Source organism: Paraburkholderia sp. BR14320 (assembly GCF_040948665.1).
Taxonomy (GTDB): domain Bacteria; phylum Pseudomonadota; class Gammaproteobacteria; order Burkholderiales; family Burkholderiaceae; genus Paraburkholderia; species Paraburkholderia youngii.
This window is the reverse complement of sequence record NZ_JBFPKG010000005.1, coordinates 1-57671: the sequence shown is the minus strand read 5'-3', so window position 1 is coordinate 57671 and position 57671 is coordinate 1. Positions and strand designations below refer to the sequence as shown.

General features: G+C 64.6%; 53 protein-coding genes (1 of these 53 running past the window's edge). 39 read left to right on the top strand and 14 right to left on the bottom strand.

What is annotated here, in order from left to right:
* Positions 1 to 278 carry the 3' end of a hypothetical protein gene (locus tag AB3X89_RS07140; RefSeq protein ID WP_368582534.1) on the top strand. Its footprint begins 811 nt before the window's first position, so only the last 278 of its 1089 coding nucleotides appear in the window; its start codon lies off the left edge, out of view; it ends in the stop codon at positions 276 to 278.
* Positions 279 to 323: 45 nt separating this feature from the next.
* A complete protein-coding gene (locus AB3X89_RS07135; RefSeq protein WP_368582533.1) occupies positions 324 to 629 on the top strand; it encodes an acylphosphatase in 306 nt (101 codons plus the stop codon).
* 58 nt (positions 630 to 687) lie between these two features.
* Here the strand turns inward: AB3X89_RS07135 and AB3X89_RS07130 are convergent, their stop codons facing one another.
* Entirely contained in the window at positions 688 to 1503 is an 816-nt protein-coding gene (locus tag AB3X89_RS07130) for a class I SAM-dependent methyltransferase (protein ID WP_368582532.1), read from the bottom strand.
* Between the two features lie 255 nt (positions 1504 to 1758).
* On the opposite strand from AB3X89_RS07130, the gene AB3X89_RS07125 reads away from it, so the two are divergent.
* Entirely contained in the window at positions 1759 to 2031 is a 273-nt protein-coding gene (locus AB3X89_RS07125; RefSeq protein ID WP_013093856.1) for a hypothetical protein, read from the top strand.
* 86 nt (positions 2032 to 2117) lie between these two features.
* On the opposite strand, the gene AB3X89_RS07120 is transcribed toward AB3X89_RS07125, so the two are convergent.
* The gene (locus tag AB3X89_RS07120; protein WP_368582531.1) at positions 2118 to 3023 is read right to left on the bottom strand and encodes a cation diffusion facilitator family transporter; all 906 of its coding nucleotides are present in this window, start codon (positions 3021 to 3023) and stop codon (positions 2118 to 2120) included.
* Positions 3024 to 3197: 174 nt separating this feature from the next.
* Between AB3X89_RS07120 and AB3X89_RS07115 the strand changes: the two genes are divergently transcribed.
* The 10 genes from AB3X89_RS07115 (at position 3198) to AB3X89_RS07070 (ending at position 12152) form a co-directional block, all read left to right on the top strand.
* A complete protein-coding gene (locus tag AB3X89_RS07115) occupies positions 3198 to 3500 on the top strand; it encodes a hypothetical protein (protein WP_368582530.1) in 303 nt (100 codons plus the stop codon).
* 398 nt (positions 3501 to 3898) lie between these two features.
* The gene (locus tag AB3X89_RS07110) at positions 3899 to 5170 is read left to right on the top strand and encodes an MFS transporter (RefSeq protein WP_368582529.1); all 1272 of its coding nucleotides are present in this window, start codon (positions 3899 to 3901) and stop codon (positions 5168 to 5170) included.
* Between the two features lie 120 nt (positions 5171 to 5290).
* Positions 5291 to 6220: a LysR substrate-binding domain-containing protein gene (locus tag AB3X89_RS07105; RefSeq protein ID WP_368582528.1), complete on the top strand. Its 930-nt coding sequence runs from the start codon at positions 5291 to 5293 to the stop codon at positions 6218 to 6220.
* Positions 6221 to 6454: 234 nt separating this feature from the next.
* Positions 6455 to 6949, top strand: a complete 495-nt coding sequence (locus AB3X89_RS07100) for a hydroxyquinol 1,2-dioxygenase (protein ID WP_368582527.1) — start codon at positions 6455 to 6457, stop codon at positions 6947 to 6949.
* Between the two features lie 24 nt (positions 6950 to 6973).
* Positions 6974 to 7993 (top strand): hydroxyquinol 1,2-dioxygenase, encoded by a 1020-nt coding sequence (locus AB3X89_RS07095; RefSeq protein WP_368582526.1) that lies wholly within the window; start codon positions 6974 to 6976, stop codon positions 7991 to 7993.
* A gap of 46 nt (positions 7994 to 8039) precedes the next feature.
* Positions 8040 to 9506 carry an aldehyde dehydrogenase family protein gene (locus tag AB3X89_RS07090; protein WP_368582525.1) on the top strand — a complete coding sequence of 489 codons (1467 nt, stop codon included), beginning with the start codon at positions 8040 to 8042 and terminating at the stop codon, positions 9504 to 9506.
* A 7-nt stretch (positions 9507 to 9513) separates the two neighbouring features.
* Positions 9514 to 10581, top strand: coding sequence for a maleylacetate reductase (locus AB3X89_RS07085; protein WP_368582524.1), 1068 nt, complete (start codon positions 9514 to 9516; stop codon positions 10579 to 10581).
* Positions 10582 to 10626: 45 nt separating this feature from the next.
* Positions 10627 to 11499, top strand: a complete 873-nt coding sequence (locus tag AB3X89_RS07080; protein WP_368582523.1) for an intradiol ring-cleavage dioxygenase — start codon at positions 10627 to 10629, stop codon at positions 11497 to 11499.
* A 5-nt stretch (positions 11500 to 11504) separates the two neighbouring features.
* A complete protein-coding gene (locus AB3X89_RS07075) occupies positions 11505 to 11816 on the top strand; it encodes a YciI family protein (RefSeq protein ID WP_368582522.1) in 312 nt (103 codons plus the stop codon).
* Between the two features lie 3 nt (positions 11817 to 11819).
* Positions 11820 to 12152, top strand: coding sequence for a Rieske (2Fe-2S) protein (locus tag AB3X89_RS07070; RefSeq protein WP_368582521.1), 333 nt, complete (start codon positions 11820 to 11822; stop codon positions 12150 to 12152).
* Between the two features lie 265 nt (positions 12153 to 12417).
* On the opposite strand, the gene AB3X89_RS07065 is transcribed toward AB3X89_RS07070, so the two are convergent.
* From AB3X89_RS07065 to AB3X89_RS07045, 5 genes are all read right to left on the bottom strand, one after another.
* Positions 12418 to 13185, bottom strand: a complete 768-nt coding sequence (locus tag AB3X89_RS07065) for an ABC transporter ATP-binding protein (RefSeq protein WP_176368014.1) — start codon at positions 13183 to 13185, stop codon at positions 12418 to 12420.
* 32 nt (positions 13186 to 13217) lie between these two features.
* The gene (locus AB3X89_RS07060; protein ID WP_368582520.1) at positions 13218 to 13931 is read right to left on the bottom strand and encodes an ABC transporter permease; all 714 of its coding nucleotides are present in this window, start codon (positions 13929 to 13931) and stop codon (positions 13218 to 13220) included.
* The gene (locus AB3X89_RS07055) at positions 13928 to 14617 is read right to left on the bottom strand and encodes an ABC transporter permease (protein WP_368582519.1); all 690 of its coding nucleotides are present in this window, start codon (positions 14615 to 14617) and stop codon (positions 13928 to 13930) included. Before AB3X89_RS07055 ends, AB3X89_RS07060 begins: the two co-directional genes overlap by 4 nt.
* An 87-nt stretch (positions 14618 to 14704) precedes the next feature.
* Complete coding sequence (locus AB3X89_RS07050; RefSeq protein WP_368582518.1) at positions 14705 to 15478, bottom strand: ABC transporter substrate-binding protein; 774 nt, start codon at positions 15476 to 15478, stop codon at positions 14705 to 14707.
* Between the two features lie 287 nt (positions 15479 to 15765).
* Complete coding sequence (locus AB3X89_RS07045) at positions 15766 to 16683, bottom strand: LysR family transcriptional regulator (RefSeq protein WP_018434770.1); 918 nt, start codon at positions 16681 to 16683, stop codon at positions 15766 to 15768.
* Positions 16684 to 17128: 445 nt separating this feature from the next.
* On the opposite strand from AB3X89_RS07045, the gene benA reads away from it, so the two are divergent.
* The 5 genes from benA (at position 17129) to AB3X89_RS07020 (ending at position 22162) form a co-directional block, all read left to right on the top strand.
* The gene (gene benA, locus AB3X89_RS07040) at positions 17129 to 18496 is read left to right on the top strand and encodes a benzoate 1,2-dioxygenase large subunit (RefSeq protein WP_368582517.1); all 1368 of its coding nucleotides are present in this window, start codon (positions 17129 to 17131) and stop codon (positions 18494 to 18496) included.
* Positions 18493 to 18984, top strand: a complete 492-nt coding sequence (gene benB, locus AB3X89_RS07035; RefSeq protein ID WP_368582516.1) for a benzoate 1,2-dioxygenase small subunit — start codon at positions 18493 to 18495, stop codon at positions 18982 to 18984. The genes benA and benB overlap by 4 nt, the downstream gene beginning before the upstream one ends.
* 25 nt (positions 18985 to 19009) lie before the next feature.
* Positions 19010 to 20032, top strand: coding sequence for a benzoate 1,2-dioxygenase electron transfer component BenC (gene benC / locus AB3X89_RS07030; protein WP_368582515.1), 1023 nt, complete (start codon positions 19010 to 19012; stop codon positions 20030 to 20032).
* Positions 20029 to 20820, top strand: a complete 792-nt coding sequence (locus AB3X89_RS07025) for a 1,6-dihydroxycyclohexa-2,4-diene-1-carboxylate dehydrogenase (RefSeq protein ID WP_368582514.1) — start codon at positions 20029 to 20031, stop codon at positions 20818 to 20820. Before benC ends, AB3X89_RS07025 begins: the two co-directional genes overlap by 4 nt.
* Before the next feature lie 124 nt (positions 20821 to 20944).
* Positions 20945 to 22162: a benzoate/H(+) symporter BenE family transporter gene (locus AB3X89_RS07020; RefSeq protein ID WP_368582513.1), complete on the top strand. Its 1218-nt coding sequence runs from the start codon at positions 20945 to 20947 to the stop codon at positions 22160 to 22162.
* A 12-nt stretch (positions 22163 to 22174) separates the two neighbouring features.
* Here the strand turns inward: AB3X89_RS07020 and AB3X89_RS07015 are convergent, their stop codons facing one another.
* From AB3X89_RS07015 to AB3X89_RS06995, 5 genes are read right to left on the bottom strand one after another with little or no spacing between them, the layout of a single operon-like run.
* Positions 22175 to 23692, bottom strand: a complete 1518-nt coding sequence (locus AB3X89_RS07015) for an efflux transporter outer membrane subunit (protein ID WP_368582512.1) — start codon at positions 23690 to 23692, stop codon at positions 22175 to 22177.
* A 12-nt stretch (positions 23693 to 23704) separates the two neighbouring features.
* Complete coding sequence (locus AB3X89_RS07010) at positions 23705 to 24820, bottom strand: ABC transporter permease (RefSeq protein WP_368582687.1); 1116 nt, start codon at positions 24818 to 24820, stop codon at positions 23705 to 23707.
* A gap of 32 nt (positions 24821 to 24852) precedes the next feature.
* Complete coding sequence (locus AB3X89_RS07005) at positions 24853 to 25839, bottom strand: ABC transporter ATP-binding protein (protein ID WP_368582511.1); 987 nt, start codon at positions 25837 to 25839, stop codon at positions 24853 to 24855.
* Positions 25836 to 26801: an HlyD family secretion protein gene (locus AB3X89_RS07000; protein ID WP_368582510.1), complete on the bottom strand. Its 966-nt coding sequence runs from the start codon at positions 26799 to 26801 to the stop codon at positions 25836 to 25838. Before AB3X89_RS07000 ends, AB3X89_RS07005 begins: the two co-directional genes overlap by 4 nt.
* On the bottom strand, positions 26798 to 27493 hold the full coding sequence (locus AB3X89_RS06995) for a TetR/AcrR family transcriptional regulator (protein ID WP_368582509.1): 696 nt from the start codon (positions 27491 to 27493) through the stop codon (positions 26798 to 26800). The genes AB3X89_RS07000 and AB3X89_RS06995 overlap by 4 nt, the downstream gene beginning before the upstream one ends.
* Positions 27494 to 27772: 279 nt before the next feature.
* On the opposite strand from AB3X89_RS06995, the gene AB3X89_RS06990 reads away from it, so the two are divergent.
* From AB3X89_RS06990 to AB3X89_RS06935, 12 genes are all read left to right on the top strand, one after another.
* Positions 27773 to 28084, top strand: coding sequence for a glycosyltransferase (locus AB3X89_RS06990; protein ID WP_368582508.1), 312 nt, complete (start codon positions 27773 to 27775; stop codon positions 28082 to 28084).
* A 240-nt stretch (positions 28085 to 28324) separates the two neighbouring features.
* Entirely contained in the window at positions 28325 to 30241 is a 1917-nt protein-coding gene (locus AB3X89_RS06985; RefSeq protein WP_368582507.1) for a potassium transporter Kup, read from the top strand.
* A 188-nt stretch (positions 30242 to 30429) separates the two neighbouring features.
* Entirely contained in the window at positions 30430 to 31920 is a 1491-nt protein-coding gene (locus AB3X89_RS06980; protein WP_368582506.1) for an alkaline phosphatase family protein, read from the top strand.
* Between the two features lie 341 nt (positions 31921 to 32261).
* Positions 32262 to 34070, top strand: a complete 1809-nt coding sequence (gene treA / locus AB3X89_RS06975; RefSeq protein ID WP_368582505.1) for an alpha,alpha-trehalase TreA — start codon at positions 32262 to 32264, stop codon at positions 34068 to 34070.
* A gap of 115 nt (positions 34071 to 34185) precedes the next feature.
* The gene (locus tag AB3X89_RS06970; RefSeq protein ID WP_368582504.1) at positions 34186 to 35481 is read left to right on the top strand and encodes an MFS transporter; all 1296 of its coding nucleotides are present in this window, start codon (positions 34186 to 34188) and stop codon (positions 35479 to 35481) included.
* 261 nt (positions 35482 to 35742) lie between these two features.
* Positions 35743 to 36606 carry an ABC transporter permease gene (locus AB3X89_RS06965; protein ID WP_368582503.1) on the top strand — a complete coding sequence of 288 codons (864 nt, stop codon included), beginning with the start codon at positions 35743 to 35745 and terminating at the stop codon, positions 36604 to 36606.
* Between the two features lie 2 nt (positions 36607 to 36608).
* A complete protein-coding gene (locus AB3X89_RS06960; RefSeq protein ID WP_368582502.1) occupies positions 36609 to 37661 on the top strand; it encodes an ABC transporter ATP-binding protein in 1053 nt (350 codons plus the stop codon).
* Positions 37662 to 37672: 11 nt separating this feature from the next.
* Positions 37673 to 38734: an extracellular solute-binding protein gene (locus AB3X89_RS06955; RefSeq protein WP_368582501.1), complete on the top strand. Its 1062-nt coding sequence runs from the start codon at positions 37673 to 37675 to the stop codon at positions 38732 to 38734.
* A 3-nt stretch (positions 38735 to 38737) separates the two neighbouring features.
* The gene (locus AB3X89_RS06950; protein ID WP_368582500.1) at positions 38738 to 39625 is read left to right on the top strand and encodes an ABC transporter permease; all 888 of its coding nucleotides are present in this window, start codon (positions 38738 to 38740) and stop codon (positions 39623 to 39625) included.
* A gap of 72 nt (positions 39626 to 39697) precedes the next feature.
* Complete coding sequence (locus AB3X89_RS06945; protein ID WP_368582499.1) at positions 39698 to 40888, top strand: M24 family metallopeptidase; 1191 nt, start codon at positions 39698 to 39700, stop codon at positions 40886 to 40888.
* Positions 40889 to 40950: 62 nt separating this feature from the next.
* Positions 40951 to 42201: an amidohydrolase family protein gene (locus AB3X89_RS06940; RefSeq protein WP_368582498.1), complete on the top strand. Its 1251-nt coding sequence runs from the start codon at positions 40951 to 40953 to the stop codon at positions 42199 to 42201.
* Positions 42202 to 42275: 74 nt separating this feature from the next.
* On the top strand, positions 42276 to 43196 hold the full coding sequence (locus AB3X89_RS06935; RefSeq protein ID WP_368582497.1) for a LysR substrate-binding domain-containing protein: 921 nt from the start codon (positions 42276 to 42278) through the stop codon (positions 43194 to 43196).
* 97 nt (positions 43197 to 43293) lie between these two features.
* On the opposite strand, the gene AB3X89_RS06930 is transcribed toward AB3X89_RS06935, so the two are convergent.
* Entirely contained in the window at positions 43294 to 44004 is a 711-nt protein-coding gene (locus tag AB3X89_RS06930; RefSeq protein WP_368582496.1) for a FadR/GntR family transcriptional regulator, read from the bottom strand.
* A gap of 270 nt (positions 44005 to 44274) precedes the next feature.
* On the opposite strand from AB3X89_RS06930, the gene AB3X89_RS06925 reads away from it, so the two are divergent.
* From AB3X89_RS06925 to AB3X89_RS06885, 9 genes are all read left to right on the top strand, one after another.
* Positions 44275 to 45297, top strand: a complete 1023-nt coding sequence (locus AB3X89_RS06925; protein WP_368582495.1) for a zinc-binding alcohol dehydrogenase family protein — start codon at positions 44275 to 44277, stop codon at positions 45295 to 45297.
* Positions 45298 to 45317: 20 nt separating this feature from the next.
* A complete protein-coding gene (locus AB3X89_RS06920; protein ID WP_368582494.1) occupies positions 45318 to 46451 on the top strand; it encodes a mannitol dehydrogenase family protein in 1134 nt (377 codons plus the stop codon).
* Positions 46452 to 46570: 119 nt separating this feature from the next.
* The gene (locus AB3X89_RS06915; RefSeq protein WP_368582493.1) at positions 46571 to 47851 is read left to right on the top strand and encodes an MFS transporter; all 1281 of its coding nucleotides are present in this window, start codon (positions 46571 to 46573) and stop codon (positions 47849 to 47851) included.
* A 48-nt stretch (positions 47852 to 47899) separates the two neighbouring features.
* Positions 47900 to 49447 carry a UxaA family hydrolase gene (locus AB3X89_RS06910; protein WP_368582492.1) on the top strand — a complete coding sequence of 516 codons (1548 nt, stop codon included), beginning with the start codon at positions 47900 to 47902 and terminating at the stop codon, positions 49445 to 49447.
* 60 nt (positions 49448 to 49507) lie between these two features.
* Positions 49508 to 50767, top strand: coding sequence for an alpha-hydroxy acid oxidase (locus tag AB3X89_RS06905; protein ID WP_368582491.1), 1260 nt, complete (start codon positions 49508 to 49510; stop codon positions 50765 to 50767).
* Between the two features lie 17 nt (positions 50768 to 50784).
* Positions 50785 to 52203: an FAD-binding oxidoreductase gene (locus AB3X89_RS06900; RefSeq protein WP_368582490.1), complete on the top strand. Its 1419-nt coding sequence runs from the start codon at positions 50785 to 50787 to the stop codon at positions 52201 to 52203.
* Between the two features lie 132 nt (positions 52204 to 52335).
* A complete protein-coding gene (locus tag AB3X89_RS06895; protein ID WP_368582489.1) occupies positions 52336 to 52872 on the top strand; it encodes a DUF4142 domain-containing protein in 537 nt (178 codons plus the stop codon).
* Between the two features lies 1 nt (position 52873).
* Positions 52874 to 53179, top strand: a complete 306-nt coding sequence (locus AB3X89_RS06890; protein ID WP_368582488.1) for a cupredoxin family copper-binding protein — start codon at positions 52874 to 52876, stop codon at positions 53177 to 53179.
* Between the two features lie 5 nt (positions 53180 to 53184).
* Entirely contained in the window at positions 53185 to 53868 is a 684-nt protein-coding gene (locus AB3X89_RS06885) for an RNA polymerase sigma factor (RefSeq protein ID WP_368582487.1), read from the top strand.
* Here AB3X89_RS06885 and AB3X89_RS06880 read toward each other — a convergent pair.
* Positions 53863 to 57671 (bottom strand): ATP-binding protein (locus AB3X89_RS06880; protein ID WP_368582486.1); only part of this gene is annotated, 3809 nt, incomplete at its 5' end. The genes AB3X89_RS06885 and AB3X89_RS06880 overlap by 6 nt on opposite strands.

Sequence of the window (57671 nt, the reverse complement as noted above, 5' to 3'; positions counted from 1 at the left end):
TGGCGATTCTTGCGGCAAGAAACTGGGGCGACGTTGTCAAATCGGCGTTTGACCTGTACCTGCCGGCACTCGCCGAGCAGTTAGGTTTTGTTCTTCCGACGTCTCAAGCCGCGCAGCAGGAGTTTTGGGCCGCATGGAGCACGCAGTTTCGCTTCCATGCACCGGCAAATACCGCGTGGTGGACACGTGTCCAGCCGGCGACGCCACCCGCAACGACGCAGGCGGATTGGGAGGCGACAGACTCGGCTGGCGAAAGCGACGAGATGCGCGGCGGTTGAGAGGCAACCGCGCTGCCGCTTATCCAGCCTGGAGTTGCGTGCACCATGACACCACAGTTCGATACCGATTTGCGGACCAGACTGGTGAGAGTCTACGGTCGTGTGCAGGGTGTAGGTTACCGGCAGGCTTGCATCGAGGAGGCCACGGCGCGAGGGATCACGGGTTGGGTGCGCAACCGGATGGATGGGTCGGTCGAAGCGGTGTTGCAAGGGCGCGCTGAAGAGCTCGAGCGAATCTGCGACTGGCTGGTCGACGGTGCGCATGGAGCGCTGGTGGACCGCCTGGAAATCAGGGAACTGCCGCCACCAGTTGCCCGGTTCGATGAATTCAAGCTGGCCGCGACGGTCTAGTTCGGGTCACGCAATAGAGCCCGAACTGTCGGACGTGAACGCTGGTTTTTCGAGCGCCCTAAGGCTTGACCGCGGAGGCCAGAATGCAGCTCATCGGAAGCCGCAGGTCCCCGTTATCGCTGCGATATGCCTCTGCGTCGCGTGCGACGGCCCTTTCGATAGCCGCCAGCGCGGCGGGCGTCTGCGCATGTAGCAACGCGGAAAACCGCACGCCGCCACGCAGGAGTGCATGAAAAGGTGTATTGGGAGCATGAAGCACGAGCGTGAGGTCCAACTCCCGCATCTCGGGTTGGACGAACCCGGTCTCGAGCAGCATGTGCTTCGATTCCTGCCAATCGCTGAACCGGAACAGGGCTGGTCCCGGCGGCAGGGGCACATCGGTCGTCCCGTGCTGCTCGATTGCCCTCAACACCATTTCGAAGCCCACCGCCTTGTTCGGTGTCGCCCATTCCGTGAAGGCGATTCTGCCGTCAGGTCGAAGTACACGAAGCGCCTCCGCGAGTGCGCGCTCGGGATGCGCAAAGTGCAACATTCCGAAGCTGATCCCCACGGCCGAGAAGCTTTCGTCAGGAAATGGCAGATCCTCCGCGTCGCCGACGCGGAATTCGAGTGGCGGAAAGACGCGTCTCGCCTTGTCGACCATCGCGACCGAGAAATCGACGCCGGCGACATCCGCGCCGCACAGTGCGGCTGCCGCCGCGAGGTAGCCAGGGCCGCATGCGACGTCGAGAAAACGCGCACCCCGACGAATGCAAAGGGTCTCGAGAATGGCCTGGTTCGACTGCGCGGTCAAATCACCGAAATACTCATGATAGGCCTGCGCGACCCGCTCCCAACCTTCATGTTCGAAGGTGCTGAAGTCGAGTTGTCCCATGCTTACCCCCACCGGTTTTACACGTTGGCAACTTGCAGCGCATGACTATGTTCCTCGGAATCCGCAGGTCTGGCTATCGGGGAAACAATTCAGGCGAGCGACAGCGAAAATAGACGGATGTGTGGTGCGGCGCACAACTAGCGTCGTCTAAAGCCGCCAGACTCGCGCGCGCCGGCGCTTCTAGCATTGCAGCGCCAGGTCGCGAAACGCTTCACTTGCGCTAGACTGGCTCGAGCAACCGGAAGGAGACCCAGGATGATACGCAAGACGCTTAACGCCTCGCAGCTTCAGCAGGAGGTCAATCGGAGAATTCATCGACTGCAGGAAATCGTCGACGATGGCGTGAAGATTCGCGTGCCGCGGCCGCAGTTGCAAGAGGCTGACAAGACAGGCTGCAACTGGAACATGACCCACTTTGGCAATGCGATTGGCTTCGAGCGCGACATCGAGGGCGTACTCAAGGCCATGCGCGCGGAATACAACCTCAGTACCGAGGTGAAGGACACCGGCAACCCATTCGGGGACTAGCCGCGAAACACACAAAATTCGTTGTGCGTTTTTGATCGCGTGCGCATGCTGGAAACGGGAATGGGAATGCACGCCGCAACGCGTCGTTACAACCACCGCGGGTCGCGCGTAAACGCGACGGTCAACCAGCGGTCCGGGCCCGACTCACCGATCGCGCGCGAGATCCTGTCGCGGATCTGATCGAGCTGGCGCACGCCGGCGTGCTCCATCGCCTCGGGCAACACGATGTGCACCTCGACGAACAGGCCTCGGCCGACGCGTGTCGCATAGTGCGAGTGCTTGACGAAGCCATAGTCGGCGGTCAGTTGTTGCATCAGGTCGCGCAACTCCTGCTCCAGATCCGGCGGCGTAATCAGCAACACTTCCTTGACCGCGCCGATCACGGTTCCGGTCGGCATCGGGATCAGCACGAGCGTCAGTAGGGCGAGCACGCCGGGGTCGATGTACGGCGTCAGGTGGCCTTGCCCGATATGTTCGAGCAGCCATGCAATCGAAAACGCCAGCAGCAGCGCCGAGCTGATGCACGCCGACATCAGCCAGCTCTTGATGTCGAGGCCGATGAGTTCGGAGTCGATCACGCGATTCACGCGCCGCTCGCGCAAGAACATGAAGAAGCAAAACGCGGCGACCACCACCGCGTAGAAGACGCCCCAGCCGAATTCGAGTTCGTGGCCGCCGTCGAGCAGGCCTTTGACCGCGTTGACGAAAGCGTAAAAGCACAGCACCGCCAGCAGACTGCCGTTGAACACGAGCACGAGCGGCTCGATGTGCCAGAAGCCGTGCTGGAAGCGTCGACTGCTCTCCTGTTGAAGCAGGCGGGTGACGAGCAACGACAGGCTGCACATCGCGGCGTCGAGCGCGGAGAACATGCCGTCGAAGATGATCGCCAGCGAGCCGCTCAGGATCCCGACCGCGATGCCGAGTCCGGCGATCATCACGGTGCAAAGCAGCGACTGTTTGAGGATGCGTTGTTCGAGGTCCGTTGCTTTCATGATCCGAATGACCGCCCGTGGCTGAAAGACGTTCTTGGCTGAGGGGAGTATATCGGGCGCGAATGGCCGGATCGTCGCGGCCCGGCTCACAGCGGCAAAACGCTACTAACTGTCTGGCCCATTGGGCGCCTGCGCGGTTAGTCATTCCCGGTTTCCTACATCACGCTATCGGGGATGACCGGGACGCTCGTCGCGCGGATCCACGAATTGCATCTGACGCTGCTTGGCGTGATCGCGGTGATCACGATGATCTACATCGCGCTCGGCTCGCTGATGGAAGCGCTTGCGATGATGCTGCTGACGATCCCGTCTTCGCTGCGATCGTCCAGCCGCTCGGTGAAGACGATGCTGCCCGATCTGTCGATTCGCACGATCTTTCGCGGCACGATTCCGTTCCCTGTCGCCAATATCGTCGCGCTGGTCGCGGTGATTCTGGTGCCGGGGATCGCGCTGGGGCTCGTCGGGCTGATGCGATGACGTGCGGCGGATGCGCACGTGCCTGCGGGTCGGCAAAGCGCGGGGCAACAAACCGGTGGAACGCCAACCGCCCGCGGCCCTCCCGTGCGTCTACCCGGGCTTTTCCTGGGGTGCCCTCAGGCGCATCCAATTCGCCGCCGTCGTTCATCGCCAAGCCTTGCCCACACTCGCTGCCGCGCTATGCGTCGCGATTATTTGCGATTCACGAATGCCGCATTCGGCGCTTGTCCCGTACCTGAGCCGCCCCAGTTGCGCCAATCTTGGCCGCGTCGCTGCCGCATCGACGAAGCGCGGCACGACACCCGTTGCTGAATTCGACGAACCCGGCGGCGCGCCCTTGCGCCAGCGAATGCCGTGCGCGCGCCAAGCGGCCGGCCTACGCAGACATGGAGACAAAGATGAAATCGAACGACTGGGACGTGGCCTACGAATGGAAGGCCGTCGTGCTGCTGGCCCTCGGCTTCGGCCTCGTGGGACTCGACCGGTGGCTGATCGCGCCGCTCTTTCCGGCGATCATGAAGGACCTGCATCTGACCGCGCAGGACGTCGGCAACTGCATCGGCATCCTCGGCTTGTCGTGGGGCATTTTCGCGGCGCTGATGGGCGGCATCTCCGACAAGATCGGGCGCCGCAAGGTGCTGATCCCGGCGATTCTGGCGTTCTCGCTGCTGTCCGGTTTCTCCGGACTCGCCGGCGGCCTGATGAGCCTGCTCGCGGTGCGCGCATTGATGGGCGTCGCCGAAGGCTCGTTCTGCCCGACCAGCTTCGCCGCGACCGCCGATGCGTCGCATCCGAAGCGCCGCGGTTTCAATCTCGGCTTGCAGCAAAGCGGCTTCGCGCTGTTCGGCCTCGCGCTGTCGCCGATCATCGCGACGCAATTACTCAGCGTGGTCACGTGGCGCTGGGTGTTCGCGCTGGTGTCGGTGCCGGGGCTGATTCTCGGCGTGCTTATGTTCTTCGTGATTCGCGAACCGAAAGCCGCGCCGCAAGCTACCCCAAAGCGGCCCGCCTGCCCGGCCCAACGCGGCAATTGGCGCGACGTGCTGAAGAGCCGCAACATCCCGATCGCGATGGCCGCGCTGTTCTGCGCGATGACCGGCGTATTCGTGCTCGGCGCGATGCTGCCGCTGTATCTGACCGAGTATCTGTCGCTCGACACGCAGCGCATGGGCGTCGTCGTCTCGGCGATCGGCTTTGGCGGCTTCATCGGCCAGTTCGGTTTGCCGGGGCTGTCGGACCTGACCGGGCGGCGCGTCGCGAGCGTCGTCGGCTTTGCGGGCACCGCGGTGATGCTGTACCTGTTCCGCGGACTCGGCGCGCAGCCCGTGCAGCTTTTCGCGGTGTTGTTCGTCGCGTCGTTCTTCACGCTCGGACTCGTGTCGCTGCTGTCCGGTCCGGTTGCGACCGAAGCAGCGCCGATCGGCATGATCTCCACGTCGATCGGCATCGTCGTCGGCGCGGGCGAGATTTTCGGCGGCGGCATTGCACCGGCATTGGCGGGCTTCGTCGCGACGCACTTCGGCATTCAGAACATCTTGTGGCTGCCGATCTGCGCGGTGCTGCTAGGTATCGGCGTGAGCCTGCTGCTCGAGGAAACCGCGCCGGCCCGGGTGCGCCGTCAGAGGCTTGCGCCGTCGCTCGAATTGCCGGCCAGCGAGCAACCGGAATGATGCGCTGCAACCGGTCGGCGCCGCGCTCGACAACGAGTCCGTTGTCGCCGACCGGGCGGCGCGTTCACGCGCCCCAGCCCAGATACACTGACAGGCTGGACGAGTGGACAAGGACGCAGCATGGACCGTTTTCTGAGCATCGAGGCCTTCGTACGGGTGGCCGAGACGAGCAGCTTCGCCGAAGCGGCGCGGCAGTTGGGCGTGACGAGTTCGGTGATCACGACGCGCATCCAGCAGCTGGAGAAGTTCGTCAACGCGCCGCTCTTTCATCGCAGCACGCGGGTCGTGCGACTGTCCGAGGTGGGCGAGGCATTCTATCGCGAATGCGCGGAAGTGGTCGGACGGGTCAACGAACTGACCGACCAGATGCGCGAGTTGCGCGCGACACCGACCGGCCGCTTGCGCATCCAGATGCTGCCGGGTTTCGCGCTCGGCCACTTCGGCGCGCCGCTTGCGGAATTCAACCGGCGCTATCCGGGCATCCAGCTCGACGTGATCGTCAACGACCGGGTGGTCGATCCGATCGAAGAGGGCTTCGACGTCGCCTTCCAGATCTTTCCGCCGATCGCCGAATCGCTGATCGAGCGACGGCTGTTCAAAGTGCGGCGTCTGTTCTGCGCGACGCCCGCGTATGTGAAGGAGCATGGCGCGCCGCAACACCCGCGAGATTTGCTGCAACACACCACGGCGCTGTATTCGGGCTATCCGTCGCGCAATCGCTGGACCATGGCGCATGGCGACGAGGTCGTCGAAATGGAGCTGCCGGGCATGATCCGTTCGAACTCGGTGCATCTGCTGCGCGACTATGCGCTGACCGGCGGCGGCGTCGTTTGCCTGCCGACGCTGGTCGCGAGCGCCGCGCTGCTCGACGGTTCGCTGGTGCCGATTCTGACCGACTACACGCTGTCGCCGCTGAATTTCGCGGCCGTGTATCCCGCGACACAACGACAGGCGCTCAAGGTGAAAGCGCTGGTCGAGTTTCTGGCCGAGTACCTGGGTCCCGAACCCGCGTGGGACCGGCCGCTGATCGAGCGTGGCTGGGTGACGTAAGGCGGCTATTCACGCGGCGATTATTTGCAAAGTGCAAATGCTGTAATCGCCCGATCGCCGGTTGTTGCCATCCTGTTGCGCTTCTAAAGTTACTTCCAACAAGACCGATTCAACAACCGCAACTTCGTTGCATGGGATCGGAGCAAGAGCTTTGCATGGGACCGGAGTAGGCGCTAAAGCGCCAACACCGGTCGACAGCTAAAGCGCCAACTCCGATCGACACAGGAGACAGCAATGACCGACCAGTCATTCCACACCGTCTTTGGCTCGCTCGACGGCTACCGCAAAGGCGAAATCGAAATCACGAGCGGCGAAGCGCGCCACTACGTGTTTTCCAACATCTTCGAAGTCGCTTCCGAGTCGGCGCCCTACGAGAAGGTCGTAGTCGGCAAGAATCTCGACTACGTGATCGAGGCGCTGCGCACCGAAGGCCAATCGCAATGGTTCGCCTGCGCGCACGACGAGTTCGCGATCCTGATGGACGGCGAAGTGCGCATCGATTTCGTCAAGCTCGACAATCCGCCGAAGAGTGGCACGGGCACCGTCGCAGCGGGCGCGCAACCTGCCGGCCGCGCGATGGGTTACGTGGTGCTGCGTCGCGGTCATCAGGCTTTGCTGCCGGCCGGCTGCGCATATCGCTTCAGCGCGCAAAAGCCCGGCGTCGTGCTCGTGCAAACGATGCGCGGTGAACTGTCGGTGGAGAAGTGGGCCGATATCTGCCTGCACTGATACGCACACGTTAGGAGACAAGACATGGCATCCCTCGAAACCCTCGATCACCCGGCCGGCTTCGCCGCCGACACCGTGCGCGCCAGCGAACCCGACGCGGTCACCGGCTATCGCCGCTTCACGCTCGGCGCGTTCGAATTCCTGCGCGACGAGTACTTCGTCAAGATCAACTGGCCCGCGAAAGGCCAGACCCGCACCCACGCGGTGCCGGCCGATGCGTTCCTGCGCGCGATGATGCGCGACGTCGCCTGGGGCTTCTTCTACGGCTGGGTCAACTTCGACCACGTGTTCGGCACGCGCAATCACTACGGCAAGGTCGACGTGTATGCGGGCTCGTTCAACGGCATCATGAAGGACGCGGGCGTCGATTACATGGAGACCTTCGAGACGCCCACGATCATGGCGACCTTCAAGGCGATCCTGCACGACTGGACCAACGAAGGCTTCGACCCGTTCGCGGCACCCGAGGAAACCGGCACCGCGTTCGGCCGCAAGCATGGCGACAACGACGCCGCGATCGAGCGCACGCGCATCGCGACACGCCGCATGCCGGGCCTCGAAGGCGACTCGCCGCTGCGCGACGAACTGCCGGTCAACCGCGCGTTCGCCGACGTCGTGCAGGACGATCCGGAGGTGCACGTCGAGCCCGGCTTCGAGGGCCAGCTGCACGCGTTCAATCTGTTCAAGTATCTGTCGCGCTCGGACGTCACGTGGAATCCGTCGGTTACGTCGGTGTGCGGCCAGAGCCTGTTCTGCCCGACCACCGAGGAATACATCCTGCCGGTGTTTCACGGCAACGATCGGGTCGAGTGGTTCCTGCAACTGTCCGATGAAATCGTCTGGGACATCGGCGACAAGAACACCGGCGCACCGCGCGCGCGGATCACGATGCGTGCGGGCGACATCTGCGCGATGCCGGCCGACATCCGCCATCAGGGTTACTCGACCAAGCGCTCGATGCTGCTCGTGTGGGAGAACGCGACGCCGAATCTGCCGAAGCGTTACGAAAGCGGCGAGCTGAAGCCGTACCCCGTCGATTTCTGAAGGCTCGATTGAAGAGCCGCGCGCCCGCATTCACCGAGGATCATTCATGCAAACCCAACTGTTCATCGACGGCCGCTTCACTGACGCCGTCGAAGGCGGCACGATCGACGTGCTCAATCCGCACGACGGCTCGCTGATCACGCAGATCGCCGCGGCCACCGCCGCCGATGTCGATCTGGCCGTCGCTGCCGCCGCGCGCGCGTTCCCGAAGTGGGCCGCGCTGCCCGCCGCCGAACGCGGCCGGCTGCTGCTGAAGCTCGCCGACGCGATCGAGGCCAATGCCGAGGAACTCGCGCAACTCGAATCGCTGGACACCGGCCACCCGATCCGCGATTCGCGCTCGCTCGACGTGCCACGCACGGCGGCATGCTTTCGCTACTTCGGCGGCATGGCCGACAAGCTGCAAGGCTCGGTGATTCCGGTCGAAGCGGGGTTTCTGAACTACGTGCAGCGCGCGCCGATCGGCGTGGTCGGGCAGATCGTGCCGTGGAATTTCCCGCTGATGTTCACGAGCTGGAAGATGGGACCGGCACTCGCGGCCGGCAACACGGTCGTGCTGAAGCCGTCGGAGATCACGCCGCTGTCCACGCTGCGCATCGTCGAGCTGATGGCCGAGGTCGGTTTTCCCGAGGGCGTCGTCAACATCGTCGCGGGCTATGGTCATACGGCGGGGCAGCGGCTCGCCGAGCATCCGGGCGTCGGCAAGATCGCGTTCACCGGATCGACCGCGACCGGGCGGCGCATCGTCGAGGCCTCGCAGGGCAATCTGAAGCGCGTGCAGCTCGAACTCGGCGGCAAGGGCGCGAACATCGTGTTCGATGACGCGAACCTCGATGCCGCGATCAACGGCGCCGCCTGGGCGATCTTCCACAACCAGGGCCAGGCGTGCATCGCGGGCTCGCGGCTGATCCTGCACGAGCGCATCGCCGATCAGTTCCTCGAGCGCTTCGTGTCGCTGGCGTCGTCGATCCGGCTCGGCGATCCGCTCGATGCCGACACCGAGATGGGGCCGCTCACCTCGAAGCAGCATCAGGAACGCGTGCTGGCGTTCGTCGACATCGCGCGTCAGCAGGGCGGCCGCGTGCTGACCGGCGGCACTGCACCGAGCGATGCATCGCTTGCGAACGGCTACTACGTGCGCCCGACCGTCGTCGAGGCCGCGAGTCCGAACGACCGCGTCGCGCAGGAGGAAGTGTTCGGCCCGTTCGTCACGGTGCTGCGTTTCCGTACCGACGACGAAGCGCTCGCGATCGCCAACGGCACCGACTATGGCCTCGGCAGCGGGCTATGGACGCGCGATCTGTCGCGCGCGCATTCGATGGCCGCGCGAATCCATGCGGGCATGTGCTGGGTCAACTGCTATAAGCGCGTCAATCCGGGCAGCCCTTTCGGCGGTGTAGGACAGTCGGGCTACGGCCGCGAGATGGGCTTCGAGGCGATGCACGACTACACGGAAGCGCGCTCGGTGTGGGTCAACGTCGACGGCAACGTGCCGCCGCATTTCAAGCGCTGAGGGCCGCATGGAGCGCTTCATCTATCAGGGCACGCCGTCGCGTGTGGTGTTCGAATGGGGCGGGCTCGCGACGCTGCCCGCGGAGGTCGAACGGTTAGGAGCCAAGCGCGCGCTGATCCTGGCGACACCCGAGCAGCACGCGCTGGCCGAGCGGGTCGCGGAGGTGCTCGGCAAGCGCGCGGCGGGTGTGCATGCGCAAGCCGTGATGCACGTGCCGATCGAAGTCGCTCGCGCGGCGCGCGATGCGGCGGCCGCGCTCGATGCCGACTGCTGCGTCGCGGTGGGCGGTGGTTCGACGGTCGGCCTCGGCAAGGCGATCGCGCTCGAATCGTCGTTGCCGATCATCGCCGTGCCCACCACCTATGCGGGCTCCGAGATGACGCCGATCTACGGCCTCACGGAAGGGCGTCTGAAGCGCACGGGACGCGATATGCGCGTGCTGCCACGCACGGTGATCTACGATCCGTCGCTGACGTTGTCGTTGCCGGCGGGCATTTCCGCCGCGTCGGGTATCAACGCGATGGCCCATGCGGTCGAAGCGTTGTATGCGGAAGACGCGAACCCGGTGATCAGCCTGATGGCCGAGGAAGCGATCCGCGCGCTCGGCGAAGCGCTGCCCGCGATCGTGCGCGCACCGGACGATGCCGCCGCGCGCAGCGGCGCGCTGTACGGCGCGTGGCTCGCGGGCACCTGTCTGGGCGCGGTCGGCATGGCCCTGCATCACAAGCTTTGTCATACGCTCGGTGGCACGTTCAACCTGCCGCATGCGCAAACCCATGCGGCGATGCTGCCGCATACGGCACACTACAACCACGGCGCCGCGCCCGCTGCGCTCGCGCGCGTCGCACGCGCACTCGGCGGCGAACGCGCGGCCGACGCGGGTCCGCTGCTGTTCGAACTGAACCGCGCGCTCGGCACTCCGCTGGCGCTCGCGCAGATCGGCATGCCCGAGGAGGGACTCGACGAAGCGGCCGATCTCGCGTGCAAGAATCCGTATGCGAACCCGCGTCCCGTGGAGCGTGATGCGATCCGCGCGCTGCTGCAACGGGCGTGGCAGGGTGCCGAACCCGTCTGAGCGCCGGAGAACGCAGCGCCGCCCAAACAATAGATGGAGGAAGACATGTCGACAGACAGCAAAGAGGCCGAGCAGGCCCTGACCGAGCAGGTGGTAGCAAGCTTCGCCGGCACGCCCGACGATCGGCTGCGCACGCTGATGCAAAGCCTCGTGCGGCACATGCATGCGTTCGTGCGCGAAGTCGAGCCGACCGAGGCCGAATGGATGTCGGCCATCCGCTTTCTGACCGACACCGGCAAGATGTGCGACGACCTCGTGCGCCAGGAATTCATTCTGCTGTCGGATACGCTCGGCGTATCGATGCTGGTCGACGCGATCAATCACCGGCTCGCGACGGGCGCCACCGACACCACCGTGTTCGGGCCGTTCTATATTCGCGGCATGCCCGAGCGCGCGTATGGCGAGAACATCGCGTTCACGCCGGGCACGCCCGCGCTCGTGCATGGGCGCGTGCTGTCGACGGACGGCGAACCGCTTGCCAACGCGGTACTGGACGTCTGGCAGACCGCCGAGAACGGCATGTACTCGGGACAGGACACCGCGCAGCCGCACGGCAATCTGCGTGGCCGTTTTCGCACCGACGCCGAAGGCCGCTATGCGATTTCGACGATCGTGCCGGTCAGCTATCCGATTCCGACCGACGGCCCGGTCGGCCGCATGCTCGAAGCGACCGGACGGCATCCGTGGCGGCCCGCGCATCTGCACTTCATGATCGACGCGCCCGGGCATCGTACGCTCGTCACGCATGTGTTCGATCGCGAAGATCCTTATCTGGGTTCGGACGCGGTGTTCGGCGTGAAGCCGTCGCTGATGGTCGACTATCGGGAGTGCCCCGCGGATCACGAACTCGCGCGCCGCTTCGGTTTCGATGGACCGTTCCGCGAAGCGCGCTACGACTTCATTCTCGATCGGAGCTGATGGCAATGGCACGTTTTTTCGCGGTATTCGCGACCGACAAGCCCGGCATGCGCGAAGTGCGCGACCGGGTGCGTCCGGTGCATCGCACGTGGCTGCGCGGCGGTACGCATCGCGGTGTGTTCGTGCGCCTCGGCGGTCCGACGCTCGCGCCGCAATGCGATGCGATGAATGGCACGTTGCTGGTCGTCGAAGCGGAGCGTATCGACGACGTGATGGAGTTTGTCAGCAACGATCCGTACATGCAGGCGGGGCTGTTCGATTGCGTCGAGATTCGCCCGTGGGACTGGAGCCTCGGCAATCCGGAACGGAGAGTCTGAGCGATGAACGAAACGCCGCTATGTCCGCTTGCCGACGTGCCCGATGGCGGCGCGCGGGTCGTCGATGCAACGGCCGCCGGCGTGCCCGTCGTGGTGGTGCGGCGGGGCGAGCAGGTGTGGGCTTACGCGAACCGTTGCCCGCATTTTTCGGTGCCGCTCGATTTCGAACCCGGCGATGTGCTGTGCTATCGCTCGCAGGTGTTGATGTGCGCGCATCACAGCGCGTTGTTTCGCTTCGAAGATGGACGCTGTATCGAGGGGCCGTGTGCGGGGGCGAGCCTCGATGCGGTGAAGATTGCGGTCGATGGGGACGCGTGGGTGGTGTTGAATCCGTAGTCGGCGCTCTGATAGCAGATTCAACCTCTGCGGTAGCGTGATTAGGCCAACGGCTTAGGGAAACGGGAACTGATCCGGTTTCACGCGCAAACGAGCGATGAGATTTTTGCCCCGTAGCGGGGCAAGGTCCTCATCCTTCACCCAGAATACTTCGAATTGCTGCAATTCCGGGCCTACGCGGGGGCCCTCCGGTGAGTGGCGCATTCGTGCGCGGATGATTCGGGGTAAGGCGCGAGGCTGAACCACGCGCCATACCCTGCCATTCCTACTTCAACCGCCCCGCCAGAAACTGCTGCAACCGCTCGCTACGCGGATTCGTCAGCACTTGATGCGGATGCCCTTGCTCCTCGATCTTGCCCTTGTGCAGGAACACGACATGATTCGACACGTTGCGCGCAAAGCCCATTTCGTGCGTGACGACGATCATCGTGCGGCCTTCTTCGGCGAGCGCCTGCATCACGCGCAGCACTTCGCCGACGAGCTCGGGATCGAGCGCCGAAGTCGGTTCGTCGAACAGCATCACTTCCGGCTCCATCGCGAGCGCGCGAGCAATCGCGACGCGCTGCTGCTGACCGCCCGACAGATGCGACGGATATTTCTTCTCCGTGCTGGCCGGCAAACCGACCTTGGTCAGATACTTGCGAGCACGCTCTTCCGCTTCGGCGCGGCTCAATCCCAGCACACTGATCGGCGCCTCGATGATGTTCTCGAGCACCGTCATATGCGCCCACAGATTGAAATGCTGGAACACCATCGCGAGACGCGTGCGCATCGTTTGCAACTGCTTCGGATGGGTCACGCGTAGCGAGCCGTTGCGATCCCTGCTCGTGTTGATTTCCTCGCCGTTAAGCGTGATGCGCCCGGAGCACGGCGATTCGAGAAAGTTGATGCACCGCAGGAAGGTGCTTTTCCCTGAGCCGCTCGACCCGATGAGGCTAATCACGTCGCCCGCCTTCGCCTTCAGCGAGACGCCCTTCAATACCTCGTTGTCGCCGAACTTCTTGTGCAGGTCGTCGACTGTCAGCTTGTACATGCTCGTATGCTCCATCATGGCGCGAATGCGCTTTAATGCCCTTGCGGTTTCAGATAAGCCAGCAAACGGATTTCCATCTTGCGGAAGCCCCAGATCAGCGCGAACACGATCGCCGCATACAGGATCGCCGCGATGCCGTACGCCTGGAACGTCGCGTAGGTCGCGGAGTTGACGTCGCGCGCCACTTTCAGAATGTCGGGGACGGTCGCCGTGAACGCGAGCGTGGTCGCGTGCAGCATCAGGATCACCTCGTTGCTGTACGAGGGCAGGGCCCGGCGCAGCGCAGACGGCAGGATGATGCGCGTATACAGCTTGAACTTCGACATGCCATAAGCCTGAGCCGCTTCGATCTCGCCGTGCGAGGTCTCGCGGATCGCGCCTGCGAAGATCTCGGTGGCGTACGCGCATTCGTTCAGCGCGAACGCGAGCAGCGTGCAGTTCATCGCATTGCGAAAGAAGCTGTCGAGCATCGCGTGCGAATGGACGAAATGCAGACTGTAGAGCCCCGTGTAGATCAGCAGCAATTGAACGTACAACGGCGTGCCGCGAAACACGTAGGTGAACAGCCAGACGGGCCCGGAGATGTAACGGTTGCGCGACGCGCGCGCGATCGCGAGCGGCACGGCCAGCATGAAACCCAGCACGATCGATGCAACCAGCAGCCACAGCGTGATGACGAGGCCGGTGTAATTGAAGCCGTCCGTGAAAATGTAGTTCTGCCAGTATTGACGGATCAGTTCGATCACAGCGCGGCCCTCCGTACGCCGATCGAGTAGCGCTTCTCGAGGCGGATCAATACCAGGTTCGAAATGGTCGTGATGGCGAGGTAGATGGCCCCGGTCGCCAGCGTGAAGAAAAAGAACGACTGCGTGCTCTTGCCGGCGTCCTGCGATGCCTTGACCACGTCCGCGAGACCGATGATCGACACGAGCGCGGTGGCCTTCACGAGCACCTGCCAGTTGTTGCCGATACCGGGCAGCGCGAAGCGCATCATCTGCGGGAACAGGATGCGGGTGAACACGCGCCGCGCGCTCATGCCGTACGCGAAGCCCGCTTCGATCTGCCCGCGCGGCACCGAAAGGAACGCGCCGCGGAAGGTTTCGGTGAAGTACGCGCCGTAAATGAAGCCCAGCGTGATCACACCGGCGAGAAACGGATCGATGTCGATCTGCTCCATGCTGAACATGTCGGTCAGCTCATTGAGCCAGATCTGGATGCTGTAGAACAGCAACAGCATCAGCACGAGGTCGGGCACGGCGCGGATCAGCGTCGTGTACATCGCGCCGATGCGCGAAAGCACGCGGTTGGTCGACAGCTTCGCGGCGGCGCCGAGAAGTCCCAGCGCGAACGACGCCGCCAGCGACAGCACCGCGAGCTTGATGGTTACCCACGTGCCCGCGAGGAGCAGCGGACCGAAGCCTTGAAACAGCATGGGAGTGTCCTTGTTGAAGGAGCGACCCGCGCATGCGCGCGGGGTCTACCGATCGGGTGGAGCGGGCTCGTGGTGTTGCGCGCGGGCTTAGCCGCCGTACACGTCGAAGTCGAAGTACTTCTGCTCGATCTTCTTGTAGGTGCCGTCCTTGATCATGTCGGCGATCGCCTTGTCGACCTTGATCTTCAGATCTTCGTCTTCCTTGCGCATGCCGATGCCCGCGCCGTTGCCGAGGATCTTCGGATCGTCGATGTTCTCCCCGACGAACGCGAAGCCCGCGCCGCGCGGCGTCTTCAGGAAGCCCTGGTCAGCCTGCACCGCGTCTTGCAGTGCCGCGTCCAGACGGCCCGACTGCAGGTCGGTGTAGACCGCGTCCTGGTTCTGGTACGGCACGACCTTCACACCCTTCGCCTCCCAATAGGTCTTCGCATAGGTTTCCTGAATCGTGCCCTGTTCGACGCCAACCGTCTTGCCCTTCAGCGAGTCGGCGGTCGGCACGATACCCGAGCCCTTCTTCGCGACGAGCCGTGTCGGCGTGTTGAACAGCTTCGACGAGAAAGCGATCTGTTCAGCACGTTTCGGCGTCATCGACATCGACGACAGCACGCCGTCGAACTTCTTCGCCTTCAGTGCCGGAATCATGCTGTCGAAGTCCTGCTCGACCCAAACGCACTTCGCATTCAGACGGCGGCAGATTTCGGTGCCGAGGTCGACGTCGAAGCCGACCAGCTTGCCATCGGTCGCTTTCGATTCGAACGGCGCATAGCTCGCATCGACGCCGAAGCGGACCGTGGACCAATCTTTGGCGAAAGCGCCGGTGGCGGCGAGTGCGAGGGCGAGGGATAGGGCAAGTTTCTTCATCAAAGTCTCCGGGAGGGATGCTGCGAGGTGCGATGTTGTATAGACAAATTATCCCGTACGGCCGTTGAGCGGCAATCAGGGTTAGTGCTTACGCGCACCCAGGAGGGAGACGGAGAATAGGCGTATGGGCGTTTGCGGGCGGGATTGTCAGGCTGATTGAAAGGCTGCGGGCGCAGCCCGAGTTTTCGCGTATACCCGCGGTCTATACCGTGGCAAATAGCTTGTCCATACAACTTCGTTGCGGCGATGCCCGCATGGGCATCTAGCCGCGAACCCCGCGAACCGCGCTACTGATGCGAAGGCGGCAGATAGGTCATGTGCTGTTCGTCGTACAGCGCGTAGATCAGTTCGAGCATGCGCTGGATGTCGGCCGATTCGTCGAGCATGCGGATGCTCATGATGATCGGCGACACGAGGTTCTGATCGTCGAGGTCCTTATAGGCGATGTCGCCGCGCTGCAAGCCGTACACGCTCGCCGGCACGATCGAGATGCCTTCGCCGGCGGCGACGAGGCCGAGCGCGATCTGCAACTCGCGCGTCTCGTAGAGCCGCTGCGGTTTCAGGCCGCGATCGTGAAACGCGGCCAGCACCTGGTCCGCGTAACTGGGCCGCGGCGCCTTCGGAAAGATGATCAGCGTTTCGCTGGTCAGGTCGTGCAGCGACAGCACCGGCTTCGCGTCGCTCAGCGGATGGCCGAGGGGCAGCGCGACGATCATCCGTTCTTCGCGCAGCACGACACGCTTGATGCTCGGGTCTTCGTGACGAATGCGGCCGAAGCCGACGTCGATGCGGCCTTCCTTGAGCGCCTTGATCTGATCCATCGTCGACATCTCGTGCAGGCTCAGCTCGACGGTGCTGTTCTCGGTGCGAAAGCGGCGGATGATTTTCGGCAGCATGCCGTACAGCGTCGAACCGACGAAGCCAACGGATAAACTCCGTTCGATCTTGCCGACGCGCCGCGTCATCGCCTCGATTTCCGTCGTTTGCGCGAGCAGCTGCACCGCGTGCGAATAGAAGAAGCGGCCCGCCTCGGTCAGCTTCAGCGGCCGCGAGTTGCGCTCGAACAGCTGCACGCCGAGCGTGTCTTCGAGCTGCTGGATCTGCCGGCTCAACGGCGGCTGCGCAATATGCAGACGTTTGGCGGCCTTGGTGACGTTGCATTCCTCGGCAACGGCTACGAAGTAGCGCAGGTGGCGCAATTCCATAAAAATACCTTTTAAGTATCGTCCCGATACTAAATCAGTGTTGGACGATGCAAATGGCGGACAACTATCCTTCAGTTACCGTAGACGCCCCACAAAATTATACCTCCCGAGCATTGACAACTCGGCCCGGTCTGAAGCGTCGGTCGGCCCCACGGAGACGGCGCAGGCAATTCCTCGCGCATGGGATCCAAGACTTAGAAGAGTTCAGGAGCAGCAATGAAACACGCTGAAATCGAAACCCTGTCGAAAGGGTTGCCCACCGATATCCCGCCTCTCGTGCCGAAGGTCGAGCCCTTGCGCGCCGCGACCTGACGCAACGCCCGGAGGCGCACCGCCTCCACTCCCGACGTGAAAGACCAACCGGCCTGCCGGCCTCCCGGCAGGCAGGCCGCTCCCTACACGCGTGCTTCGCACGCATACCGACAGTCCGTACCAGGAGACACGCATGATTCCGATCTATCCGGATCACACTCCACAACTGAAGAACATCGACGACTTTCTCGTGGAAGACCGCGAGCGCGGCGACTACCGCCTGCATCGCAGCGCGTTTACCGACGAGCGTCTGTTCGAACTCGAAATGCAGCATATTTTCGAGGGCAACTGGATTTATCTCGCGCACGAAAGCCAGATTCCGAACAACAACGATTACTTCACGACCTATATGGGCCGGCAGCCGGTCGTGATCGCGCGCAATCGTCAGGGCGAGCTGAACGCGTTCATCAATTCGTGCACGCACCGCGGCGCGATGCTGTGCCGTCACAAGCGCGGCAACAAGGCGACCTATACGTGCCCATTCCACGGCTGGACCTTCAACAACAGCGGCAAGCTGCTGAAGGTCAAAGACCCGTCGGACGCGGGCTATCCCGACTGCTTCAACAAGGAAGGCTCGCACGACCTGAAGAAGCTCGCGCGCTTCGGCAACTATCGTGGCTTCCTGTTCGGCAGCCTGAGCGATGACGTGCCGCCGCTCGAGACGTTCCTCGGCGAGGCGGCGCTCATCATCGACATGATCGTCGACCAGTCGGAAGACGGTCTCGAAGTGCTGCGCGGCTCATCGACCTACACGTATGAAGGCAACTGGAAGCTGACCGCCGAAAACGGCGCGGACGGCTATCACGTGTCGGCCGTGCACTGGAACTACGCGGCGACGACCAATCATCGCAGGGAAGAAAACGCCCGCGAAGACAAGATCCGCGCGATGGATGCGGGCAGCTGGGGCCGTCAGGGCGGCGGCTTCTACGCGTTCGAGCACGGCCACATGCTGCTGTGGACGCGCTGGGCCAATCCCGAAGACCGTCCGAACTTCAGCCGCCGCGAGGAATTCGCCGCGCGCTGCGGCGCCGAGCGCGCCGACTGGATGATCCAGAACTCGCGCAACCTGTGCCTCTACCCGAACGTGTATCTGATGGACCAGTTCGGCTCGCAGATTCGCGTGCTGCGGCCGCTGTCGGTCAACAAGACCGAGGTGACGATCTACTGCATCGCGCCGAAGGGCGAATCCGACGAAGCGCGTTCGCGCCGCATCCGGCAATACGAGGACTTCTTCAACGTGAGCGGCATGGCCACGCCCGACGACCTCGAGGAATTCCGCGCCTGCCAGTTGGGCTACGCGGCCCGCGCGGTCGAATGGAACGACATGTGCCGCGGTTCGAAGCACTGGATCGACGGCGCCGACGAAGCCGCGCAAAAGATCGGCCTGAACCCCGTGATGAGCGGTGTAAAGACCGAAGACGAAGGCCTCTACACGGTGCAGCACCGCTACTGGATCGACACGATGAAAAAGGCGCTGAACGCGCCGGGGAGCCGCGCATGAGCAACATCGCCATCACCGATATTCAGGCTTTCCTGTTCCGCGAAAGCCGCCTGCTCGACGACGAGCAATGGGACGAGTGGCTCGCTTGCTATCACCCGGACGCGTCGTTCTGGATGCCGTCGTGGGACGACGAGGACAAGCTCGTCACCGATCCGCAGCGCGAGATCTCGCTGATCTATTACCCGAACCGCCAGGGCCTCGAAGATCGCGTGTTCCGCATCAAGACCGAGCGTTCGAGCGCGACGATGCCCGATACGCGCACGAGCCACAACGTCGCGAACGTCGAAGTGGAGAGCGTGGAGAACGGCGTGTACACGGTGCGCTTCAACTGGCACACGCTGAGCCATCGCTACAAGACGAACTACAGCTACTTCGGCATGTCGCGCTACGTGATCGACTTCAACGGCGCCGAGCCGCAAATCCTGAGCAAGTACGTCGTGCTGAAGAACGACTACATCAATCAGGTCATCGACATCTACCACATCTAGCCGGTGCGGTTGCAGGAGACAGGTCATGGAACACACTATTGCACTTCAGTTCGAAGACGGCGTCACGCGCTTCATCAGCTGCCGTGAGAACGAAACACTGTCGGATGCCGCGTATCGGCAGAAGATCAACATTCCGCTCGACTGCCGCGAAGGCGCATGCGGCACCTGCCGCGGACTGTGCGAATCGGGCGCGTACGACATGCCCGAGGAGAGCTACGTCGAAGATGCGTTGACCCCCGAGGAAGCGGGCAAGGGCTATATCCTCGCGTGCCAGACGCGGCCGCGCTCGGATCTGGTGATTCGCGTGCAGGCGTCGTCGGCGGCGTGCAAGACCGGGGTGTCGCGTTTCGAAGGCACGCTCGCGGCGGTCGAACGGCTGTCGGATTCGACGATCCATTTCTCGATCGATATCGAAGGCGCGAGCGCGCCGAGCTTTCTCGCGGGCCAATACGTGAACGTCGAGATTCCGGGCGCGAGCGGCGAGAGCCGGTCGTACTCGTTCAGCTCGGCGCCGGGCGCGGCGCGTGCGGCGTTCGTCGTGCGCAACGTGCCTGACGGCAAGATGAGCGGCTTTCTGAGCCGCGATGCGCAGCCGGGTCAGCGGATCGGCTTCACGGGTCCGTATGGCAGCTTCTATCTGCGCGATCCGCAGCGTCCGGTGCTGTTCCTCGCGGGCGGCACCGGCATTGCGCCGTTCCTGTCGATGCTCGACGTGCTGAAGGCGAGCGGCAACACGCAGCCGGTGCGGCTCGTGTACGGCGTGACCCACGACATCGATCTGGTCGCGCTCGAACAGCTCGAACAAGCGCAGCGCACGCTGCCGAATTTCAGCTACCGCACCTGTGTCGTCGATGCCGCGAGCAGCCACGAGCGCAAAGGCTACGTGACCGCGCACGTCGACAGCGAATGGCTCAATAGCGGCGACGTCGACGTCTACCTGTGCGGCCCGGTCGCGATGGTCGAAGCGGTGCAGGGCTGGCTGCGCGAGAGCAGCGTCGAGCCCGCGAACTTCTACTACGAAAAATTCTCGGCGAGCAACGTAGCATGACTTCGACCTTTATCGATCGCTTCAAGGACAAGGTGCTCGTCGTGACCGGCGCGGGCCAGGGCATCGGCCGCGGCGTCGCGTTGCGCGCGGCGCGCGAGGGCGCGGCGGTGGTGCTGGTGGACCGTTCGCCGATCGTGCACGAGGTGACAGAAGAGATTACGCGTGCCGGCGGCGCTGCGCGCGCGTTCATCGCCGACCTCGAAACCTATGCGGGCGCGGCTGCAATGACGGCCTTCGCGATCGAGGTGTTCGGCCGCATCGACGCGCTCGTCAACAATGTCGGCGGCACGATCTGGGCGAAGCCGTACGAAGAGTACGAAGCCGAGCAGATCGAGGCCGAGGTGCGGCGCTCGCTGTTCCCGACGCTGTGGTGCTGCCACGCGGTGTTGCCCGCGATGCTGGAGCGCGCGAGCGGTGCGATCGTCAACGTGTCGTCGATTGCGACGCGCAGTATTTATCGCGTGCCGTATGCGGCGTCGAAGGGCGGCGTCAATGCGCTCACCGCGAGCCTCGCGTTCGAGCATGCCGAACACGGCATCCGCATCAACGCGGTCGCGACCGGCGGCACCGAAGCGCCGCCGCGCCGCGTGCCGCGCAATACCGCGCCGCAAAGCGAGCAGGAAGCCACGTGGTATCAGGGCATCGTCGATCAGACGATCGCGTCGAGCCTGATGCATCGCTACGGCACGATCGACGAACAGGTCGGCGCGATCCTGTTCCTCGCTTCCGATGAAGCGTCGTATATCACCGGCACCGTGCTGCCGGTCGGCGGCGGCGATCAAGGCTAGCGAGCGGCGGGCCGAACCACGCCGATAGGCCGCGCGGCGATTGTCCTTCATACTATCGGCCCGGAATGACTGCTCCGCCCGGCGCGATGTCACCAACAGCGGGCCGCCACGACCCACATCGACGATGAATCCCACCCCTGGCCAGGCGCCGACCGCGCGCGCCATTGCGGCCGACTGGTCCGTGTCCGCCATCGTGGCCGGCTTTCTGGCCGTGCTGATCTCGTACGCGGGCCCGCTCGTGATCTTCTTCCAGGCGGCGCAAGCGGCCCACATGCCCAACGAGATGGTCGCGTCGTGGGTATGGGGCATCTCGATCGGCGCGGCCGTCTCCGGCATCTTCGCGAGCTGGAAGCTGAAAGTGCCGGTTGTGACCGCGTGGTCCGCGCCCGGCACCGCGCTGCTGGTCGGACTGTTTCCCGCGTTGACGCTGCATCAGGCGGTGGGCGCATACCTGAGCGCAGCTGTGATCATTCTGCTGATCGGCATCTCGGGCTATTTCGATCGCATGGTGCGCAGCATTCCGAAGGGCATCGCCTGCGGGATGATGGCCGGCATTCTGCTGCAGTTCGGCACACATGCGTTCAAGGCTGCGACGTCGATGCCGGCGCTGGCGTTAGGCATGATCGGCGCGTACATCGTGTTCAGGCGCCTGCTGCCGCGCTATTGCATCGTGCTGGTACTGCTGACGGGCACGGTGCTCGCCATCGCGCTCGGCGCCGCGCACCTCGGCGCGCTGCCGCTGCAAGTCACGCGGCCGATCTTCATCCAACCCGAATGGACGCTGAGCTCGACGCTGAGTCTTGCGCTGCCGCTCGTCGTCGTCAGTCTGACCGGGCAGTTTCTGCCGGGCATGGCGATTCTGCGCCTGTCCGGCTATCACACGCCGGCGCGGCCAATCATCACCGCGACTAGCATCGCGTCGATCGGCGTGGCGTTTTTCGGCGGCATCACGATCGTGATCGCCGCGATCACGGCGGCGCTGTGCACCGGCAAGGATGCGCACGACGACCCGGACAAGCGCTATATCGCGGGCATCGCCAACGGCGTGTTTTATCTGATCGGCGGCACCTTCGCCGGTGCGATCGTCGCGCTGTTCACGATGCTGCCGAAGGAGTTCGTCGCGATTCTGGCGGGTCTAGCGTTGATCGGTGCGATCACGTCGAACGTGATGGGCGCGATCCAGGACGAAGACCATCGCGAGGCCTCGGTCATCACGTTTCTCGCGACTGCATCCGGTATGACCTTCCTCGGGCTCGGCTCCGCGTTCTGGGGCATCGTGATCGGCTCGTTCGCCTACCTCGTGCTGAACAAGGTGCGGCGCGAGACGTCGGCAAACCAATGACGAAGCAGTGACTCAAGGCCGCGCCCCGAGCGCCTGAAACAGTGCGGCGGTATCGGCATAACGCTGCGCGGCGGCTTTGGTGCGATCGAGTCCGGTCTGCAATTCCTGGCGCTGCGTATCGAGCAGCGTCAATTGGCTGATGCCGCCCGCCGCATAACGCTGACTCGCGATACCGGCGCTGTGCTGCGCGCTGCGCTGCGCGGCATCGAGCGCCTGCAATGCAATCGCATCCTGATCGAGCGCGCGCAGCGCGTCGGCGACCTGTTGCAGTCCCTGCAGCACGGTTTGCTTGTAGACGGCGAGCGCCGCCTGGTAGGCCGCCTCGGACGAATGCTTGCGCGCCAGCAGTTCACCGCCATGAAACAGCGGCTGTGTGAGACCCGCGCCGAAACTCCACACGTTGAAACCCGTCAGCAGGTCGGACACGTTGACCCGTTCGGTCGCCGCGCTGCCCGATAGCGTGATGCGCGGATACAGGTTCGCGGTCGCGACGCCGATGTTCGCGCTCGCCTGATGCAACAACGCCTCGGACGCGCGAATGTCGGGCCGCTGCTGCGCGAGCGTCGACGGCAAGGTCAGCGGCAGGTCGGCCGGCAGTACGAGCGTATCGAGGTCCAGCGCGGCAAGGTCGTGCGCGGTGGCCGATTCCGCTGGCGCGCGTCCCAGATAGATCGCGAGCTGATGATCGGTCTGTGCGAGCTGCGTGCGCAACGGCGGCAACGTCGCGCGGGTTTGCTGCACGAGCGTGCGCTGGCTCAGCAGATCGACCTCGGAGATGCCGCCCGCGCGATAGCGGCGCTCGGCGATATCGAGTTGCTGCATCTGGTTCGCGAGCAGCGCTTCCGTGAGCGCGATCTGCCGCGCAAGCGATGCGCGCCGGATCGCCGCCGTCACCACATTGCCCGCGACCGTCAAACGCGCGGCTTCGAGTTCGTATTGCTGATAGTCGACTTGCGCGGCCACCGCTTCGAGCGCGCGGCGATTCGCGCCGAACAGATCGAGCGTGTACGACACGGTGACCTGCGCGCTGTATAGCGTGAACGGCGCAAACGCGCGGCCCTGCGTCAGCTGGCCGAAGCCGAGCGCTTCGGGATCGATTTTTTCGCGCGTGGTCGACAGGTTCGCGTCGACCTGCGGCCACAGCGTGCCGCCCGCCTGCGCGCGGTAGTCCTGCTGCGCTTGGTCGAGTTTCGCGCGGGCTTGCGCGAGGGTCGGGCTGTCGTCTAGCGCCTGCTGCACCAGCGCGTTCAGCGCCGGCGAGCCGAACGCGCGCCACCAGCCGTCGCCGGGCACATCGGTCGGCACGAAGTGTTGTGCGGCGCCGCCGGGACCATCGGCGGCGACGGTGCTTGCCGCGAGCGGCGCGGCGGTATAGCTCGACACGCTGGTCACGTCGGGCCGATGGAAATCGGGGCCGACGGTGCACGCGCACAATGCCGCGCTTGCGCCGAAGGCGGCGAGCCGACGCGTAGCGGATAAATAAGCCGCGCGATGAAAAACCACGTCACGAAAGCGAGGAGCGGAACACATTGCGGGCCTTCCTCAATCGAGCGTGCGTCGATAGAACCTCACGGCGACACCCATCACGACGAACAGAAAGATCAGCAGCGGCCACACATGCGGCCACATGTCGGCCCAACCGACGCCTTTTAGCAGAATGCCGCGCACGAGCCGGTTGAAGTAGGTGAGCGGCAACAGATTGCCGATGTACTGCGCCCACTTCGGCATGCCCGCGAACGGAAACATGAACCCCGACAGCAGGATGTTGGGCAGAAAATAGAACATCGTCAGCTGCATGGCCTGCAACTGATTCTGCGCGAGCGACGACAGCGTAATGCCGATCGTCAGATTGGCCGCGACGAACAATAGCGCGGACAGATACAGCGCGATCAGACTGCCTTCGAACGGCACGTTGAACACGAAGCGAGCCGCCGCGACAATGATGCTGACCTGCACCAGACCGATGGCGACGTAGGGCACGATCTTGCCGGTCATCACTTCGAGCGGCAGCACCGGCGTAGCCAGCAGATTTTCCATCGTGCCGCGCTCGCGTTCGCGGGTGATCGCGAGGCCCGTCATCATCACCATCGTCATCGTCAGGATCACGCCCATCAGGCCCGGCACCACGTTGTACTGGGTGATGCTTTCGGGGTTGTAGAGCCGGTGCAATTGCACATCGAACGCGGTGGGGCCGGCCGCGAGCGACGACAGCGGACCCGTGAGGTCCTTCTGCAATACCGACTGCGTGATCGACGGCAACGCGCCGAGCGCGGTGCCCACCGCCATCGGGTCCGTCGCGTCGGCTTCGACGAGCAGCGAGGGCCGCGCGCCCTTGGCCAGCTCGCGCGTGAAACCGACCGGAATATTCAGCACGAACAGCACCTTGCCTTGCGCGAGCGCGCGGCGGCCGGACTCTTCGTCGGGCAGCGTCGAGACGATGTCGAAGTAGTCGGAGTTGCGCATCGCCATCAGGAAGCTGCGTGTGAATTCACTGTGGTCGGCGGCGATGACGGCGGTCGGCAGATGCTTCGGGTCGGTATTGATCGCGAAGCCGAACAGCGCCATCTGCATGATCGGCAGCACGATCATCATCGCAAACGTGATGCGGTCGCGCTTCAGCTGCAAGAACTCCTTGCGCACGATGCTCCACCAGCGCATCAGCGAAAAGCGTGGAAGCCGGCGCGCGGAATTCACGATGCTTTGCCCGCGGAAGGCGTTGCGTAATTGTCGGTCGAGCGGTTCATCATGAAGATGAACACGTCTTCGAGGCCGGTTTCCTGTCGTTCGATTCGCAGCGCGGGGTTCGAGCGTTCCAACTGATCGATGCTCGCGTGGAGTTCGGGCGTGTCGGGCCCGCTCACGTGCAGCGACGAACCGAACGCGACGGTCTGCTCGACGCCGGGCGATCTGCGCAGCCGGTCGCCGAGCTCGACGAGATTCTGGCCGTACACGGCCCACGTCACGAGCCCTTGCGAGTCGATCACCTGTTGCGACGTACCCTGCGCGAGCAGCTTGCCGTACGCGATATAGGCGAGCTTGTGGCAGCGTTCCGCTTCGTCCATATAGTGCGTGCTGACGAGTACCGAGATGCCGCGCGCCGCGAGGCGGTGCAGCTCTTCCCAGAAGTCGCGGCGCGCGCTTGGATCGACACCGGCGGTCGGTTCGTCGAGCAGCAGCAGTTCCGGCTCGTGCAGCATGCACGCGGCCAGCGCGAGACGCTGCTTCCATCCGCCCGACAGTGCGCCGGCCAGCTGCTTCTCGCGGCTTTGCAAACCAAGCTGTTCGAGCGCGCGATCCACCGCCTCGCGGCGGTTCTTCATCTCGTAGATGCGCGCGACGAAGTCGAGGTTTTCGCGGATCGACAGATCTTCCCAATAGGAGAAGCGCTGCGTCATATAGCCGGTGCGGCGCTTGATCTGCGCGCTGTCCTGCACGATGTCGTAGCCGAGACAGGTGCCGCTGCCGGAGTCCGGCGTCAGCAGTCCGCACATCATGCGGATGCAGGTAGTCTTGCCGCTGCCGTTCGGGCCGAGAAAACCGAAAATCTCGCCGCGCTGCACCTGCATCGTCACGTCGTTGACCACGTGCTTGCTGCCGAAATGCTTGTTGAGCCCGTGCACGTCGATAGCGTACGCGGGCTCGCTGGCGTTGGCGGGGGGCGGCGCGGGCGCACTCATTGCAGCGTGACCGTGACGGGCTGGCCGGGCCGCAGCTTCGGCGCATCGGCGGTTTGCGGTCTGGCTTCGACCATGAACACGAGCTTCGCGCGGCTTTCGTTGCTGAAGATCACCGGCGGCGTGTACTCCGCCTGGTCCGAGATGAAGCTGAGCACGGCCGGCACATCGGCGGCGCAACCGTCGCAATGAATCGATACGTGACGGCCCGGCGCGAGCGAACCGACCACTCCCTGCGGCACGAAGAAACGCACCTTGACGTTCTCCGGCGGCAGCATGCGCACGACCGGGCTGCCCGCCGGCACCCATTCGCCGCTGCGATACATCGTGTCGAACACGAGGCCCGCGTGCGGCGCGTGCACGCTTTTCTGATCGAGCTTCCATTGGGCCTGGCCGAGTTGGGCCTGCGCGGCGTCGACTTGCGCCTGTTGCGCGCGAATCTGTTCGATCCGCCCCGGCAGACGTGCGACCGCGAGCTGACTTTGCAACTCGCGCACGTGCGCGGCGCTCGACAGCGCGCTCGCGCGCGAGTCGTCGAGCTGGCTTTGCGCGATGCCGCCGGCGTCGAATTGCTGTCGATCGCGGCGGAACTGGGTCGCGGCGCGCGCCGCATCGGCTTCGGCCTGTACGAGTTGCGCGCGCGTCACGTCGACTTCCGGCGGACGCTTGCCGGTCCCGAGGTCGGCGAGCTGGGCGCGGGCGGAGCGCAGCTGCTCGTTGGCCTGCGCCACCGCGTCGGTTTCGTTCTGCGCTTCGAGCGCGAACAGCGGCGTGTTCTGCGCGACGGTCTGCCCGCGCGAGACCGCGAGTTCGGTCAACTGTCCCGCCTGCGAAGACGCGAGGTACAGGAATTCGCCTTCCACATAGCCTTGCCACGTGTTCGCGGGTTGTTGCGAACAGCTCGCGCACGCGATGCACAGTGCGAGCAACGCGACACGTGTGGATGAGCGGGCGGACGGAATCATGACGGCTTTCCTTTCGCGCGGCGTGCGGTGGACGTCGCCCGGGTCCTGGCCCTGGAGCTCGTCTTGACTGCGGTGGCTGCGCTCATGCCCTGCGTGAGCAGTGCCACGACGTGGCGTTCGAGCGTCGCGCGATCGAACGAGCTGCGCGGATTCAGGCGCTGCCAGATCCTGGCGGTTGCCTGCGGCAGCATCACGAGCGCGAGCACCGAGTTGAACAGCAGCAACGGTTCGAGCTGCGCATTCAACTGGCCCGACGCGCAGCCACGTGCGATGTTCTGACCGAACGCGGCGACCTTTTGCACGGGGATATGCGCAAACGCGCGCTCGCGCAGCAGGCCGCCTTCGTTGATGATTTCGCGCAGCCATAGCGAAGGCAGCCACGGCATGGTCTCGGTGACGTCGAACATGCGTTTGACGATGCCTTGCGTCAGCGCGAGCGGATCGTCGTGTTCGGCATCGACCGGGTCCCAGATCGCGCCGAATGCGGCGACCAGTTTTTCCTCGAACAACGCGTCGAGCAGCTTTTCGCGGGTCTGGAACCAGTAGTGCACCATCGCGGACGTCACGCCGCTCGCCGCCGCGATCTGCGCCACCGTCGTGTTGGCGATGCCGCGCTCGGCGAACAGCGTCACCGCGACATCGAGCAGATGTTCGCGTGCGTCGAAGTCCTGCGGATGAGGACGGCGACCCATTCTGGAGCGGGCGACTTGCGGCATGGGAAACCTGACTAACTGATGAGTTAGTTAGTTTTAACTGCTTGATAGTAGGACAAGTTTTGAGGTGCTGGAGGAGGGAAAACCCTGGCTGGGGGTGGCCGCCGTCGTGTCGTCGATCCGCGTCAAGAGACCGCGCGGCCATGCAACCTGGGTACCGGAATAGACGCTCTTACAAACAACGCGACGAAATTCACAGCACTGAGCCCTTGAGATGTTTTTCCCTTTCGACTTGCCGACGCGGTCGTCGTGCCATCGTTGGGAGCCGAGAATGCGCCGCTCGTCACTATCGAGGCCGCGATGCTCGGTTTGCCTGCCCTCGTCCACGACGGCGGCAGCATGGCGACGACCGGTGACGCGGTAGGCAACAAGATCAAATTTCGGTCAGAGCCTCAGAGCCTCGAACTGGCACTGGATCGACTGGCGAAGCATCTGGCGGACAAGGGCAGAAGCTATTCACTCGCTGAGTATTTGCCGGAGCACTACCAGCAGCGGCTCGTGGAAATCATGGAACTCGGAGAGCATGCGGGCACGGCACCTTCGAGGCGGACAGACGAGGCGGTCTGCTGACGCTTGCGCCGTTCTACCTGGACGTTAAGCTGACAGTGGACGGCGCGACGGCGTCGTCCGAATGCGTGACTGCTGCGCGCAAAGCGCATTTTCGCCGGAAATTTCTATACTTCTGTAGCGCACCTGGCACGATCCAGCCCGCGCGACCCAGACGAATTCACGTCAACGAAACGAAAGAATCGAAGCGAACCCGCGGCGCCGCTATCACGGCTCACGCGCGATTCGTATGAGGAGGGAGACATGGCACATTCCGCAACCGCCGAGTCGGGGAAGGAAGGCCACGGCGACGCCTCACCGGCTCTTCCAGCGCTCGCGCTGGCCGCGCTCGGCGTGGTCTATGGCGACATCGGCACGAGCCCGCTCTATACGCTTGCCACCGTGTTCGATCCCGCCAACGGTCTCACGCTCAATGCTTTCAATATCGTCGGCATCGTTTCGCTGATTTTCTGGTCGCTGATGATCGTCGTTTCGCTGAAGTACGTCGTCCTGATCCTGCGGGCGAATAATCACGGCGAAGGCGGGATCATGGCGTTGCTCGCGCTCGCGGCGTCGTCGATCGCGTCGCGGCCGCGCTTGCGTCGCGGGCTCCTCGTGGTGGGGGTGATGGGCGCGGCGCTGTTCTTCGGCGACAGCGTGATCACGCCGGCCATATCCGTGCTGAGCGCCGTGGAAGGGCTCGAAGTCGTCGAGCCCGGGCTCAAGACCTATGTGGTTCCGGTGACGCTCGCCGCGCTGATCGTCCTGTTCGTCACGCAAAAGCACGGCACGGGCGGCATCGGCGCCGTGTTCGGGCCGGTGATGGTGCTGTGGTTCGTCGTGATCGGCGCGGCGGGCGTCGCTAACATCATCGCCACGCCGGTCGTGCTGTATGCGCTCAATCCGCTGGAAGGGCTCCGCCTGGTCATGCATCACCGCTGGCTCGCGTTCGTCGCGCTTGGCGCGGTGGTGCTGTCGCTGACGGGCGCGGAGGCGCTCTACGCCGACATGGGCCATTTCGGCAAGCGGCCCATTCGTGTGACGTGGTTCGGCGTCGTTTTTCCCGCGCTCGCGCTGAACTATCTGGGCCAGGGCGCGCTGCTGCTGGCGAACCCCGGCGCGGTGCAAAACCCGTTCTACCGACTGTTCCCGCAGTGGGCCATCGTGCCGATGATCGTGCTGGCGACGATCGCCACCGTGATCGCGTCGCAAGCCGTTATTTCGGGTACCTATTCGATGACGATGCAGGCGATGCAGCTTTCCTTCCTGCCGCGCATGAACATCGTGCATACGTCGGAGCGCGAGATCGGGCAGATCTACGTGCCCGGCATCAACTGGATTCTGCTGGTCGCCGTGGTCGCGGCGGTGTTGGGCTTCCGCTCGTCGACGGCGCTCGGGGCCGCGTACGGCATCGCCGTGACCGGCACGATGCTGATCACCACGTTCCTGACGTTCTTCGTCGTGCGTTACGCGTGGCGCTACAACTGGCTGCTGTGCGTGCTCTCCACCTCGTTCTTCTTCGTGATCGACGCGCTGTTCTTTTCGGCGAATCTGCTCAAGATCGTCGATGGCGGGTGGTTCCCGCTCGTAGTCGGCGCGATCATGTTCACGATCATGGCGACGTGGGGACGCGGCTGGGAGATGATGCTGGCCGAAGCGCGCACGCGGGCGGGAAAGACGCCGCTCAAACAGTACCTCACCACGCTGCTCGAAAGTTCGCCGACGCGTGTGGGCGGCACGGCGATCTTCCTGACGCCGGACGCCGAAGCGGTGCCGCACGCGCTCGTCAACAATCTGCGGCACAACCGTGTGCTGCATGAGCGCACGGTCTTCCTGACCGTAATCACGAAAAACGTGCCGTGGGTGGCCGACAGCGAGCGCGTGCAGATCAGGCCGCTGTGCGCGGGTTGCTGGCACGCAACGGTGAACTACGGATTCAAGGACGAAGTGGACTTGCCGCGCACGCTGACCGCCCACAAGTCGCCGGAATTCACGTTCAACCCGGACGACACATCCTGGTTCCTGAGCCGCGCGGCTGTCGTGCCCAAACGCGTCCACGGCATGGCGCTATGGCGCGAGCGGCTTTTCGCGGTGATGCTGCACAACGTCGGCAATATCGCGGCTTTCTTCAAACTGCCGGCCAGTCGCGTGATCGAAGTCGGCGCGCGCGTGGAGATTTAGGCAGACAAGCCATCATCTGCCTTTGAAGTAATTCGATAGACATCGCCACTTCGCAACGGCCCTCCACCGGCTCGGGTTCGAAACTTGCTGCCAACGACCAACCGCCGCTCCAATCGGCGCGCGCGTGTTGCTCCGCGGCAGGCAGGCATGGACGAATGCCCGCGCCGCAGCCAATCAGGAGGCGTGCGATGGGCGACGAGACTCACAAGAATCATGGACACGACCGCCGCCGCTTTCTTGCCGGCGTAGCCGCGGTGGCCGGCAGCGTTGCGCTATCGGGTTGCGGTGGCGGCGGATCGGGCGACGACATAACGGGCGGAGGAAGCGGCGGCGACCCCGCGCCCTCGATTACCGACATTCCGGCGCCCAACGCCGCCGACCGCTATGGCCTGCCGCGCCCGGCGTTGCCGGCGCCGGCCAGCTCGGGCATCGACTTCATCGTGCTGGTCACGATGGAAAATCGTTCGTTCGACCATTTCCTGGGCTGGGTGCCGGGCGCGGAGGGCATGCCCGCGAACCGGCAATTCAAGGACGCGTTCGGCGCGACGCAAACGCCGTTTTCGCTTGCGGCGAATGCCGCGTACGGCTATCAGGCGTGCGCCTTCCTGGACCCCAATCACAGCTTCTCGGGGGGCCGCACGCAACTGGCATCGGGTGCGATGAATGGCTGGCTGCTCACGCCGGGCACGAGCCTGAGCCGGGGCGACCTGCTGCCGATCGGCTTCTACACGCAGGCCGACCTGCAATTTTTCAGCGCCGTGGCCAGCAGTTACACGATCGGCGACTTCTACTTCAGCGGCATCCTGACCAGCACGTTTCCCAATCGCCTGTATCTGCATAGCGGCGCAACTGACCGGCTCGACGACAGCGCCGACACGTCGTCGCTCGCGACGATCTGGGACAAGCTGAGCGACGCCGATGTCGACGCTCGCTACTACTACCACGACGTGCCGCTCACGGCGCTTTATGGCACGCGGTATCTCGGCATATCGCGCCCGTTTGCGGATTTCCTCGTGAATGCCGCGGCGGGGACGCTGCCGCCATTCTGCATGGTCGATCCGTCATTTACGGGCGAGCCCGAAGGCGTTTCCGCCGACGACCATCCACATGCCGACATCCGCGATGGCGAGGCGTTTCTCGCGCGAGTCTATGAGGCGCTGCGCACGAGCCCGACGTGGAGCCGCACGCTGATGATCGTCGTCTACGACGAATGGGGCGGGTTTCTCGAGCACGTGGTGCCGCCCACCAGGCCGATCAGCAACAGCGAGCTCACGCTCGGCAACGACGGCAAGCTCGGCTTTCGCGTGCCGCTCGCGCTGCTCGGCCCGCGCGTGCGCGCGGGTTCGGTCACGCGCTATCCGTTCGACCCCAGCTCGATTCACGCGCTGCTGCAATGGCGCTTCGGCTTGCAGCCGCTCGGCGTGCGCGGCAGCGATCCGGCGACCTTCAATCTCGCCTACGCGCTCGATTTCAACGGCGCGCCGCGCACCGACGCTCCCGCGTTCACGGTCGCCCAGGGGCCGTTCGGCGGAACCTGCCTGGGGGCGGCCGCGCCCTCGCCGTCGAGCTCGGTATCGGCGATCGATCAGTCGCAAATGCGGGCGATCAACCCGGCGGCGGATCGCTTCGCGGATCTGCGCGCGAAGGCGGCGTCATTAGGATTCGCGACCGGCGGCTAACGCCGGTTTCCGCCTAGAATGAGCGGGCCGCAAGCCGGCGCCGGACCGGGCCGCGCGGCCTGACGAAGCTCATGCCTCGAGCGCGGTCGGTCGCCAGAAACCTGGTCGGCACCTGGTAGAGAGCGCTTGCGCGCGACATCGTTTTGCGAAGCGGGCCCCGCATTTGCTAGCGAGACCCTCTCGAAGCCCCGCGGCAGCGTGCAGCATAGGATCGGCATGCGCGGCGGGCCGCCTACGTCGACGTCACCGCGTCGTCCTCAACGGGTCCGCCGATGCCATTTCGTTCCGATCTTCCCGTTTGGTTTTCCCCCCAGCGGCCGTACCGCTGCGTTCTCGCCTCCGTGGCTACGGCGCTGGCGCTCGCCGCAAGCACCGGCGTCACCGCGCAATCCGCGCCGACGGTCGCACCGACCCAGCCCGCCGTGCCGGCCCTTACGCTGCCCGCATCGGCTGCGGCTGCGAATGCCGGGAGCAGCGCCGCGGCCAGGCACGTCGACAACACGGATCATGCGCAGCCGTCGCCGGTCGTGCCGACGCCGCCGTCCGAACTGTATGGCGAGCTGTATCGCGACGTCGAACTCGCCCATCTGTACCCGGACAGCAAGACGTTCGCCGACATGTCGCCAAACCAGCCGCCGGCGCAAGTCATCGCCGACTACGACAGCCAGCGCGCTCAGCCGCGCTTCGACCTGAAGCAATTCGTCGAACAGCGTTTCACGCTGCCCTCGCGCGAGCCGAAGCGCTATGTGTCCGATCCGAACGAAAGCGTCACCGCGCACATCGATACGCTGTGGAGCGTGCTGCGCCGCGAACCGGAGGCGAGCGCCAGCCCGTACGCTTCGCTGTTGCCGCTGCCGTCGTCGTACATCGTGCCAGGCGACCGCTTCGACGAGATCTACTACTGGGACTCGTACTTCATCCTGCTGGGGCTCGACACGAGCGGCCAGCGCGCGCTCGTCGACGACGAGCTGAACAACTTCGCGACGTTGATCGACCGCTATGGCCACATCCCCAACGGCAATCGCACGTATTACCTGAGCCGTTCGCAGCCGCCGTTCTTCGCGCAGATGGTGCAGCTCGTCGCGCGCAAAGAGGGCGATCAGGTCTACGCCCGCTATCTGCCCGAGCTGCGCCGTGAATACGCGTACTGGATGGCGGGCAGCGATCATCTGTCGCCGGGCAACGCGGCCCGCCATCTGGTGCGCCTCGCCGACGGCACGCTGCTCAATCGCTACTGGGACGAGCGCGCGGCGCCGCGCGACGAGTCGTACCGCGAGGATGTGATGACGGCGCAGCAGATACCGCAACGCGACGCGCAGGATTTGTGGCGCAACCTGCGCGCGGGCGGCGAAACCGGCTGGGATTTCAGTTCGCGCTGGTTCGCCGACGGCAGGACGCTCGCGACCATCGACGTGACCTCGCTCGTGCCAGTGGACCTGAACTGCCTGATGGTGGAGCTCGAACGCGCGCTCGCGAAAGCCTACCGGGTGACCGGCGATGCGGGTCACGCCGAGAATCTCGAACTACGCGCCCGCGTGCGCGCCGATGCGATCCGCCGGATGCTGTGGGATCCGCAACTGCACGCTTTCACCGACTACGACTTCGTGCATCGCACGCTCACGCACCGGTTGACTGCCGCGACGGTGTACCCGCTTTACACCGGCGTCGCGGCACGCAACGACGCGCGCGAAGTCGCGCAGACGATCCGGCGCGATCTGTTGCGCCCGGGCGGTCTGGCGACGACGCGGACCAATACCGGACAGCAATGGGACGAACCGAACGGCTGGGCGCCGCTGCAGTATCTCGCGGTGATCGGGCTGCGCCGCTACAGCGAGCCGGAGCTAGCGCGCGATATCGCGACCCGCTGGATTCGCACCAATGTCGCGTACTACCAGCGCACCGGCAAGCTGGTCGAAAAGTACGACGTCGACGCGAGCGACAAGTCGGCGGGCGGCGGCGAGTATCCGCTACAGGACGGCTTTGGCTGGACCAATGGTGTGCTGCGCGTGCTGATGCAGCTCTATCCGGATGCGGTGAGTTCGACGAAGCCGGCCGATCTGCCGGGCGGCGCGGTGGGGGTGTCGGATGCGGCGGCATCGGCGGCGGCCGCGCCGCAGACGTCGCACAGCACGTCGGCCGCGGGCCACTAGCGGGAAGAGGTAGTAGCGATACCAGGATGATGGGTTGACTGCCTGACAGCGACGCAGCCCGTTAGCATGCTTCGGATAGCTCGAACGGCCCCTTGTCACCTGGAAAGTCTCGAAGATGAATCGCAAGCTCGACATACCATCGGCCGAACCGGTGCCGCCGCAGGCGCAGGCCACGGCGGCTGCCAAGGCCGCCCCGGCGGCCGGCGATGAAGCCGCCGCGCATTGGCAGCGCAACCTGTGCGTGTGCGTGTTCGGCTCGTTTACGACCATCGTCGCGATGACGCTGCTGCTGCCATTCCTGCCGCTCTACGTCGAACAGCTCGGCGTGAAGGATCATGCGGCGATCGTGCAATGGTCCGGCGCCGCATTCGGCGCGACCTTTTTCAGCGCCGCGCTCGTCGCGCCGCTGTGGGGCAAGCTCGCGGACCTCTACGGCCGCAAGCTGATGCTGATCCGCTCGAGCCTCGGCATGGCGGTCGCGATGTCGCTGATCGGTATGGCGCACTCGGCCTGGCAACTGGTTGCGTTGCGGCTGCTCGCCGGGCTGCTCGGCGGCTATGCGTCGGGCTCGATGATCCTCGTCGCGACGCAGACGCCGAAGGCGCGTTCGGGCTGGGCGCTCGGCGTGCTGTCGTCGGGGATCATGGCGGGGAACCTGGTCGGCCCGCTGATCGGCGGCTTTTTGCCGCCGTTGATCGGCATCCGCGCGACCTTCTGGGCCTCGGGCGCCGCGATCTTCGTCGCCTTTCTCGCGACCGCGTTTCTGATTCGCGAGCAGCCCGTCCGCAAGCGCGCGGACAGCGCGTCGAAGAAGGGCGCGTGGGCCTCGGTCGACGACAAGCGGCCAGCCATCGCGATGCTTGCCACCGGCCTGCTGCTGATGGTCGCGAACATGTCGATCGAACCGATCATCACCGTCTACGTCGCCCAGCTCACGAAGCCTCAAAGCGTGACGATGGTCGCGGGCTTCGTCATGTCGGGCGCGGCGCTCGGCAGCGTGATCTCGTCGTCGCGCCTCGGCAGGTTCGCCGATCGCGTCGGGCACTGGAACGTGATCGTCGGCTGCCTCGCGGTATCGGCGGTGTTGCTCGTGCCGCAGGCGTTCGTCACCGCAAGCTGGCAGCTGATCGTGCTGCGTTTCCTGATGGGGATCGCACTCGGCGGCCTGTTGCCGTGCATCGCGAGCGTGATCCGCCACAACGTGCCGGCGAGCGTGACCGGCGCGATTCTCGGCTACTCGGTGTCGTCGCAGTACGCGGGCCAGGTGGCCGGCCCGCTGCTGGGCGGTTTCGTCGGCGGACATGTCGGCATGCGCGCGGTGTTTCTCGGCACCAGCGTGCTGATGGCGCTCGGCGCGCTCGCGAACTGGCGCGTGAAATCGCGCAGCGTACGGGCCGAGGCGGCGCGCTGATACGAGCCGCGTCGACGCTCGACAGGTTTGCCATTGCGGCGAAAACACCCCATCCCTAGGCGGCCCAGCGCCCGCGTAAACCCCAGCGCGCGTCTGGCCGAACCCGCTTTGCTCCTTATTTTATTCATGCTACTGTGAATCGCAGTTCGCAAGGCTATGCAAATTTACATTGCAGCCGGCCGAGGCGGAACTGGGATGGCCTGAGGTCGCCACCCCGCCGGACACACCCCAACGTGTAATCCTGACTAGGGAGAAAGCGCGGTGACGCAGGTTCCGATCGAACGTAGCAGCATCGTCTCCGCGCACGCTTTGTCCCGCCCACGTCTGGCCCCGGGGAAATGGTTCGTCAGGGCGGGCGTCGCGCTCATCTATCTGTTCATGCTGAGCCCGCTGATCTTCGTGATCTGGCTGAGCATCTTCAAGGACGCGATCATCACGTTTCCGCCATCCGGCTACACGCTGTCGTGGTACGTCAATGCATGGCGTAACGACGCGTTCGCGAATGGCTTCGTGCTGTCGCTGAAGCTCGCGGCGGGCGCGGCGCTCGGCGGCGTGGTGCTCGGCGTGGCCGCCTCGCTCGCACTGGCGCGCTACCGGTTTCCTGGGCGGCGCCTCGTCGGCAACACGCTGTTGCTCCCACTAGTCGTGCCTGGCATCGTCGCCGGCATTGCGACTTATCTGTTCTATCTGCGCGCCGAAAATGCGCTCGATACCGACATCGTCGGCACCTTCGGCGGCCTGCTGCTCGCGCATATCTGCCTGACGATCCCCTGGACGATCCGGCTCGTCACCGCGAGCCTGAGCCAGATCGACACCACCGTCGAGGAGGCGGCGCGCAATCTCGGCGCCGGCGCGTGGCGCACGCTGTGGCGCGTCACGTTGCCGATGCTGCGGCCGGCGATCGTCGCGTCCACGCTGTTCGGCTTCATCGTCTCGTTCGAGAACCTCGAGATGACCTTGCCGCTCGTCGGCCCCGGCAAGACGACGTTGCCGATCGCGATCATGCAGTACCTCGAATTCAATCTCGACCCAACCATCGCGGCGGTATCGGCCGCGCAGATCGTGCTGCTCGGCATCGTGATGCTGATCACCGATCGATTCGTGAAGCTTGGCAAGGTGATCTGAATATGGCTCAGGTATCCCTGCGCAATCTGCGCAAGCAGTACGGTGCGACGACCGCGGTCGCCGACGTGTCGTTCGATATCGCCGAGGGCGAGCTGGTCGCTTTCCTCGGCCCGAGCGGCTGCGGCAAGACGACGACGCTGCGCATGGTGGCGGGCTTCGTCGAGCCGAGCGGCGGCGAAATCTGGATCGGCAATACCGAGGTCACGCGGCTCGCGCCCGACAAGCGCAATACAGGCATGGTGTTTCAGCGCTATGCGTTGTTTCCGCACATGACCGTCGCGCAGAACGTCGCGTTCGGTCTGGAAATGCGGCGCGTGCCAAAAGCCGAGCGCGACACGCGCATTCGCGAGGCGCTCGACATGGTGCGGCTGACGTCGCTCGCCGAACGCTATCCGCGGCAGTTGTCCGGTGGGCAGCAGCAGCGCGTCGCGATTGCGCGCGCGCTCGCGATCCGGCCCGACGTGTTTCTGCTCGACGAACCGTTGTCGAATCTCGACGCGAAGCTGCGCGTCGAGGTTCGCGAAGAAATCCGCGCACTCCAGCAGCGTCTCGGTCTGACGACGATCTTCGTCACGCACGATCAGGAGGAAGCACTCGCGATGGCGGACCGCGTCGCCGTGATGCACGACGGACGCGTGCAGCAGATCGGCAGCGCGGACGAGTTGTACGAGCGGCCCGCGAATCCGTTCGTCGCGAGCTTTCTGGGGCGCATGAATTTCCTCGCAGGCCACGTCGACGACGGCCGGTTCATCACGGCGAACGGCGAAAAGATCGCGCTGAGCGCCGCCGCGCCCAGGGCCAACACGCTCGGCATTCGCCCGGAGCGCCTGCGTCTCGCCGCGGCGCCCGAGCACAGCGAAGTATCGATTCCGGTCCGGCTCGCCGACCGGATCTATCTCGGCGCAACCGTCGAATTACGCCTCACGAGCGAGCGTGGCCAGAGCCTCGTCGCGCTCGTGCCGAACACCGCGCATGCGGGTGCCGGCGGATGGTCGCCGGGCGACACGCTGCACGCGTGCTTCAGAACCGAAGATTGCCTGCTTTTTTCCGCCTGAAGGACCATCAAATGAGCCATCCCATCACGCGCCGCACGTTTCTGAAAGCTGCATCCGGTCTGCTCGTCGCTCCGTCGCTCGGCTTCGATCCGCGCGCGGCATTGGCAGCCGACACTTGTCCCAGTGTCGTCGTCGGCACGTGGGGCGGCGATTATCTGAACCTGCTCGAGCAGAACATCGGCAAGCCGATCATCGCGGCGGCCGGCGGTCGCGTCACCTACGACTCGGCGGATCAGATCGGCCGCATGACGAAGCTGCGCGCGGAGAAGATGTCGCGTCACGGTTCGCTCGACGTCGCCTGTCTCGCCGACATCGACATGTTCGACGTCAACCGTTCGGGCGTGCTCGAACCGCTCGACACGAAACTGGTGCCGAACTCGGCGCGCACGATCGAAGCGCTGCGCCGCCCGTATTCGATTCCGCACATCTTCAGTGCGATGGTGATCGTCTATAACCCGGAGAAGTTTCAGGCGAAGCCCGACTCGTTCGCGGTCGCGCTCGATCCGAAACTGAAGGGACGGGTGGGCTTTTCCGACATTCTGTACAACTTCAACGTGCTGCAGTCCTCACTCGCGGCCGGTCAGCACAATGGCGACACGACGGCCGGTATCCAGTTTCTGCGCGAGGTGCGCAAGCAGCAGCCGAAGGTCTATCCGTCGAACGAAGCGGTCGCGGCGGCGCTGAAAAGCGGCGAAATCTGGATGACCTGCATGTGGAAAGCGCGCGCGTTGCAGTGGAAAAAAGGCGGCGTGCCGGTCGACTACGTATTCCCGAAAGAGGGCGGCGTGCCGGTCACGTTCGAAGCCGCCGTGGCGAAGAATGCCCCATCGCGTGCGTGCGGCTTCAACTACCTGAACGCGATGCTGGATGCGCGCGCGCAGGTCGGCTTCGCCGAGACGATGGGCTATGCGCCGACCGTCACCGATGCGGCCTTGCCGCCGACGCTGCAACAGAGCGTCGGCTTCACCAATGCCGAACTCGATCGTCTGGTGAAAGTCGACTACGCGCGCTTCACCGCGGAAAAACCGGCGCTGCTCGACTTCTGGAACAAGGAATTCAAGCCGGGACTTTGAACCATGACGACGAGCGCACTGAACGCCGCGCCGCGGCGCCGCGACTTCACCGGGGGCCTGCTCGCAACGCCTGCAGTGTTGGTCGTGCTATTCGTGATCGTGCTGCCAGGCGTGCAACTGGTGCGCTACAGCTTCAATCATTTCGACTCGGTCCAGATGATGCAGGCGGCGTTCACGCTCGAGAACTACGTCCAGTTTCTGACCGATCCGTACTACCACGCGGTGCTGTGGACCACGATCAAGGTGGCCGCGCTGTGCACGGCGCTGTCGCTCGTGCTCGGTTTTCCGGTCGCCTATGTGCTCGCTAAAACGCAGAGCCGCTACAAGAGCCAGCTGGTGATGCTGCTGGTGTTTCCGCTGCTGGTCGGCAACGTCGTGCGCGCGGCGGGTTGGATGGTCATGCTTGGCAACGCGGGTTTCGTCAATGCGACGCTGATCGCGCTCGGCGTCGTCGATCAACCGGTGCGGCTGCTGTATACGCCGTTCGCGGTGGTGGCCGGCACCACCGCCGTGGTGTTGCCGTACATGATCCTGACGTTGCAGAGCGTACTCGAAGGCCTCGATTTTTCGATCGAGGAAGCTGCGCGCAATCTCGGCGCGAGCTTCGCCCAGACGCTTGCGCGCGTCGTGTTGCCGATCGCTGCGCCCGGCGTCGCGGCCGGCACGATGCTCGTGTTCATTCTGTGCATGAACGCATACGCGACACCGGTTCTGCTCGGCGGCACCGGCATCACGATGATGACGCCGGCGATTTACGACCAGATCGCCAAGGCCAACAACTGGCCGTTCGGGGCCGTGCTGTCGCTCGTATCGATGGTCGTCACGTTTGCGCTGGCGCTGTTGTCGCACTGGATCATTCAGCGCCGCTACGCGAAGACGATGATGACCTGAACTGGCAGGGCGCGCCGCGGGCTCGTGTGTGGGATGCGCCTCTCTTCAATTGACTTTCTGAAGGAATCACAGATGCCGATCCTCACCGAAAAGACTCGCGCTTACCGTCACGACCTGATGCAAAAGCTGATGGAACGTCAGCGGGTCGATGCACTGATCTTCACGTCCGCCGACTTCTTCCAGTTTGCGACCAATTTCCATGTCGACGTGCAGACCTGGGAGCGGCCGATCGCGGTGTGCGTGCCGCTGTCGGGCGAGCCGTTTGCGATCATGAACGAGCTGTCGACGCATCACGTGATGATGGCGCGCGAGCGCGGGCATCTGTGGCTCGACGATATCTCGTTCTATTCCGAGCATCCGCGCGTGGTCGAGCGGCAGCCGCTGCTCGCGGAAGTCCCGGAGCTGATCGCCGCGCGTTTGCGCGCCGCCGGGCTTGGCGCATCGCGAATCGGCGTCGAGGCCGCGGGTGGTCCGCTCGGCCGTGCGGCGTCGCTGTTGCCGGACGCGAAGTTTCTGCCGATGCTCGCCGAGCTGCGCTCGTTGCGCTGGGTCAAGCACCTGGAGGAGATCACCGTGATGCGGGCAGCCGCGAGTCTCGCCGATTGGGTGCAGGACCAATATCGCGAGAACATCCGCCCCGGACGGCTCGTGCAGGAACTCGACTATCAGATGGCCGCGCTGATGGTGACCGAAGGCGCACGCCGCTTTCCCGGCGAGAACCTCGAAGTGATGCGTTGCTGGACCCTGTCGGGACCGGCATCGGCGTCGCCGCATGGCGACGGGGCGTCGTGCGGCGCGAAGATCAAGGCGGGCGACGGTCTCGTCAATATCGTGATTCCGCGTTTGAACGGTCTCGTGATCGAGAACGAGCGCACGTGGTTCTGCGGCAAGCCGAGCGCCGAGCAGGCGCGTTTTCATGAGGTCGCGCGCGCGGCCAACGAGGCGGCCGTCGCGGCGGCCGTCACCGGCCAGCCGGTTTCCGGAATCGACGCGGCCGCGCAGGCTGTGATCGAGCAGGCCGGCTGCGCGAAGTACATCCGGCATCGCACCGGACATGGCATGGGCATCATCGGTCACGAGTATCCGGACGACATGGCGTTCAATCACCGCGCGCTGCTCGACAACGAGGTCTACTCGGCGGAACCGGGCATCTATGTGTACGGCCTCGGCGGCTTCCGGCTCGACGATTCGGTCGTGACCGGCCCCACCCCCGAGCTGCTGACGAAGACGCCGCGCACGCTCGCGCACGCGACCATCGATTGAGTCGCGCGGCTCGCGACACCCTTCAACGTTGAAGAGGACCCGGCTTTGAACCGGGAGGAGAGATGAGGGAGTCGATTCTGTTCTCGCACTGCGCGCTGCTCGATCCGGTTGCCGGCGAGTTGCGCGAGGACCACGCGGTGCTGGTGGAAAACGGACGCATCAAGGAAGTTTCGGATCGGCCGATCCGAACCACGTCCGCGCGCGAAATCGACGTGCGCGGCAAGACGCTGATGCCTGGCCTGATCGATCTGCACGTGCACGTGCACGCGACGCAGCTCAATCTCGCGGCACAGGTGAACCTGCCGAACGTGCTGGTCACGCTGAAGTCGTTGCCGCTGTTGCAAGGCATGCTCAGACGCGGCTTTACGACGGTGCGCGATGCGGGCGGCGCGGGCTTCGCGCTCAAGCAGGCGTTGGAACAGGGGCTCGCCGAAGGTCCGCGGCTCTTCGTGTCGGGTCGCGCGATCAGCCAGACCGGCGGACACGGCGACATGCGCGGCCGCAGCGACTACATCGGCACCGATAGTCCATGCGCGTGTTGCGCGCGCGTCGGCGCGATATCGCGTGTCGCCGACGGCGTCGATGCCGTGCGTCGCGCGGTGCGTGAAGAGCTGCAGATGGGCGCCGACCAGATCAAGATCATGGCCTCGGGCGGTGTCGCGTCGCCCACCGATCCGGTCGGCGCATGGGGCTATTCGGAAGACGAGATCAGGGCGATCGTCGACGAGGCGCGGGCGCGCGGCACCTACGTGCTCGCGCATGCGTACACGGCCGAGGCGATCGCGCGCGCGGTCCGCTGCGGGGTCCGCACGATCGAGCACGGCAATCTGGTCGACGAAGCGGCGGCGCGCGTGATGGCCGAGCACGGCGCGTTCGCGGTGCCGACGCTCGTCACCTACGACGCGCTCGCGAACGAAGGTGAAGCGCTCGGCCTGCCGGCAGACAGCGTTGCGAAGATCGAAAGCGTGCGTCAGGCGGGCTTGCATTCGCTCGAAATCTTCCACTCGGCAGGGGTGCCGATGGGCTTCGGAAGCGATCTGCTCGGCGAATCGCAGCGTCTGCAAAGCGATGAATTCCGCCTGCGCAGCGAAGTGCTGTCGCCGCTCGAGATCCTGCGTAGCGCGACGGTGGTCGGCGCGCAGGTGCTCGGCCAGGTCGGGCAGCTCGGGCAGATCACGGCAGGCGCGCACGCCGACATGCTGGTTGTCGACGGCAATCCGCTTGCGTCGCTCGACTGTCTGCTGGGGCAGGGCGAGCGCATTCCGGTCGTAATGAAGGCCGGTAAAATCCATGCCTTTGATTTGCCGGCGTGACATGCGCAGCGCTGCCGTGCGAGCGCGGTTGACAGCGGGGGGCGCCGGCGGCCCATGCAATCCGGAGAGAACGGATGGACTTTCGGCACATCGACGCATTCAGGGCGCTGATGCTCACCCGCACGACGACGCGCGCCGCGCAGGTCATCGGCACTTCGCAGTCGGGCATCAGCCGTCTGATTACCGACCTGGAGCGTTTGACCAGTCTGACGCTGTTCGATCGCAGCCGCGGACGGCTCGAACCGACCGTCGAAGCGTTGGCGCTGTTCGAGGAAGTCGAGCGGCGTTATGCGGGGCTGAACAACATCCGCGAGTTCGCGCTGAGCTTGCGCAATCCGTCGACCGCGGTGATTCGCGTGGGTTCGGTCGTGTCGTTCGGGCTCGGCTACTTCGCGCGCGTGGTCGCGAACTTTCATCGCCGGCATCCGGCCGTGCAGATTGCGTTGACGACCGGGGCGTCGTCGCTGATTCGCGATCAGGTGGTGTCGCGCCAACTCGCGCTCGGCCTCGTCACGAATACCGTCGACGTGACCGGCACCGATTCGACCGCGTTCGCGCAGCTCGATGCGATCTGCGCGTTGCCGGCCGGTCATCCGCTCGGCAAGCGCAAGGTCATCAAGGTGGCCGATCTGCGGAATCAGCCGATCGTGTCGTACGACTTGCCCGACCTCGTGCGCTGGGGCATGGATCAGGTGCTCGCGACCGGTCAGCTGCAATCGCAGGTGGTGGCGATCGCGCCGTATTCGGTCAACATCGCGACGATGGTCAAGGAAGGTCTTGGCATCGGTTTGCTGCATCCGGTGTCGGCGTACGACTTTCTCGACTCGAATCTGATCCTGCGCCGCTTCGAGCACGCGATGCCTTTCTATACGCTGAAGATCACGCCACGTGGCGCCGCACCGGCTCCGCATCTCGACGAATTGTCGAAGGTAATGGAGGAGACGCTCGAAGAAGTGCTGGCGGCCGTGAATGCGCGTTTGACCGCCGCGAGTTGACCTATCGTCGCTTCGCGGCAGCGGCGTTCCCAAGCTATCCAATCAAATACAGATCGGGCCACCGAGGCCTGACGTCGTCGTATCCCGGCAGCGGCGCCTAAGTCGTGCGCTGCCCGCCGGTAATCACCCGCTCCAACGACAGCTTCAAGTGGCGCTGCATCGCCGCCTGCGCCTGCAGCGGATCATGCGCTTCCAGCGCTTCCAGAATCACCAGATGTTCTTCGGGCACGGCGCCCCACGTCGTTTCGTTTTCGAAGTGGCCGCGCAGCTTCTCCGACAGCGGACTATGCCGCGCATCGAATAGCGAGCTGACGGTGCGCACCAGCACTTCGTTGCCGGACATCTGCGCGATCGCGAGATGGAACGCGCGATCGGCCGCGACCGGAATTCTGCCGGCCTTCACTTCGCGCTCCATCTCGTTGTAGATCGCGCGCAGCATTTTCAGGTCTTTCGGATTGCAGAACGGTGCGACGCTCGCGATGATCGAGCCTTCGATCAGGCAGCGCGCGCCGAGGATGTCGAGCAGGCTATCGCCGAGTTCGGCCTGCGACAGCGACGCATCACGCTGAGCGGGCGGCGTCGTGCACAGATAGACGCCCGAGCCCATGCGAATCTCGACGAGCCCTTCCAGTTCGAGCGCGACCAGAGCCTCGCGCACCGACGGCCGCGATACGCCGAGCGTCTCCGCCAGCGCGCGCTCGGGCGGCAGGCGGCCGTTCGGCGCGAACTTCGGCTGAGCGATCAGATCGCGCAATTTTTCCGCGATCTGAAGATAGAGGCGGCGAGTGTCGGCAGGTTTGGTGTTCACGAAACGATTCCCGGCAATGGAGCTTGTGCAAGCCCGATAAGGCGAGCGCCGATTGTAGATCGAAGCGCCCTGCGCGCAAATCGCGCGCGCCCGGCGGCGCGCTGACAGCGTTCGGGGTTTCCCCCAACTCCGTGCAAATTGGCTTGACCAGTATCGCACGTGCGGTTAATTTTGCAAATTGGTAAGGCCAGATCGACGCCACGCAGGCGTCAAACGAGTAGACCTGCGGGTCGCTCGACTCCCCGATACCCGAACAATTCCTCCACGACGATGAAGACAGTCATTTGCGAACAACCCGGCCAGCTCGCGCTAGCTGAACGCGCGATGCCGGACGCCGGCCCTGACGATGTGCTGATCCGCATCCGGCGAGTCGGCATCTGCGGCACCGACTTCCATATCTTCACCGGCAATCAGCCGTATCTGTCGTATCCGCGCGTGATGGGGCACGAGCTTGCCGGCATCGTCGAAGCGGCGCCGGCCGGTGCGCGCGTCGCGGCCGGCGACCAGGTGTACGTGATGCCATATCTGTCGTGCGGGCGCTGCGTGGCCTGCCGCGCGGGCAAGGGCAACTGCTGCGTGAACATCCGCGTGCTCGGCGTCCATACCGACGGCGGCATGACCGAGTACCTCGCGGTGCCGCAGGCGTTCGTCTTCAAGGCCGACGGCGTGACGCTCGACCAGGCCGCGATGCTCGAATTCCTGGCGATCGGCGCACACGCGGTCGCGCGCGCCGACGTGCAAGCCGGGCAGCGTGTGCTGGTAGTCGGTGCTGGGCCGATCGGCATGGCCGCGACGATCTTCGCGAAGCTGCGCGGCGGCGAGGTCAGCGTGCTCGACGGCCGCGCGGACCGTCTGTCCGTGTGCGCGGGCGCATTGCAGGCGGATCACACGGTGCTGCTCGACACCACCGACGCCGCGACCGATGCCGCCCAACTCGCGGCGCTGACCGACAACGAGTTCTTCGACGTGGTGTTCGACGCGACCGGCAACGTGAAGGCGATGGAGCGCGGGCTGCAGTTCGTCGCGCATGGCGGCAAGTACGTGCTGGTGTCGATCGTCAGCGAGCGCATTTCGTTTGCCGATCCGGAGTTCCACAAGCGCGAGACGACCTTGCTCGCGAGCCGCAATGCGACCGTCGCCGACTTCGAAACGGTGCTCGAAGCGATGCGCGCCGGCAAGATTCCGACGGCCGCGCTCAATACGCACGTGGTCGAACTCGCCAATCTGCCGGGCGAATTCCCCAAGCTGCTGAAACCGGATGCCGGCGTCATCAAGGCGCTGGTGGCCTGTTGAGCGAGCGGGGACAACGGACGATGGGCAACCCGATTCTTCAATTCGGCACGAGTCGCTTTCTGCAGGCGCACGCGGATCTGTTCGTATCGGCGGCGCTCGACGCGGGCCGCGCGCTGGGACACGTGACCGTCGTGCAGACGACGGCCAACCCCGAGAGCCTCGCGCGCATCGACGCGTTACGCGCGCACCGGCAGTACGAGGTGCGCATTCGCGGTCTGCGCCGCGAAGCGGTGATCGATACGACCACGCATTGTCATGCGATCAGCGAGGCATTGAACGCGAATACCGATTGGCCGACGGTGGTGGAGCGCTTTGCGCGCGACGCGCGCGTGGTGATCTCGAACACCGGCGATCGAGGCTACGAGTGTTTCGCCGAAGACACCGCCGAGCTATTGCACAACGACAAGAGCGTGCCGCGCGGATTCGCGGCGAAGCTCGTGGTACTGCTGCACGCGCGCTTCAATGCCGGCGCCGCGCCGCTGACGCTGCTGCCATGCGAACTCGTATCGGGCAACGGCGACACGCTGCGTGGTCTCGTCGCCGATATCGCGCGCGAGTGGGGCGCCGGGACCGAGTTCGTGCGCTACATCGAGCACACCTGCGTCTGGGTCAATTCGCTGGTGGACCGCATCGTATCCGAGCCGATCCGGCCGGTCGGCGCGATTGCCGAACCCTACGCGTTGTGGGCGATCGAGCGGCGTGCCGGCATGGTGCTGCCGTGCGAGCACGAAGCGATGATCGTCACCGACGATCTGTTGCACTACGAACGCCTGAAGCTGCTGCTGCTGAATCTCGGGCATACGTGGCTCGCCGAGCGCTGGCAGGCCGACGCGCGCGATCCCGACGAGAACGTGCTGCACGCGATGCGCGATCCGCTGTTGCGCGCCGATCTCGAATCGCTGTGGCGCGACGAGGTCCTGCCTGTCTTCGATGCGCTCGGTCAGGGCAGCGACGCGCGCGCCTATCTCGATGACGTGCGCGAGCGCTTCGAAAACCCGTTCCTCGATCATCGCCTCGCCGACATCGCGCGCAATCACGAGCAAAAGAAAGAGCGGCGCTTCAGGCCGGTGATCGAACTCGCGCGCGAGCTCGACGTGCGTGTCGAGCAACCGCGTCTGAACGCGGCGCTTGCCGCGTGCGTGCAACGCGGCTAAAGGCGCGGGCCGCAACTCCGCAGTAAATCGGGTAGTCGACCCCGCAGTACACCGGCGGCTCACGAGGTCGCAAGGTTCATCTAAACATAGGCTTAGCCTGGCTAGCAGGAGACAGTTTCATGAAGAAAATGCGTTGGGTAGTGATTTTTCTGTGCTTTCTCGCGATCGCGGTGAATTACATCGATCGTGCGAATCTCGCGGTCGCCGCGCCGCAAATCGAAAAGGCGCTCGGCATCGGCCCCGCCGAGATGGGCTTCATCCTGAGCGGCTTCTTCTGGACCTACGCGTTCATGCAGATGCCGTTCGGCTGGTTCGTCGATCGAGTTGGCGCGCGCATCGCGCTGCCGCTCGCGGTCGGCTGGTGGTCGGTGTTTACCGCGGCCACCGCCGTCACGACGAGCGTCGCGGGCATGTTCGGCTGCCGCCTGTTGCTCGGCGTCGGCGAGGCGGGCGCGTATCCGTCCTGCACGAAGCTCGTGAGCCAATGGTTCCAGCCCAAGGAACGTGCGCTCGCGACGAGCATCTTCGATAGCGGCTCGCGAGTCGGCTCGGCACTGTCGATTCCCGTGGTTGCGCTGATCATCAGCACGCTCGGCTGGAAGGCGGCTTTTGTTCTTACCGGCTTGCTCGGCGCGGTCTGGATCGTCGGCTGGTTCGTGATCTATCGCAATCCGGTGCAAGACGAGATGGCCGTTGCACTCGAGGCGACTCCTGCGGCTCAGGTGAGCGCGGAGAAGGTGACGTGGGCGTCGCTGTTTCGCCACCGCACGCTGTGGGGCATGATGCTCGGCTTCTTCTGCCTGAACTTCGTGATCTATTTCTTCATTACGTGGTTTCCGAGCTACCTCGTGGAGACCCGTGGCTTCTCGCTGAAATCGCTCGGCACGCTCGGCATGATTCCGGCGTTGATCGCGATTCCGGGCGGCTGGCTCGGCGGCTTCGTGTCCGACGCGCTGTTCCGGCGCGGCTGGAGCCTGACGGCCGCGCGCAAGACCTGCATGGTCGGCGGCATGCTGTTGTCGTCGGTGATCACGTTGTCGGCGTTCACGGAGAACACGTATCTGATGCTCGCGTTCTTCGGCATCGCGTACGGCAGCCTCGCGTTCGCCGCGGCGAGCATCTGGTCGCTGCCCGGCGACGTCGCGCCGACGCCGCGCCACGTCGCGTCGATCGGCGGCATCCAGAACTTCGCGTCGAATCTGGCGGGGATCGTGATCACCACGTTCACCGGCGTGATGGTTGCGATGTCGAAGGGCTCGTTCACGATTCCGCTCGTCGTCGCCGGCGGCTTCTGCTTCCTTGGCGCGTTCAGCTATCTTTTCATCGTGGGACGCATCGAGCCGCTGTCGCTGGAATCGGACAGCCGCGATCTGCCCAAGGGCGTGGGCTCCACGATCTGACGTATTCTGTTTGAACGCTTACCGATAACCCTGTCTTCGAGGCTTTTCATGTCGACTCAAGCTAGCCGCGCGTGCCCGATCATTCGCCTGCATCCCGCCGACGACGTCATCATCGCGACCCGGCAGTTGCTGCCGGGCACGCGCATCGACGCGGAACAACTGGTGGTCGCCGGGCTGAGTCCACCGGGGCACAAGATCGCGACGCGCGACATCGCGCGCGGCGAGCCGGTCAAGCGCTACAACCAGATCATCGGCGTAGCGCGCGAGGCGATCGCGCGCGGCCAGCATGTTCATACGCACAATCTCGGCATGTCCGAGTTCGCGCGCGAGCACGCGTTCGGCGCCGATGCGCAGCCGACCGTCTACGTCGATGAACCCGCGCATTTCATGGGGATTCGTCGCGACGACGGCCGCATCGCGACGCGCAATTACATCGGCATTCTGACCAGTGTGAACTGCTCGGCGACGGTTGCGCGCGCGATTGCCGATCATTTCCGGCGCGACGTGCGTCCCGACGCGCTCGCCGACTATCCGAACGTCGACGGGGTGATCGCTCTGACGCACGGGCTCGGCTGCGGCATCGACATGCAAGGCGAGGGCATTGCGATCCTGCGTCGCACGCTCGCCGGCTACGCGGTGCATCCGAACTTCGCGTCGGTGCTGTTCGTCGGGCTGGGCTGCGAGACGAATCAGATCGACGGCGTGCTCGCGGCGGGCGGCCTCGACGCCAGCACGACGAAGCTGCGCAGCTTCACGATCCAGGACAGCGGCGGCACGCGCAAGACGATCGAACGCGGTATCGCGATGGTGCGCGAGATGCTCGCCGACGCGAACCGTGTGCAGCGCGTGCCGGTGCCGGCGTCGCATCTGTGCGTTGGTCTGCAATGCGGCGGCTCGGACGGCTACTCGGGCATCTCCGCGAATCCGGCGCTCGGCGCCGCGGTGGATCGGCTCGTGCGGCATGGCGGTACCGCGATCCTGTCGGAAACGCCGGAAATCTACGGCGCGGAACATCTGCTGACGCGCCGCGCGGTGAGCGCGGCGGTCGGCGACAAACTGCTCGCGCGCATCGCGTGGTGGCAGGACTACTGCGCGCGCAACGGCGGCGCGATGGACAACAACCCATCGGCGGGCAACAAGGTGGGCGGTCTGACGACGATCCTCGAAAAATCGCTCGGCGCGGTCGCGAAGGGCGGCACGACGAATCTGGTCGACGTCTACGAATACGCTCAACCGATCGCCGCGAAGGGCTTCGTGTTCATGGATTCACCCGGCTACGACCCGGTTTCCGCGACGGGACAGGTCGCCTCGGGCGCGAACCTGATCTGCTTCACGACCGGGCGCGGCTCCGCTTACGGCTGCGCGCCGTCGCCGTCGTTGAAGCTGGCGACCAACACCGCGTTGTGGGAGCGCCAGCAGGACGACATCGATATCAATTGCGGCGGGGTGATCGACGGTAGCGCGAGCATCGACGAACTCGGCGAAGCGATCTTCCGCATGATGCTCGACTGCGCGTCGGGTACGCGCACCAAGAGCGAGCTGCACGGTTACGGGCAGAGCGAGTTCGTGCCTTGGCAAGTCGGCGTGGTGACCTGAACGGCTGCATTGCAGCGACACAAGCAAACAAGCGAATAAATCACGCACTGGAGGATGTAATTGGAACGCCGCCTTTATTCAGGCCGCGACGTGAAGCGCGCGCACAGCATCGATGATCTGCGCGCGATGGCCCGCAAGCGTCTGCCGAATTTCTGTTTCGAGTATGTCGAGGGCGGCGCCGAAGACGAAGCGACACTGCGGCGCAACCGCGACGTGTTCCGCGAAATCGCTTTTCTGCCGCGCACGCTGGTGAACGTCGAAAAGCGCAATCAGAGCGTGACGCTGTTCGGCGAGCGCAGCGCGTCGCCGTTCATGATCGGCCCGACCGGCTATAGCGGCCTGATGTTTCGCGAAGGCGACGTCAAGCTGGCCAGTGCGGCGGCAGCGGCCGGCATTCCGTTCGTGCTGAGCAACGTGTCGACGATCTCGCTGGAGGACGTCGTGCAGCGCGCGGGCGGTCGCGTGTGGATGCAGGTCTACATGTACCGCACGCGCGAATCTCTCGCGAAACTGGCGCAGCGCGCGAAGGCCGCGGGCATCGAGGCGCTGGTCGTCACGACCGACAGCGCGGTGTTCGGCAAACGCGAATGGGACCTGCGCAACTACATCGAGCCGCTGAAACTCGACTGGCGCAACAAGTTCGACGTGCTGCGCCATCCGAGCTGGATGGCCAACGTGCTGTGGCCGAACGGCATGCCGCGCTTCGCCAATCTCGGCGACCTGCTGCCGCCGGGGCAGGACAGCGTGAAGGGCGCGACGATCACACTGGGCCGCGAACTCGACCCGTCGTTGTCGTGGGACGATATCCGCTGGCTGCGCGATCTGTGGCCGCGTCGGCTGATCGTCAAAGGCGTGCTGGGTGCGCCCGATGCGCTGAAGGCGCTGGAGGCCGGCGTCGACGGCATCGTGCTGTCGAACCACGGCGGGCGGCAACTCGACAGCGCGGTATCGGCGATGGACGTGCTGCCCGAAGTCGTCGAGCAGGTTGGGGGTAAGCTGTGCGTGATGCTCGACGGCGGATTTCGCCGCGGCTCCGAGATCCTGAAGGCGGTCGCGCTGGGCGCCGATGCGGTATTGCTCGGACGCGCGACCACCTATGGTCTGAGCGCGGGCGGTCAGCCGGGCGCCGAGCGGGCCATCGAGATTCTGCAGACCGAGATCGACCGGGCGCTCGGCTTGCTCGGTTGCTGCGATATCGCCGGGCTGGACCGTAGTTATCTGCGTTGGCCAGGGCAGCAGGCGCCGCTGCCGCGCGTGCAATCGCAATCGCAAGCGCAAACGCAAACCGTGCAGGCGCGTGCAGCGGCTTTGTCCGTCTGACGAACTGGAGATATCTGATGCAGCAAGAACCGAACGTCGCGACCCGCGGTAACGAAGCCGTCGCCGCGCTGCGCGAAGCGCTCGGCGCGGACATCGTGAGTCTGCCGGCCGAATTTGGCGGGCGGCAGTTCGCCGACTGGAGCGGCACGCCATCGACCGATCCGATCGCGCTGATCCGCCCGCGCACGACCGAAGAAGTCGCCACCGCGCTCAGGATCTGTCATCAATTCCGCCAGCCGGTCGTCACGCAAGGCGGCATGACCGGGCATGCGGGCGGCGCCTGCGTGCTCGGCGGCGAAGTTGCGCTGAGCGTCGAGCGGATGACCGGCGTCATCGACATCGATCCGGTCAGCGCGACGATCACCGTGTTCGCGGGCACGCCGCTGCAGGTGGTGCAGGAAGCGGCCGATCACGCCGGCTTCATGTTCGCGCTCGACCTCGGCGCGCGCGGCAGCTGCACGATCGGCGGCAACATCGCGACCAATGCGGGCGGCAATCGCGTGATCCGCTACGGCATGATGCGCGACCAGGTGCTCGACGTGGAAGCGGTGCTCGCCGACGGCAGCGTGATCGGCGGCGAGCGCAAGATGATCAAGAACAATACCGGCTACGACCTGCGCAACCTGCTGACCGGCAGCGAAGGCACGCTCGGGGTCATCACGCGCGCGGTGCTGCGCCTGCGCGCCAAACCGCGCGCAATCTCGACCGCATGGTGCGGCATGCCGGATTACGAGGCGGTAACCACGCTGCTCGGCCGCGCGCAGGAACGGCTGCCGGCCGGCGTGTCCGCGTTCGAAGTCATGTGGCCCAGCTATTGCGATTTCGTGCGGGACCGCCTGCCCGAACTGCGCGTGCCGCTCGGCAGCGATCACGCTTACTACGTATTGCTCGAGACTTGCGGCGCGGACCCGGAGCGGCAGTCGGCGGCGTTCGAGGACTTTCTCGCCGACATGCTCGACGCGGGCGTGATCTCCGATGCCGCGCTCGCGCAATCGGACGCGGACGCCGCGGCGTTCTGGGCGATTCGCGACGCGCCGGCCGAATATCCGCGCCTGATCCCGGGACGCATCTCGTTCGACATCAGCTTCGCGGTTGCGCAGGCGGGCGATGCGGCGCAGCGTTGCGACGAGCGGCTGCGCGCGCGCTGGCCGCAAGCGACGATCCTCGTGTACGGGCATCTCGGCGACGGCAATCTGCACGTGGTGGCGCAGGAACCGGGCTGGACCGACGCGGACATCGACGAGGTCAAGCGCGTCGTTTATGAACTCACCGGGGAAATGGGCGGCTCCGTATCGGCCGAGCATGGGATCGGCGAGGAAAAGCTGGGCGTGCTCGGCATGTCGCGCTCGCCGGCCGAACTCGCGGCGATGAAGGCGATCAAGCTTGCGCTCGATCCGCACAATATCCTGAACCCCGGCAAGGTGATCGCGATGTAGTGTGCGGTGGTTTTGCGCGTCACGCGGCAACGTGGCGCGCGCATTCCGGGCGCGTTCCTGGCCGATCGGGAACGCGCTTCTCCGACGTGACATCCAATCCCATATCCGCAACGGAATATGGGGAGATGTCAGATGAAGCTCATCATCCACACAGTGCTGGCGGCAACGCTCGCGTTAGCGAGCATCGCGTCCAGCGCGCAAGGCGCCGGGCCGAGCGATCCGCAGATTGCCGCGATCGTCGTGACCGCAAATCAGGTCGATATCGACGCGGGCAAGCTCGCGGAATCCAAAACGAAATCGAAGGACGTGAAGGCGTTCGCGCAGCAAATGGTCACCGATCACACCGGCGTCAACAAGGCCGCGACGGATCTCGTGAAGAAGCTCAACGTGACCCCCGAGGACAATCCGACGAGTCAGAACCTCAAGCAGGGCGGCGACCAGAACATCGCCAAACTGAAGACACTTTCGGGTGCCAGCTTCGATAAGGCCTATATCGATCACGAGGTCACCTATCATGAAAACGTGATCGACGCGCTCGACAAGACGCTCATTCCGAGCGCGAAGAACGAGGAACTGAAGGCGCTGCTCGTGAAGGTGCGGCCGGCCTTCGTCGCGCATCTCGAACATGCGCGCCACGTGCAGGCGGAACTGGCAAAGAGCGGTGCGTGAGATGCGCCGGCTCGTTTGTCTGATGGGCGTGCTGGTGTTGCACGTCGATGCGATGGCGGCGACGTACGTCGTCGTGATCGAACAGATGCGGTTCAATCCGGCCGCGTTGACGGTCGCGCGCGGTGATCGCGTGGTGTGGATCAACAAGGACCTGTTTCCGCACACCGCGACCGCTGATGCGAAGGCGTTCGATTCGCATGACATCGCGCCGGATGCATCGTGGAGTTACGTGGCGACCAAGGGGGGACGCTACGCGTATTCGTGCACGCTGCATCCGACGATGCACGCGGTTCTGAACGTACGATGAAAGCGATGATGAATCTGCCTGTCGAGTCCACTGAAGACGACCTCGGCATCGCGCGCCGCATCGCCGCTGGTGACCGTGACGCGTTCGAACTGCTGATGCGAAGGCATAACCGCCGGCTCTATCGCATGGCGCGCGCGACCTTGCGCAACGACGCCGAGGCGGAAGATGCGCTACAGGATGCGTATCTGCACGCGTACCGATCGATCAGCCAGTTTCGCGGTGAGTCGCAATTGTTCACGTGGCTGTCACGGCTGGTGCTCAACGAATGCTTCGCGCGATTACGGCGCTCGGCGCGGCGTCAGAATGTGATTCCGATCGTGGACGCACCCGAATACATCGAACCTGACGATGCAATGACCACACACGACGACGATGCCCCCGACCGGGCGCTTGCGCGTTCGCAAGTGCGCGCGCTGCTCGAACGCAAACTCGATGAATTGCCCGAGCCGTTTCGCGTCGTATTCGTGCTGCGCGCGATCGAGGAAATGAGCGTCGAGGAGACCGCGCAGTGTCTGAACATTCCCGAAGCGACGGTACGGAGCCGGCATTTCCGCGCGCGCAGCATGTTGCGCGAGTCGCTCGCTCAGGCTCTCGATCTCGCCGAGCGCGACGTGTTCGAATTCGGCGGGGCGCAGTGCGATCGCATCGTTGCGAGCGTCCTCGGGAAAATATCCGGTGGCGAGTCATAGCATTGGCGACGCGTGCAGGGGCACCGTGAACTGAACCGCCGCGCCGCGCGGCGTGGATTCACTCACCCATAACCGGCCGCCATGGGCGTCGATAATCGAACGGCAGATTGAAAGTCCCATGCCCAGGCCCGTCGCTTTGGTCGTGTAAAACGCGCTGAACGCGTGTTCCGGACCGTTCGGACCGAAGCCCGGTCCCGAGTCGCGCACGGTCACGACCACGCCGGCACCGTCCGCCTCGCCCGTGCTGACCTGCACGTGCCGAGTCCCCTCCAGACTGCTCGTTGCCTCCAATGCATTGATGATCAGGTTGAGCAGCACCTGCTGCAATTCCACCCGGTCGCCTTCGATGGACGGCAAATCTTCCGCGAGTTGGATCTCCAGCCTGGCGCCACTCTTCCTTGCTTCTCCCTGGACCAGTTCGGTGATCTCGCGGATCGCCTCGTTGATATCTACCGGCTCCTGTTTCCGTGGCGCCTTCCTGACCATTTGCCGGATCCGGCCGAGCACGTCTCCGGCGCGATTGGTGTCCCTGACGATACGATCGAGCGCACGCCTCGCTTCGCCGAGGTCGGCGGGCTCGCGGGCCAGCCATCGCAATGCGGCCTCCGCGTTGGCCACCGTCGCGGTAACGGGCTGACTGAGTTCGTGAGCGATCGACGCGGCGAGCTGCCCCATCGTCGCGACGCGGTTCGCGTGCGCCAGTTCGGCCTGCACGTCGCGATAGCGCTCTTCGCTGTCACGGATTTTCTTTTCCGCATGCTTCTGCGCGCTCAGATCGAGAATGTAAGCCACCCCCTGGTTCGGCTCATCCTCGAATGCCGCGCCGCCGATCAGGACGGGTACCCGGCTGCCGTCTTTCCTGTAGAACTCCTTTTCGCAGGGTTGCATGGCGCCGGTCGCCGCAAGCTCTTCGAACTCGCGCGGCACACGTTGTTGCCATTCGGGGGGCGTCATGTCGTACCATCGCAGCCCTTTCTGCAAATCCTCACGGTCGTACTGGAGCATGTCGAGAAAGGAATCGTTGGCGTCGATGAGTCGTCCGTCCAGGCCCCAGATGACGATCCCAATCAGATTGGCGTCGACGAGGCGTCGGATCTTTGCTTCGCGTTGCGCGACGTCGCGATACAAGCGGGCATTTTCGAGCGAAATGGCAGCCTGCGAGGCCACGAGCTTCAGCACCGCGATCCGTGCGGGGCTGAACACGCGGGCAGTGAGATTGTTCTCGAGGTAGAGCACGCCCATCAGCTTGGCGCCATTCATCAGCGGCAGGCACAGAATGGAACGTGCGCGATGCTGACGGACGTAAGGGTCCGGATCGGCCATCGGGTCCGTTGCGGCATCGTCGAGGAAAATGTTCTCGCGCGTACGCAAGACCTGGTTGATGATCGACTCCGGCAACACCGCTGAGTTGAGCGGCGCGTCCGATAGCTTCACATGGACCGCGTCGCCGGCGGTGGTGGCTTCCGCGGCAATCCGATGCTGGCCCGCATCCGACAGGATCAGCAGACCCCGTTCGGCGCCCGCCTGTTCGATGGCCGTGCGCATGACCATCCCGATCAGCTTTTCCAGATGGATTTCGCCTGACGCCGCCTGCGACACCTTGATCACTTTCGCCAGCTCCAAGTGCTCGATGGCTGCCGCCATCGTATTGGTCGGTCCGGGCACCGTCTCTTCGGTTCTCAGGTATGGGTACTGTTCCTCGAGTTGACGCGCCTTGCCGATGGCGCCCCAACGCAGATAGCCATAGCGGGCGTCCTGCATATACATGCGCGCAATTCTTCGACGACCGCGGGCCGCATAAAAGCGCGACGCGAGTTCGCTCGCCAGTGCCTCGATATGCGCGAAGCCGCTATCCTGCGCCAAATCGATAGCCTGCTCGTAGAGCGTTTCGGCCTCCGCCACGTGGCCTTCGATGCGCGCGATCTCGGCGCCGACCAGTGCGGTATGACTTGCGAAATTCTCCGCGCACAGATCGGCCCAGACGCGCAGCTGCTTATGGTGGGCAAGTAATGCTTCCCGCCGCTGCGGCCACTCGCCAGCCGCGATGGAGTCGCGCCGTCCAGCCGTCGCGAGCGCGGCATAAAAGTGATATTCGGCCTCGTCGAGAAACGAGTGCGAGGTCCACAGAAGCCGCTGCGCCTCTGACGCGGCGGCCATGGCCGCCTCGTGGTCGCCGGCGAGATAGCGCGCCTGGAGCTTCCGGATCCAGTACCAGCATGCGGCGGCCGACAGCGACGGTTTGTTCAGATCCAGATAGTGCTGTTCGGTGTGAGCTTCGTTGAACTGCGCGTCGTCGAGGCAGCCGAACACCGGCGTCAGACCGCGGAGCGTCCGGATGACCGCAAGCTGGTCTTCGATAAAGTGAATCGCCAGGCCGAATTGCAATTTGCTGGCATACGCAAGGCCGGTTTCACCCTGTCGTTGCACGTCGGCCAGTGGCTCGCCGATGAAAAGCAGGTTCGAGACGAGGTGGAACCACGCGAACGCGCCGAACGACAGGTCGCCGGTCCTGTTCAAGGCGTCGAAAATGCGGCGGAAGTGGTCGCCGCAAGTCTGCCGCGCTGGGCGCACCCAGCGGGCGACATAAACGGAGAACGCGAGATGCGTGCGGGCTTCGAAGCGTACGAGGCCGCGTCGTTCGACGAGCTTGCAGCCGAGCCGGCCGAATTCGAATCCGGGCTGGTAGTCGCCGAAAAGCCGTCCGGCGAACCAGGGGAATTGGGCGTAGGCCACGCACGACGCATCGGCATTGCCTTGCTCGAGGCTGAGACTGATTGCCTTGCAGATCGTCAGGCAATTGAGGTTCCCATCGGTGAACAACGCGGGCGCGAAGAGCTTGGTCAGAACCTCGACGGTTGCCAGCGCGATGGGATTCCCCATCGGCGGCAGATCGATGAGTTCGTCGATGCTCCGGTCGCCAAGCAGTGACCAGATGCGCTCGTATTCGCGGCGCACCGTCGCGTCATCCGGGTGGGGTGACCACTCGATGCCCACATGCCGAAGGAAGGCGAGGCCAACGGCGATCGCGTTTTCGCTCTGGTCGAGCATCAGGTAGACATCCATCTGCCAGAACGTGACCTGGGCGCGCTCGAGCGTGGTCGTCGCACGCTTCGATAGCGCCGCAAGTCGCGTCTCGGCGGCGAGCAGTTGTCCCGTCAGGAATTCGCATTCGGCCCGGTTCAGCTCCAGTGCAAAAATCAACTGATGCCGACGCTGCCAGCAATCGTCATTCAATAGCCCGGCGCCAGCGGTCAAATAGGCGAGCGCCGAGGCGTGGGCCGTCGACGCCCTGGCGCGCTGACCGGCGAGCAGATTGAGTTCGGCCAGTTGCTCGCGTTCGTCCCGTTCGGTGATCAGCACGGCGCCGCGATTGAGCTGCCCGACAATTTCGAAGATCGCTTCCTCTCGCTTTTCCGCGGGTGTCTGCGCGATGAGCAGCCGGCCGATGCGCAGATGCGCGTCGGCGCGCGATGATTCAGGAATCAGGGAATAGGCGGCCTGATGAACCCGGTCGTGAACGAACGCGTAGGCGCCTTCGAGCCGTACGGCCAGTTCCTGACGGACTGCCTCCCACAACACGCCGTGAACCCGCATCTCCTGCATGCCGAGCACGGCGGATAATGTCGCGAGGTCCGCGGTGTTCCCGAGACAGGCAAGCTGCTGAAGCGCGTGCTGTGTCGCGGGCGGCAGGCGCGTCAGCTTGCCGGCCATCAGGTCCACGACGTTGTCGGTGTAACCGCTGGCCTGGATGCGTTCGGTATCCCAGCGCCACTGCCGCGCATCGTGATCGAATGCCAGCAGAC

Bases quoted from the DNA above. Each gene is read 5' to 3' on its own strand.
- AB3X89_RS07135 (WP_368582533.1), top strand. From the start codon at position 324: ATGACACCACAGTTCGATACCGATTTGCGGACCAGACTGGTGAGAGTC.
- AB3X89_RS07130 (WP_368582532.1), bottom strand. From the start codon at position 1,503: ATGGGACAACTCGACTTCAGCACCTTCGAACATGAAGGTTGGGAGCGG.
- AB3X89_RS07125 (WP_013093856.1), top strand. From the start codon at position 1,759: ATGATACGCAAGACGCTTAACGCCTCGCAGCTTCAGCAGGAGGTCAAT.
- AB3X89_RS07120 (WP_368582531.1), bottom strand. From the start codon at position 3,023: ATGAAAGCAACGGACCTCGAACAACGCATCCTCAAACAGTCGCTGCTT.
- AB3X89_RS07115 (WP_368582530.1), top strand. From the start codon at position 3,198: ATGACCGGGACGCTCGTCGCGCGGATCCACGAATTGCATCTGACGCTG.
- AB3X89_RS07110 (WP_368582529.1), top strand. From the start codon at position 3,899: ATGAAATCGAACGACTGGGACGTGGCCTACGAATGGAAGGCCGTCGTG.
- AB3X89_RS07105 (WP_368582528.1), top strand. From the start codon at position 5,291: ATGGACCGTTTTCTGAGCATCGAGGCCTTCGTACGGGTGGCCGAGACG.
- AB3X89_RS07100 (WP_368582527.1), top strand. From the start codon at position 6,455: ATGACCGACCAGTCATTCCACACCGTCTTTGGCTCGCTCGACGGCTAC.
- AB3X89_RS07095 (WP_368582526.1), top strand. From the start codon at position 6,974: ATGGCATCCCTCGAAACCCTCGATCACCCGGCCGGCTTCGCCGCCGAC.
- AB3X89_RS07090 (WP_368582525.1), top strand. From the start codon at position 8,040: ATGCAAACCCAACTGTTCATCGACGGCCGCTTCACTGACGCCGTCGAA.
- AB3X89_RS07085 (WP_368582524.1), top strand. From the start codon at position 9,514: ATGGAGCGCTTCATCTATCAGGGCACGCCGTCGCGTGTGGTGTTCGAA.
- AB3X89_RS07080 (WP_368582523.1), top strand. From the start codon at position 10,627: ATGTCGACAGACAGCAAAGAGGCCGAGCAGGCCCTGACCGAGCAGGTG.
- AB3X89_RS07075 (WP_368582522.1), top strand. From the start codon at position 11,505: ATGGCACGTTTTTTCGCGGTATTCGCGACCGACAAGCCCGGCATGCGC.
- AB3X89_RS07070 (WP_368582521.1), top strand. From the start codon at position 11,820: ATGAACGAAACGCCGCTATGTCCGCTTGCCGACGTGCCCGATGGCGGC.
- AB3X89_RS07065 (WP_176368014.1), bottom strand. From the start codon at position 13,185: ATGTACAAGCTGACAGTCGACGACCTGCACAAGAAGTTCGGCGACAAC.
- AB3X89_RS07055 (WP_368582519.1), bottom strand. From the start codon at position 14,617: ATGCTGTTTCAAGGCTTCGGTCCGCTGCTCCTCGCGGGCACGTGGGTA.
- AB3X89_RS07050 (WP_368582518.1), bottom strand. From the start codon at position 15,478: ATGAAGAAACTTGCCCTATCCCTCGCCCTCGCACTCGCCGCCACCGGC.
- AB3X89_RS07045 (WP_018434770.1), bottom strand. From the start codon at position 16,683: ATGGAATTGCGCCACCTGCGCTACTTCGTAGCCGTTGCCGAGGAATGC.
- benA (WP_368582517.1), top strand. From the start codon at position 17,129: ATGATTCCGATCTATCCGGATCACACTCCACAACTGAAGAACATCGAC.
- benB (WP_368582516.1), top strand. From the start codon at position 18,493: ATGAGCAACATCGCCATCACCGATATTCAGGCTTTCCTGTTCCGCGAA.
- benC (WP_368582515.1), top strand. From the start codon at position 19,010: ATGGAACACACTATTGCACTTCAGTTCGAAGACGGCGTCACGCGCTTC.
- AB3X89_RS07025 (WP_368582514.1), top strand. From the start codon at position 20,029: ATGACTTCGACCTTTATCGATCGCTTCAAGGACAAGGTGCTCGTCGTG.
- AB3X89_RS07020 (WP_368582513.1), top strand. From the start codon at position 20,945: ATGAATCCCACCCCTGGCCAGGCGCCGACCGCGCGCGCCATTGCGGCC.
- AB3X89_RS07015 (WP_368582512.1), bottom strand. From the start codon at position 23,692: ATGTGTTCCGCTCCTCGCTTTCGTGACGTGGTTTTTCATCGCGCGGCT.
- AB3X89_RS07010 (WP_368582687.1), bottom strand. From the start codon at position 24,820: ATGCGCTGGTGGAGCATCGTGCGCAAGGAGTTCTTGCAGCTGAAGCGC.
- AB3X89_RS07005 (WP_368582511.1), bottom strand. From the start codon at position 25,839: ATGAGTGCGCCCGCGCCGCCCCCCGCCAACGCCAGCGAGCCCGCGTAC.
- AB3X89_RS07000 (WP_368582510.1), bottom strand. From the start codon at position 26,801: ATGATTCCGTCCGCCCGCTCATCCACACGTGTCGCGTTGCTCGCACTG.
- AB3X89_RS06995 (WP_368582509.1), bottom strand. From the start codon at position 27,493: ATGGGTCGCCGTCCTCATCCGCAGGACTTCGACGCACGCGAACATCTG.
- AB3X89_RS06985 (WP_368582507.1), top strand. From the start codon at position 28,325: ATGGCACATTCCGCAACCGCCGAGTCGGGGAAGGAAGGCCACGGCGAC.
- AB3X89_RS06980 (WP_368582506.1), top strand. From the start codon at position 30,430: ATGGGCGACGAGACTCACAAGAATCATGGACACGACCGCCGCCGCTTT.
- AB3X89_RS06970 (WP_368582504.1), top strand. From the start codon at position 34,186: ATGAATCGCAAGCTCGACATACCATCGGCCGAACCGGTGCCGCCGCAG.
- AB3X89_RS06960 (WP_368582502.1), top strand. From the start codon at position 36,609: ATGGCTCAGGTATCCCTGCGCAATCTGCGCAAGCAGTACGGTGCGACG.
- AB3X89_RS06955 (WP_368582501.1), top strand. From the start codon at position 37,673: ATGAGCCATCCCATCACGCGCCGCACGTTTCTGAAAGCTGCATCCGGT.
- AB3X89_RS06950 (WP_368582500.1), top strand. From the start codon at position 38,738: ATGACGACGAGCGCACTGAACGCCGCGCCGCGGCGCCGCGACTTCACC.
- AB3X89_RS06945 (WP_368582499.1), top strand. From the start codon at position 39,698: ATGCCGATCCTCACCGAAAAGACTCGCGCTTACCGTCACGACCTGATG.
- AB3X89_RS06940 (WP_368582498.1), top strand. From the start codon at position 40,951: ATGAGGGAGTCGATTCTGTTCTCGCACTGCGCGCTGCTCGATCCGGTT.
- AB3X89_RS06935 (WP_368582497.1), top strand. From the start codon at position 42,276: ATGGACTTTCGGCACATCGACGCATTCAGGGCGCTGATGCTCACCCGC.
- AB3X89_RS06925 (WP_368582495.1), top strand. From the start codon at position 44,275: ATGAAGACAGTCATTTGCGAACAACCCGGCCAGCTCGCGCTAGCTGAA.
- AB3X89_RS06920 (WP_368582494.1), top strand. From the start codon at position 45,318: ATGGGCAACCCGATTCTTCAATTCGGCACGAGTCGCTTTCTGCAGGCG.
- AB3X89_RS06915 (WP_368582493.1), top strand. From the start codon at position 46,571: ATGAAGAAAATGCGTTGGGTAGTGATTTTTCTGTGCTTTCTCGCGATC.
- AB3X89_RS06910 (WP_368582492.1), top strand. From the start codon at position 47,900: ATGTCGACTCAAGCTAGCCGCGCGTGCCCGATCATTCGCCTGCATCCC.
- AB3X89_RS06900 (WP_368582490.1), top strand. From the start codon at position 50,785: ATGCAGCAAGAACCGAACGTCGCGACCCGCGGTAACGAAGCCGTCGCC.
- AB3X89_RS06895 (WP_368582489.1), top strand. From the start codon at position 52,336: ATGAAGCTCATCATCCACACAGTGCTGGCGGCAACGCTCGCGTTAGCG.
- AB3X89_RS06890 (WP_368582488.1), top strand. From the start codon at position 52,874: ATGCGCCGGCTCGTTTGTCTGATGGGCGTGCTGGTGTTGCACGTCGAT.
- AB3X89_RS06885 (WP_368582487.1), top strand. From the start codon at position 53,185: ATGATGAATCTGCCTGTCGAGTCCACTGAAGACGACCTCGGCATCGCG.